Raw genomic sequence first — 57,671 nt, forward strand, 5'->3', positions numbered from 1 at the left:
AGTCCAGATTATAACTTAATTGAATTAGTCTGGCATTCAGCAAAAGAATATATTGCTAATCGGCTTTTTGAATCCATTGAAGAGTTAGAATCTTTGTTGCATCAACTTTTAAATGAAGACAAGCTAGTTATTAACTGGGGGCGCAAACTAAAAAATAAGGGTAATGCTCTTATCACAGTTTAAATGCATGACAGCTTATCTCGGTGAACACAACCACGATTATGAGAAAACGCCAAAGCTTCGAGTATCGGTAAAGCTACCGCCTGCCAAAATGAGTTCCAGCCATCCGGCGGGGATTCTTTCAGAAGTGCGGTTAAATCCTTTTCCATCCACTCCAGAACCAGGAAATGATTACCCGTCTGTTCATCTTTACCTGAGTCGAGGAGTTCCACGATTCCGGGATACTTCAATTCCTTGAGAGCTTGAGTTTCGCGCCTGAAGGATTCAGCGATGATATCCTCCTCTATATTCCTTTGTGTGAATAACTTCACCGCAACCCGTCGTTCCTCATCATCCTCTAAATCTCTTGCTCGATAAACCTCAGCCATCCCTCCTGAGAGAGGATTGGGAGATAGAGCATATCGATTATTGATGAGGCGAGGTGACATGATTGATTTGCCCCTAATTGTTTACACTGATGAGTAACACTTCTACCAGTTTGGCACACAATCAGGAGTAGAGACGTTGCATGCAACGTCTCTACAAATTTGATGCAATGCTGTATCCGTGTTTAAACCCGTTGACTGGACAGTTGGTATACCAGCAAGCACTCTTATCACCACTGGAACTCAAGTCAGGGGGAGATTTCCTCTGGATGGAGCCAGTGCTAGAGAGGTGCGTTATCGTTTAGATGACGGTAACATAACTAGCTATATTGTCTACGATGACAATGGACGGGCGATTAAGCGAGTAGACTTGACAGGTAAAGCTCATGCAGGAATACCAACGCCCCATGTGGTTGAATACAAACAGAACCAAAATCCCGCCGGAGATATTTTTGTGCAAGCTGAAAAAATAGTTCGACCGGCTAGAGCCGACGAGATACCTTAGAAATTATGGAAACCCAACGCCTATCCTTAAATACAGATAAGATGAGCAATTTCCAGCAGTGGAAACAAGCCAATGGCGATGATTTTTCACTCTGGGATTATCTTGGTGGAGTCGCTAATATTGAAGTGGCTTTAGCCTTCACTAAACTCTTTTTACCTGATTTTGTGGAACATGAGGGTGGTATATTTTTATTGGAAACCTTCCATCTAGAAATTTATGAGCAGTGGCAAGCAAAGCTCGCCGATGATCTTGCCGCCATTGAACAGGTAATGAACCATCAGCACATTGATGATTTGCTTCCTGGTTCAGAATGTGTTGGAATCGATAACTTATTTTATTTGGGACAACTGATCAAACAAATGTGGGCAAATCATCTCAAGTCACTGTATCCCCAGCGTAGTTTTAAGGTTTCTTGTGATAGAGATGAATACACCGTGGTTGTCACCTTCCATCAGATGTTATCTCGGAATAACAATCAACACCTCGGCTTCGCTCGGTGTTGACCCTGAGCGAAGTCGAAGGGTCAACGTGTTCGCGGGAGTACACACCCTCAGCGCAAGCAGTTTACGTATTTTTGCGGAGACGCTCAACACCCACCCTTTAAATTTCCGTAAAACAACGATGGTTGAATTGTCTGTCTCTTTCGACAATAGGGTCAAGATTACTGATTAAATATCAAGCCCTGTTAGAGGACACCTTAACACAGGTGTTGGTTTATTCATCATGACAACTCAATCAATTAATGTTCGCGGAATGGAATTGTTGATGGCGTACTCCCAAAATCCTTCGATAGAATTACGCAATCAGCTTGTCCGGTTAAATAGTGGATTGGTGAAGAAAATTGCCTATCGAGTCAGCCAGCAATGTAGCGAACCTTATGACGATTTGGTACAACTTGGCTATCTGGGTTTGATTCGGGCGATTGAACGGTTTAAGCCAGATCAAGGGTATGCTTTTAGTTCCTTTGCTGTGCCATTTATTCGCGGCGAGATGCTACATTTTCTTAGAGATAAAGGAAATATTGTCAAGATTCCTCGCCGTTGGCAAGAACTTCAGCAAGAGGGACAGCGCGTCAGTAAACGGTTAACCGCCACGTTGGGACGTTTACCCAAAGAGTCGGAAATTGCCCAAGCGCTGAATATTTCTATGCAAGAATGGCAGGAGAGTAAATTAGCCTCGAAAAATCGCTTGCCTCTGAGTTTAGATTTGACGGTGGGTCATAATGTCGATCATCCGGTCACGTTGGGTGATATGCTACCGGATAGTTATGACCAAACCTTGCAGCACTGGGAAGAAGACCGACAACAGTTACAAGGTGCGATCGCGCAACTGGAAACCAAAACCCAAGCGGCGATTGAGTTTGTCTTTTTCCGAGATCTCCCCCGTAAAGAAGCCGCTAAACACATTGGTGTTAGTCCGATGACGGTAACGCGACACCTACAACGGGGGATTAATGAATTGGTGTCCTTACTACAGCCGCAAACACCAGAACGTCTCGCCAGTTAGAATTCGGGTGTGTGTTATTAGACCAAACCCATGAAACGCTTCCTCTTAACTTGGCTGTTTACGGCACTAGCATTAATCATTACTGCCTATATCGTACCGGGTATTGCGATCGGGAGTTTCGCCACGGCTGCGATCGCGGCGATTATCTTAGGGATTGTCAATGCTATTGTCAGACCCATTCTGATCATGCTGACTTTACCCCTGACTATTGTGACATTGGGGCTATTTCTGTTAGTGATTAATGCCATATCCTTGTCCTTAGTCGCCTACCTAACGGGTGCCATGTTTACGATTAGTGGACCTCTTGACGCCTTAATTGGTTCAATTGTGTTGTCTGTCGTTGCGAGTATTCTTAACCAATTTGCTGATTAATTGGTCATTGGTCATTGGTCATTGGTCATTGGTCATTGGTTGGGCAGGTTTTGAATTAACGTTATCATCGATAAGAAAACGAAAGCCCCTACAGACAGGCAATCACCAGACGTGCCATGGCACGTCTCTACACGATTATGATTAAAATTCTTCACCTATCAGATATCCATCTGGGTAGTGGTTTCTCCCATGGGCGAACTAATCCAGAAACGGGGTTAAATACACGACTGGAAGATTTTGTCAATACCTTATCTCAATGTATTGATCGCGCTATTGCTGAATCCGTGGATTTAGTCTTATTTGGCGGCGATGCTTTTCCTGATGCTACACCACCCCCTTATGTGCAAGAAGCCTTTGCTACTCAATTTCGCCGCTTAGTCGATGCAGAAATTCCTACGGTATTGCTAGTAGGGAATCATGACCAACATTCCCAAGGCAATGGGGGCGCGAGTTTATGTATTTATCGTACCCTAGGTGTGCCAGGATTTATTGTGGGTGATACGCTGGCGACGCATCCAATTCAAACCCGGAATGGTTTAGTCCAAGTGATTACCTTACCCTGGTTAACCCGTTCTAGTTTACTGACGCGCCCAGAAACTGAAGGGTTAGCCTTAGGCGAGGTGAATGAGTTATTAATTCAACGCCTTCAACCGATTTTAGAAGGAGAAATTCGGCGGCTAGATTCCCAAGCGCCAACTATACTCTTAGCCCATTTAATGGCAGATCGGGCTAGTTTTGGCGCAGAGCGTTTTTTAGCGGTGGGTAAAGGCTTTACTATTCCCCTGTCGCTAATGGCGCGATCGTGTTTTGATTATGTAGCATTAGGTCATGTCCACCGCCATCAAAATCTAAATCCCTCGAATAACCCACCTGTGATTTATCCAGGTAGTATTGAACGGGTTGATTTTAGTGAGGAAAAGGAAGACAAAGGTTATGTGTTAATTGAGTTAGAGAAAGGGAAGGCTGAGTGGCAGTTTTGTCCCTTACCTGTGCGCCCATTTTGCACGATTAACGTGAATCTGGTTGAGGAAGCTGATCCAGAAGCGGCATTACTTAAAGCGATTAAGAAAAAAGCGATAAATGATGCTGTGGTTCGGCTGATTTATAAAGTCCGTTCTGATCAGTTAGATTTAATTGATAATAGTACAATTCACCAAGCCTTGAGTGAAGCCCACAGTTATACGATTCGCCCCGAATTAGCCAGTCAGTTAGCCCGTCCACGTTTACCAGAATTGGGGGTGGGTAGCAGTATGAATCCCATGGATGCGCTGAAGACGTATTTAGAGAGTCAGGATAATTTAAAAGATATTGCCGCAGATATGTTAGAAGCAGCGCAATATTTGTTGGATGGGCAAGGGGATAGTTGGTTAGAGATAGAGGAGGCTGGAGACGATAAGCAAAAAGCGAGTCAGGTGGGAAAAGGTAGTCAAAAAAATCAATTGCGTTTACTTTAGCGTTTCGGGGAAATACTTATGAGAATTAAGCAAATTTCAGTCACTGATTTATTCGGTGTTTTTGAATATGTTATTCCTCTAAATATGGGCTCTTCCGTTTTGAATATGCTAAAATAACAGTAAATTGGCAATTAATTAAAAAACAAATTTATATTTAAAAATGCAAAAAGCTTGTTCGGATTGACTTTCGGGTTTAATTCATGTTAATTGAATTAAGGGAGTTAATGCAAGTTTAGGAAAAAGCGGATTATGCCATCCAAACCCAAAAATAAACTGTTGAGTGAGTTACTTAACTTAAAAGGAGTTAAGGTCAAGGGTTATCAGAATTATCAAGACATAGGTATAATCTTAGTCCTCTCAGCCACCCAAAAACAAGCCATCTGCCACCGTTGCCAGAATAAAAGTAATAAATTACACCAAAATCATTGGTATACTATTAAGGACTTACCGATTTTGGATCAACCCGTCTATCTCACGATAAATCGTCGTCAATTTAAGTGTCAACATTGTCGAATACCTTTTAGCGAAGAACTGGATTATGTCAATAAAAAACGAAGATACACGAAAAGGTTAGCTCAGGATATTGTACAACAAGTACTTGCCGATGACATAAAAACAGTTGCACAAAAAAAAGCTGTAAGTGAAGAAGAAATCCAGACAATGTTAAGAGACGTTGGAGAGGAGTTAATAAAAAGTAAACCGAATGGGCTAAAAAAGTTGGGGATAGATGAAATTGCGTTAATTAAAGGGCAAGGAAATTATTGTGCGGTATTAGTTGATTTGGAAGCCAGTAAGCTGGTGGGAATACTGGAGGGAAGAACTCAAGATGAATTGAGGAAAACCCTACAGCAATGGGGGAAAGAAGTGCTTATTCAGATTGAAGAGGTAAGCATAGACTTATGGAAACCTTACAAAAACTTAGTGGAAGAATTAATGCCTAATGCTCAGGTAGTTGCCGATAGATTCCATGTTATGAAGCAAGTCAATGAAGAACTAGATAGGCAAAGAAAAAAAGAAAGGAATGCGGCTGAGAAACTGAAAGAATCTGCCGAAAAGGAAAAACTATTATCGGGACTAAAAAAAAGTAAATATGTCTTGTTGAAAAATGAAAAGAATTTGAATAATAAAGGACAAGAAAAACTTAAACAAGTTAAAGAGGTTAGTCCAGTTTTGAGTCAAATGCATAAAGGAAAAGAAGAGCTAAGGAAAATATTTGATGGGGAGGAGAATTGGGGGATGGGATTGTTAAAATTAGGAGATTGGCTATTATCATTTTATAAATATTTTCCGAACAGTAAAAAAACAATAATCAGATGGATAGGTGAGATAATTAGTTATTTTGATCAGAGAACTACTCAAGGCGTAGTCGAGGGAATTAACAATAAAATTAAACTAATTAAACGTTCAGGTTACGGCTTCAGAAATTTCGATAATTTTAAATTAAGATGCTTGCTTTGTTGGCGTTATTAAAGTTAGTTTAGCATAACAGGTACGGAAGAGCCATTAAGGCAGTTAAAAATCACTCACAAAAATTGGCACTGAGAGAGCAATATATTCAAGAAAGTATAGAAACATTATAAAAAAGTACTCACGATTCTTGGCAGATTTGTTGTGGTCACGATATTATTTTCATCTTATCCATAGGATTGAGTAAGGTGTGGGGTTCATGGAACACAAGAGAGATTACACCCGATATTCTGGAGAGAGAATTACGACTCGCTTACGAGGATTCTTATTTCCGCAGCACTCAACTTTATCAATTAATTCAGCAGTGGGAAATCGATAATAAACCTTACCAGGTTTTGTCGCCAGGGAATTAACATGAGCAACTTTGGGTGAGTGTGCATGAATAAAGCGAGAAAAGGCGATCGCGTTTATGGCAGAATCTGAGATGGCGAGGGAACAGGGAACAGTCAGGGATATCACCTAATGGCACCGTGTGCCAAACTAGATATATTCCTTTCGCTTGGGAGTAAGCGGTAATGTGGCTGGCGGGATTGTTTGTTTTTGGCGGCTGGATGGTATCCTTGTGCTTGCACGAGTTTGGTCATGCGGTTGTCGCCTATTTCGGTGGCGATACTTCGGTTAAGGATAAAGGCTATTTGACGCTTAATCCCCTCAACTATACTGATCCGGGTTTGAGTCTGCTAATGCCGATGATTTTCTTGGTGATGGGGGGAATTGCCCTTCCCGGTGGGGCGGTTTATATTGACCATAGTAAATTACGCGATCGCAGATGGGATAGTGCAGTCTCTGCGGCTGGTCCGTTTGCTAATGCGGTGGTGACGGTGGTGTTGGCAATTCCATTCTGGTTGGATTGGGTGACGGTATCACCTGACGATTGGCTGGGACAAAGTTTAGCCTTTCTCATTTTCCTACAAATTTTTGCCGTTGTTATCAATTTACTGCCGATTCCCCCTCTGGATGGATATGGAATTCTCCGCCCTTGGTTACCGCAATCGCTTCAGCAACAATTCAATAAATTGGGTCGATATAGCTTTTGGTTTATTTTTGGCGTGTTATGGTTTGTACCCGCTGCAAGTCGAGAACTGTTCCTGTTCATTTATCAAATTGCTTTACTTCTCAAGATTCCTCCGGAAGCGATTCAGTTAGGAAGTGTCCTATTTACTCAACCCGCGACGAAGTTGGCATTAATTGTCGGATTCCTTGGCTTTCTCTGGTTGATGAAACAAAAAGGAAATCAAACCCAAAAGGCTAGCGATTTACACGGGTTTAACCAAGGAAATAAATTTATAGAAAAGCAGCAATATGATGACGCGATCGCGGCTTACGATAAAGCTATTCAACTTAATCCTAATGTCTATCAAGCGTGGTATAATAGAGGACTTTGCTTGGCAGAGTTGCATCAATTCAAAGAGGCAATTACTTCCTACCAGAAAGCCATTAAAATTAAACCAGACTTTTATCAGGCTTGGAATTCTCTAGGTAATGCCTTTTATCACTCACACCAGTATACAGAGGCGATTACTGCCTACGATCACGCCCTGCAACTCGAACCGAACTTGGCTGATACTTGGTATAATAGAGCCTGTTGTCGTGCGTTGCAAGGTTATGTTGACCTGGCGATTGACAGTTTAAAACAGGCAATTGAGATTAATCCCAATTTACGAAAACAAGCGAAAACTGATGCTGATTTGGAATCGATACGGAATAGTTGGCGTTTTCCGGAGATTGTGCCGCACTGATAATCAATAATAAGTGATTTTGTGGTGGGCAAAAATAAGGAACGATATTATCAGGGTTTTAAACGTTATAAATTTTGCCCACCCTACGTCTAAATCGCTTAACAAATGACAAAGGACGAATGACAAATGACAAAGGACAAATAATTAATGAATCCACTTTCCCAACAATTGCCAATAGTGCTTTTAGTCGCCACGACTCTGGCAATACCATCAACGGCTGATATTCATCCAGCACAAGCGGGAACCTGTGCCGCAAACAGTTGCAGACAAGAATCCGTAAAGTTTGTACCAGGTCAACGAATTACCGTTGAGGTAGCTAATTTAACCTCTAGCGTGATCAAACTTCAACAGGTCGATGTTACAGACCCTTTACCTGTGAGTCCTGGACAGGTTCTCTCCTTTGTCCGAGGCGGTAATACTAACCCGAATTTCTCGGCGGTGCTTTGGGATACTCAAGGATTACCCTTAAATGTGAATATCCGCAAACCTGAAGCCAGAGTCTTACGAATTGAAGTATTGCCCAGTGGTCGTTCTCCAGGGGTTCGCGCTGTTTATCTGCAAGATGACGGTCGAGTAGAAGTGATGTAAGGTGTTAGGTGTTGGGTGCATTCATTGATTATGAACAACTATCCTTGTTATTCTGCTCAACTTCTGCCTCGTATTCGCCATACTCCAAATCATTGGTTTGGTAATCACGATAGTCAGGAGATATCTGTTGTTCCGGCTACTAATGCCGCGAAAACTAATCCGTCTCCAGCGTTGCCTGTTACCAAGACGCTAGATCCGTTGTTATCGCAACGGATTTTAATCACAACTGAGTGATCGGAGTGATCGAGTTTAAGAAGTGTAAATTATTCAGATCCCACGCTTCAAAGACGTGGGTTTTTGTGTTAATCATTCATGGTGCATGGTTTGTGGGTTTTGAACAATCAATGATAAATCCTGAACCAAGTGGCTTGAATCAATCCAGGTCAATTGAGCGATTAAGCTGGCGCATGATACTCAAAGAAAAGGCAAATTACGTTATGTAACATCAAATAAGATCAAAGCTGATTAATTTTTTGTTATCTAAATTTGCTATTATATACAATTGAGTTTAGGGTGACATCTGTCTTTTGACAGGTAAACATTAAATTAAACTTTTTTCCAATTCTTCCCCAAAATTTTTACATTTAATAAGTAAGCTGATCAACGTCGGGTGGAGAAATAACCATGAATAATTGTCCTTGTTGTTCATCTCACTTACTAGCTCACGTTCGTGACAAGCGTATTTATTGGTTTTGCTCTCGTTGTCGCCAAGATATGCCTGTTAAAGCTAGTAATAGAAACCCTTTTCACAAAGAGTTTTCTTTTGTAAATCCCTTAAATGACATTTTGTCACAGAAAGTATTAACACCAGCCGATTAATTAAGTTGGTAAAAGGGCGCACGTAGCGTCGGTCTTATGGGTCAACTTAAGCTACAGCCCTCACCCCCAGCCCCTCTCCATCCCCCCTAACCCCCCTTTGAAAGGGGGGAATTGGGAGAGGGGAGCAAGAGAATCCGATTCCCCTTCTCCCATGCAACAAAAGCGAAGCATCCTCTGTCATCCCTCTTCGCAGGGGGGAACGAGGGGGGTGGGAGAAGGGGTTAGGGGATGAGGGGGAAAATGTCAAGCAGTAAATAGACACAGCTTAAAATCTTGCCAGCATTGGTTTTCTAGCTTAAGTTGACACGGGCGCACGTCGGTGCGCCCCTACGATTTGTCAAACAGATTGCGAATATAACCCCATCGTTTACCCATCTGAACAGGCGCTAATCCATCACTAAAAGACCTGACTTGATCAAATTCTGGTGAAATGACCCGATCGCCCTTTTTATTGATATACCCCCAAAACGATCCAATTTTGACGGCGGCTAATCCCTGGGAAAAGGGTTGCGCTGCATCAAATTGTGGCTCAATAACCAATTCTCCAGTAGAGTTAATATAGCCCCAGCGATCGCGCAATTGGACAGGGGCAAGTCCTTGGACAAATGAACCCGCTGCGTCAAAGTTCGCTGGAATCACCAGTTGACCGCTTGAGTCACAATATCCGTATTTACCTGCGAGTTGTACCGCCGCTAATCCTTCGGAGAACAATTCCGCCTGATCAAACTGAGTCGGAATTACCCATTGACCAATTTTATCGATATAGCCCCATTGATCTTCAACCTTCACCGCCGCTAACCCTTCACTGAACCGAGTCGCCTGATCAAACTGGGGAGAAATTACGGATTGACCGGATAAATCGATATACCCATACCGACTACCAATTTTTACTCGTGCTAATCCTGCCGCAAACTGATCTGCCTGATCAAATTCTAAACGAGTGATCAGGTGTCCGGTTTTGTCAATATAGCCCCACTTGTACCCCATTCGCACTCGCGCCCGTTCCTCCTGAAACGAATCCAGCCAATCAAATTCAGGCTGAGTAACGAGATTCCCAAAGCGGTCAATATAACGATATTCAGCCCCAACCCGGCGATGGGTAAATCCTTGTGCCTTCACTTGTGCAGTATTGAAAGGAACCGATTGGGCATAGACGTGCGATCGCAAGGCGTTGGCTAAGGTATCATTATCCTGGCGCAAGCCCTCGTAGAAAAATAACACCTCCCCGGCTAAACCGCGATCGCGATTGTACTCAATTGCCTGGACTAAATCCTGGGAACTAATGCGATACGACCCACTTTTAATCAAGATTCCGGGCATCACCGTAGACAATTGTACCGGGTTGAATTGGTCATTCACCAACCGATCAACAAGCTGTTTATAACTAGCAAAATCCCGGCGATAGAATTGGGGATGTATCATATCCACCAATCCCTGATCCGCCCACGCTTGGTTATCCTGTAAATATTCCTGTAATCCCCAAGGATAAGGACTCGGTGCGATAGAAATTACCAGTTCTGGATTAATCGTCACTACTTGTCGGTACAGACGAGTGAGGAAATCCGTTAGCAAATCTGCCCGCCATTGTAACCATTGGGCGTCTTTTGGGTTTTTAGGCGGTTCCTGGTTGAACTGCTGCACATAGCGTTGTACCGTTTGGGTATCATACCCCCCTTCAGATGGCAGGGCGGGTAAACGGTCATCCCCCTGAATTCCGGCAATATCGTAATTTTGGATAACTTCCAGGATAAGTCCCATAACAAAATTCTGCACCTGGGGGTCAAACGCATTCAGCCATTCAAAGTTATTTTTTGTGAGTAAATTGCCTTGACTATCCCGCGCCGCCCAATCGGGTTTTTGGGCAAGTATGCGTCCACCTTTTTTGTTATAGGAACTGGCAAAACCATATTCAAACCACGGAATTACGGCTAATCCCACGTTCTTCGCCGCTTGAATAAGTTCAGCGAGGGGATCTCGCCCAGTAAAGCGCGGGTCAATTTCTAGTCCCATGGTATCTTGCATCAGGCGACTGGGATAAAGCGTCGCCCCATTATTCCAAACCACCGGAAAAACTACATTAAATCCAGTGTTGGCGAGGAAATCCATCGCCTCAGCTATGTTTTTTTGGGAATTAAAGACTTGGCTATCAGTAGTCGTTAGCCAAACGCCTCGGATTTCGGGTGGGGATAATTGATTTCGGGCGTTTGTAGTCAGCGCTTTAGCACTTTTGGCACTAAAGTGCCTACTACGAACCCAGCTTAAGTCAACGCCATTTTGCGGCAATCGTACTAATGCGATTCCTTCGGAAAACGGTTCAGCTTCATTCAGTTGCGGATCAACAATAAATGTGCCAGTTTTATCAATATATCCCCATTTATCGCCTAGTTTGACCCTCGCCCGTTCTTGGGTAAAGGAATCCGCCTCATCGAATAACGGTTCAATGGCAATGATATCCCAACCGGGAATATACTGTCGGGGAACGCCAGGGAGTTTTAACGCCCGACTAATCAGTGCAGCTACTTCGCCTCGTGTCGCATTGCGATTCGGGTGTAGGCGTCTGACATCTGGATAGTTAACGACTAAAAACTGACGGGTTGCGGTTGCGATCGCGCCTCGTGCATAATTGGGAATAGCCGCCGTATCATCGTAATATTGTTGGAGAATTGGGTTAGGATTCGGGTCACGGTCATACTGTAACCCACTGACTAATGCCACCAGCGCTTGTACACGGGGAATGGGTTGATTGGGGCGAAAGGTTCCATTCGGATAACCGGAGAAAAATCCGGCACGGGTAACAGTTTGAATCGCGGAATTTGCCCAGTGATTGGCGGGTACATCGCGAAAATTGATTGCATCGCGCACTGGGGTAGCCTGGGGAAAGGCTTTATTTAAAATCGCCGCAAATTCAGCCCGGGTAACGGAGTTATTGGGGCGAAAGCTGCCATCCGGATAACCACTGATAATTTGGCGGCTAAAAAGCTGGTGAATTGAGTCTTTTGCCCAATGGGTTTGGGTATCGGCAAAGCTGGAATCGGTGGAGTTCGTCATTTGTCATTTGTCATTTGTCATTTGTCATTTGTCATTTGTCATTTGTCATTTGTCATTTGTCATTCGTCATTTGTCATACTCGCTTTCGCGAGAAGCAAGCTACGTTATTTGTCATTTATCATACTCGCTTTCGCGAGAAGCAAGCTACAATTATTCCCACTGTAGTGTTAAGGTATTATCGGGGTTTAATTTTACGCGATCGCGAAACTTTTTTCCTTCCCGATTCAAGACATCTTTTAGCCATAGTGTATCCGTTGTTGATGCTCGGTTTAATCGCATATTTTTGATCTGGGTTGGTGTCATTTGCAGCTTGATTAGCTGTCCCGTTGCTGGATTAGAAATAGGGTGATAAAATTAGACGTATGATTGTCCATAGTAACTTATTTTTTATTGACTTAATTTAAAGCGCGATCGCGAACGGTACGCTACACCAATGTTAAACTCAATCTAAGATAAAGAAAGTCGCGATCGCAATTCTGGTTCATGTCATTTACCTATTCTCCCGGAAACCTACCCTTTCAACGCCTGCGCGATGTGCGTGGGGCGCTGCTGCAACTGCATAAAGCCCTTCTCCACTCGGAACGCGATAGGTATGAACGGTTTCATGGGCGTATTCGTTCAAAAGGAGAGTTTTTCCAACTGGTTGTCCAAGATGAATGGTTTAGTTGGCTACGCCCTTTCTCTCAATTTATTGTCCAGATTGATGAAGCGTTGAGTGCCAAAGAACCGATAACTTTGCATCAGGCAAATGAACTTTTAGACGAAGCCCGTTCTCTGGTTTCTCCTGATGAAACGGGAACTAATCGAGAGCAACGTTATTATCAAGCGATTCAACGTGATCCAAATATTGCTCTGATGCATGCTGATGTGTCAATATTGCTTTCTAGGAGTAAACGTTAAGTCAACAACCCACGCTTCATCCTTAACGGATAGAAGCGGGGCGTGTGAAAAGCGCCCTTGTTGATTAGCCTCAGCTAGAAATAGCTACGTTATCTCAGAATATATAGGCACTTCAGAATGCTTCACCAGTTCTGTGACACTGCGGTTTTACATTAAACATCTGTGATGGGTAACACAAGTGTGTAGAACGTACAAAACCTGAGATAACTTTGGCGAAGTGAACCACTCGCAAGAGACGAACTTGATCTAGTTCAAACCAATGCAAAAAGTACTCGTAGTCAACAAACATGGTAGACCTTTGATGCCGACAACACCTCGTAAAGCGAGAAAGTTGTTAGAAAGTAGCAGAGCCAAAATTTATGCTCGTAGACCTTTTACAATTCAACTTCTTTATGGATGTCGAGGTTATACTCAACCTGTAACTTTAGGCATTGATTCGGGTTATCAAACAGTTGGGTATAGTGCTGTAACTGAAAAAGAAGAGTTAATCGGAGGTGAATTAAAACTTTTAGAAGGAATGTCTGAGCGAATAACAGAACGTCGAAAATACCGTAGGACAAGACGTAATCGTTTAAGGCATCGTCAACCTAGATTTGATAATCGGGAGCGTCAAGAAGAATGGCTGGCTCCAAGCATTCAACATAAATTTGATAGTCAGATCAAGCTAGTTGAGCGGATAAAAGCAAGACTTCCAGTGACTAGAGTTGTTGTTGAGACAGCCAAGTTTGACATCCAGAAAATCAAAACCCCTCAGATTCAAGGCGAACAGTACCAACAAGGAGAACAGTATGGATGGAAGAATATTTCTTCTTATGTTCGCCATCGTGATGGTTACAAGTGCCAAAACCCAGGCTGCAAAAACAAGTTGACAAAGATTTTGCAAGTTCATCATTTAGGCTTTTGGAAATTACCACCTGATCGAAGCAACAAACCATCTAATCTGATTACACTTTGCTCGAAGTGTCATACACCTGCAAATCATAAAAAAGGCAAGTCTCTGTTTGGATGGGAACCAAAACTTGACGCTGAGCGAAGCGTTCGACTGAACTTCGACAGGCTCAGTTGCCGCGCTCACGCCGAAGTCCGAAGCGTCAAGTCATTTAAAGCTGAAACATTCATGACGATAGTGTACAAGAAGTTAGTTGAAACTTTAAATGCTCAAGAAACTTATGGCTACATTACTGAAGCGGATAGAGAAGCTTTGGAGTTGCCAAAAACGCATCACAACGATGCTTTTGTTATCGCAGGTGGGACAAATCAGATACGATGCCAAGTACTTAACTTAGAGCAAACACGGAGGAATAGACGCTCTCTTGAGCAGTTCTATGATGCCAAATATATTGATGTAAGAACCGGGAAAAAAGTTGCAGGTTCAGCCTTGTTTTCTGGTAGACGGACTCGAAATAAAAACTTAAACAGTGAGAACCTTAGAATTTATCGAGGGCAAAAAACAAGCAAGGGGCGACGTTCAATCAGAAAGTCTCGATATCCATACCAACAAAACGATTTAGTGATATTCGACGGGGAAGTGTATCGCGTTAGAGGTATGCAAAATTTAGGTGCAAGGGTTGCTTTGTATGCAGATAAAAACTTAACGGCTGATGTCAAAAAAGTTCAACCTTATTTATGGAGGAAGGGAGTCTGTGAACAACTTACATCCTGACTCGCATTCATCTACGCTTGATGCTACGCATACAAGACGTAGGATTCTGCGAGATTTTGCTAAATAGGCTGTTTCCCTGGAAAACATTTGACCCCTCCCTAACCCTCCCCTTGTCAAGGGGAGGGAACTTCTCCCAGCTTTTAGATGAACTCCCTGTTCCCTATTCCCTATTCCCTATTCCCTGTTCCCTATTCCCTATTCCCTATTCCCGTTACAACTTGTCCTGATAATAAATTTGGATTAAATTTTCCAATTTCTCATCAGGACAACATTCAATCAATGCTTCAAATACTTCTAGCAATTTGGCACCACTTTCTCCTAAGGTTGGACTCAATCCCCAAACATCCTGTACCCAGTCTTGAGGACGTTCATCGTAAAATACTAAACGTTCTAGCAGTTGCTTGGCTTCTGTTTTGGAAATCGGTTCTTTGTCATTTCTCATGGATAATTAGTCATTCGGGACTTATAGTTGGGGACAGTTCCGCAAAAATGGAAAGGAGTGTAACCCCTCAATTATTGGTCAAGCGTTTCCATTTGATAACGAATAGCTGCAACTCCTTGCTCATCTCCTAATTCTTCAAAAATCGCCAAGGCATCTTGATAAGACGTTTGCGCCATTTCTTCTTTGCCTTGTTGACTGTAGATTATCCCCATATTGTATAAAGCTAAAGCTTGCAACTCAGGGATATTTTCAGCGTTGAAAATATCTAAGGCTTGCTCGTGAAAGTCTAAGGCTGGGGCATATTCTTTTAAGTTTTGATGGGATAATCCTAGGTAATACAGAACCTCTCCTTCTAATATATTTTCCTCCAAGTCCTGATAAATGTTTAGCGCTTCTTTAAGGAAATCGATCGCTTGCTCATTTTGATCTTGAGCGAAATAAACTTTGCCAATATTGCCCAATACAATACCTTCACTGCGGCGATTATCCACTTCTCGGAAAAGTGCCAGTGACTGTTGGTGCAGATCTAGTGCTTGAGAATATTGTTCTAGACTTGAATAGACTGAACCCATATAATCGAGGATGATCGCTTCTTGGTAAGGATCATCGAAGGTTTTGGCTAGGCTTAAGGCTTGTTCGTAAGCGTTTAGTGCATCATCATACTGTTGACGATGCTCATAAATTAGACCAATTTGGGTCAGAGCTATGGTTTCTTCTACGGGGGCTTCGACTTGCTCAAACAGGTTGGATGCTTCCTCTAGTCGATTTAACGCCTCCTGCATTTGACCTTGCTGATACAGATCAATTCCTTCATCTAGCAACTGTTGGGCTGCACCCAGTTGATTTTGAGGGATTTGGGCTTGTACCTGGGTTGATAGAGATAGGGACAGATTAGGGGATAGGGAAATCGGCGATAGTAATGTTAACAGCAGCGTCGCTGTCGCCAAGCTGAGAGAGTGAAGTCGTTGGGGTAGGGATAAATAGGTCATGAGGCTAAAATCGTAGTTTACAGGATCGAGCAGATGACACCATAAAAAAGCAGAAGGCAGAAGCAGAAGCAAAATTTCAAGCTACAGTCTCACCAACCGCCTTGGGTTAAAACCCAAGGAACCAAAAGTTTTATATTCTATTTTAATAGAAACCCCTTTTTTGCCCTGGCGACTAGAAGCCCTGGCGACTAGAAGTCGCAGCTACACAAACAAAGTCCGCCTGCGCGGACTAGCTTAGGGGCTGCTGAATAAGTGTTGTGGTGAGGGGGAGCGGGGGAAGCTGGGGAAGCTGGGGGAGCTGGGGGAGCTGGGGTACATTTTTCCTGAGCAAAGTGATGCCATACTTATGAAGGATGCTACCCGATTTCATTGAATCAAACTCTCTGTCAATAAAGCTCAAAGTATTGATGGTTAAGGATTTTGGCTTTGTGCAGCAAGCCCACTGACAAAGATGCAAGATATCAGTTTGAACCCGTTAAAACGGGTTTTAGCTTTTAGCCCGTAGACGCGGAGCGGCTTCTCTTCGAGTACTTTAGTTCAGGGCTTTAGTTCTAATTCTAGAGATTGAAGCCAAAGGGAGGCAGGATGTGTTCAATATCCGATCCTAAACGGATCGTGACCACAAATGTCTCTTGCCATGTTCCCACTACACTGGTGAAGAAAGAGGAACTATTGGCATCTAACTCTTGTTCGACTAAACTCTCGGTTTGATCACTAATCTGTAATATTAAACCCTCTGGGAAACCCGTTGGCGAATCTGTACCTAAAATTATCAGTAACGCCCATTCGGGGACAGTTGCAGATAAGAGGGGCCACGTTATGGCATATAAGCGCAGGGGGATGTCTGCCACTTGGAGATTGCGATACGCGCCCTTGGCTTGAGGCGGAATCTCGATGTTATTGTACTCCAGTTGTTGCACGATCGCATCCAATTCGGCGGTGGGCGATCGCATGGCGGTAGCTGGGGTTAAACTAGGCAGAAGTTGCCAGGAGAGTTCTTGGGCGAGTTCGTCTAATTCATCCTGTAACCAGCGTCCCACATTAATTACGTTTCGGGTGATGCGGCTGAGTACATCAGATAAGTAGTTTTGGAGGGTGGGTTGGCTTTGGGGATCGGTTTGCAGTTGATACAGCCAAGTGCGTAACTCCGAACGGGTGAGTACGAGGGTGGCTTGTTCCCAGGTTAATACTTGCCAGAGTTGAGACGCCGGAGACTGGAGTTGGGGGAGTTTGATTTCCAGTTGCGATCGCGTCTGGGCAAGTTGCAGGCGGCGATCACTGGGAATTGGGGGGAGGGGTATGGCGCTGGGGGTTAAACAGCGTAATTCTAAGAGGAGGTGACTAGGTTCGGTGTCAAAGCAATCGAGGGGAAATGAATAAGTCCAATCCTCCTCAGGGGTTAATCCCAGAGTATCCCGGTGTTCGATGAGTTGGGGATAGGAGACAAACCCTTTAACCACAGCGGTTTCTTCTTCCTCTTGTACGTCTACCACGACGTAGAAATGGGGGATGAATTCGGGAATATCGATAACGGTTCGGGGTAAGGATACTTGATCATCCGATAGACTACCTTGGGCAATCAGACAGAGGTTAAACCCATTGACTTGAAGATGACAAACCGCTTCAATGAGATTTGCTGTCGCCGAGTCGAACAGGGACGTGCGATCGCGATTTACAGTTAAATCAGAACTACGTTCGGTTAACCATGACTCAAACCCAAATAAGGCTAAAGCATTGAGATAGGTTTGCCATTGGCGTTCCTCATTAGCAATGGGTTGGGCGAGGTGAACGGCTTGTTCAATCGCATCGTCAGACAGGTGGATGGTTTCAATGGCGAAAGCGTCACCATCAAGCCCGGGTTGAGTGGTTGAGTAGAAAGTCATGATATATTACTCCTGTTATCTAGATAATGGCAGAGTCTTTTAGCAAAGAGGCTGCGGGTTTTTAGATGGCGTTCATGGGTAGCCGTACTCGCTTCTTTCTCCGCGTCTTCGATCACCTGAGTGACTTGTTCTGCGATCGCCTCTTGAATCTGGTGATGAACCGTTTGCAAGCGTTGGCGATTGGTATAGCGTTGGGCTTTCTCCAGGATGCGATCGCTTAAATAAACCAGTAATTCTCGTTGAATATCAGCGCGAAAAGCCTTCAGTTTCAGTAAACGGCTAATTTGAAATTGTCCTTTATAGTTAAAGTTGCGGGCAATATCGGACATGGATTGTCCTTGACAGTGAAACAGATGCAACGCGGTGAGAAACTGTTGGGCTTTTTGGGAATCTCGGCGCTGTAACTTCCGAGTGCGATCGCCTGTAATTTGGGCGATGGCTTGATCTAAACCCTGAAGAAACTGTTGGCGATAGGCGGTTAAAAATTCGCTTTGTTCATCGGGTGTGGGTTCAGAATAGGGGACATCTAGGGGTTCATGCGGCGTTGCATCCAAAGATTCGCTTTTTAACTTCCCACCGCGTACATAAATTCGGTACTCACGCAGTCGAGAGGCGATGAGTTGCAGTTGGCGCAGGAGGGGTTCTGGGCGTAGGGGAGAGGAGAGGCGCTGCGCCATTTGCTGTAATTGTTCGGGGGTGGGGGGGTAACATTTTCCTTTAACTCCAGCGAGACGTTGTTTTAGGCGTTGACTGCGGTAGACGGCGTGATAAGCATCGAGAAGGTGTTGGGCGCGTTGGATTTCCGATGGGGTTAAGTTGTGAAACTCGGTGAAAATCCGGTGGAGTTGTTTGGGTTTGGTATCGTTTAAGATTGCCCAATCACTGACTAAGTAAATCCCATGTTCGAGTAGAAACTGATTTAGGGGTTTATGGTGTTTCACCCGACGGGTTGTCCAAGTGGCGAGGCTGCTTTGTTGGGGGTCAAAACTCTGTAAGATTTCATCGAGGAAGGATTGGTAGGTGGGAGAATGGCGGTGGGGTCTACCGATTTCTTCGTCTAAGACAAAGGGTAATAAATCGTTACTGGTAAAGCCATGTTCCGCACCAAACCGACTGGCTAACCCCCGACAAACAGCGTCAATTTGCTGCGACATAAAGCATTTGAGACAAAGTTGAGCCATACTACTCTGATCAGCTTCCTGCATCCAGTACCAGAGTTGACGCTGAATTTGGGTATCCGAGACTTGAGTCTCTGGGGTAAAATCAGGGAATGATTCCAGGAAAAATGCCTTTGCTGTGGTAATTTCCCGGACTTGGCGTTTCCCGGCTGCATCAATCGCGATCGCACTCCAATATCGGGAAGCTGTGTTAGTGGGGATTTTTACGGCGCTCAAATGGTTGCTCATCACTCGTGTATCAGGGGCTACGTGGGCGGGGGTATCGTCTCAAGGGTTGTACCTCCATAGTTTAAGATTGATTGGTGAGAATCAAGGGTTGTTCAGTCGGATCTAACTCTGAGCGGCTGGAACTTATGCAGAACAATTTTCGTAGAGCCATCCTCGGCGCTAAACCGTTAATTGTTGGAATTAAAAGCACGCACAAAGGCTGCGATCGCGCCTTTACCCCAAGGTGTCAACTTACCCTGAGTCGATCCTGGCGTTTCCCCAGGATTTGATTGTTGGCGTAACATCACCGGACGCAAGACCCAGAGTAGAATAGCGATGCTCAGAATATATGAGGTATAATTTAAAATCGATTATATTCTAACTTTAAACAGTTCCAAATAACTCTGGAGAGTTTGAGTAAATATGCCATGAAAGTCAAACTAACACCTGAAGGACAAATTACAATTCCTGCCTACATTCGCCAAAAACTCGGACTTCAAGGAGGAGATGAAATATTACTTCTCCTAGAAGGAACTGATCTAAAATTGCGAATCATTAAGCCTAAGCGACTGAGTGAATTTTACGGCACCTTACCTGCAACTGTTCCTTATCCCGGTAAAGAGGCAATTCGTCAGAGTGTCGCGGAAACACTTGCCCAAAAAACTCAGATTGAAAACTCATGACAGACTTATGGGTTGATGCTAATGTCTTACTCCGTTTATTAACCGGAGAGCCACCAGACTTTGCTCAACGATCACTGAAATTAGCAGAACGGGCTGAACGGGGAGAAGTAACACTCAGACTTTCACCGATAGTTGTTGCAGAAATTGTTTGGGTACTCAACTCCTTTTATCGGTATTCCCGCAGCCAAATTACTGAAGTGCTGTTACCGCTTGTTACAACAGAAGGAATAGTTCTTGATGAAGCTGATCAGGTGATAGCTGCCCTTAATAAAATGGCAACAGCTAATGTCGATTTCCTAGATGCTTTTCTAGCGGAAGTTGCCCGTCGAGAAGGTGGCACAATTGTATCGTTTGACCGAGACTTCAGACGTTTAGACATACCGTGGATAGAACCGGAGTAGAATTGAATAATCACCTCATATAGCTAGCCTAAATAAGTTGTGCAATACGGTGTAAGATACACTGATACACTGTACGACGGAATCAGATAATAGGAGAAGACAATATGAAAAAATACGTTTGCACCCTTTGCAACTACGAATATGATCCCGAAAAAGGTGATCCCGATGGCGGTATCGAACCCGGAACCGCTTTTGAGGATATCCCTGATGACTGGGTATGTCCCGTCTGTGGGGCGGCTAAATCGGATTTTGAACCCTTAGAATAATCATAACCCTGAGTAATGCAAGCACCTTGTCTCTTAAAATTGTCGTTATCGGTGGGGGTGCGGCTGGTTTTTTCGGCGCGATCGCATCTGCATCCGCCCATCCTCACACCCAAGTCATCCTGCTGGAAGCCTCGAAAACGCCTTTAACTAAGGTGCGGATTTCTGGTGGGGGGCGCTGTAATGTCACCCATGCGTGTTTTGACCCCGCCCTTTTGGTACAAGCCTATCCCAGGGGAGGGAAAGCCTTGCGTGGCGCGTTTACTCGGTTTCAACCCAAAGATACGATCGCCTGGTTTGAGGCGCAGGGGGTACACCTGAAAACCGAAGCGGATGGGCGGATGTTTCCGGTTACGGATACGTCGCAAACCATTGTTGATTGTCTTATCCACGCGGCTATAAGCGCAGGGGTTCAGATTCGCACCGCGACTCCAGTTAAATCCATTCGCCTCACTTCTGGGTTTCAACTCCAGTTAAAAACCGGGGAAATAATCGAATGCGATCGCGTACTTTTGGCGACGGGAAGTAATCCCCTTGGCTATCGCTTTGCTAAGGATTTAGGTCATTCTATCCAATCCCCGGTTCCCTCTTTATTTACGTTTACGATATCAGACCCACGCTTACAGGATTTAGCTGGAATAAGTGTAAATGATGTTCATATAAAACTACCAGAAGCCGGGAAAACTGTCAAGGAACAAACCGGACCCTTACTGATTACCCATTGGGGATTAAGTGGTCCAGCGGTCCTTAAACTGTCGGCTTGGGGGACCCGATTTTTCTACGATTGTCACTACCAAACTCCTTTAGTGATTAATTGGCTTCCTCAATATACTCAAGACTATCTACGCCAGCTATTACTATCGGTTAAATCTCAACTTCCGCACCGTCATATCAGCACGAGTTGCCCAATTCCGATTCCGAAACGGTTATGGCAACGTTTAATTAGCTACGTTGGTATTGACCAAAACAAACGCTGGGCAGAACTCTCGAAAAAAGCCCTGAATCAATTGGTACAAGAACTGAATCAGGGACGTTATCTGATTCAAGGAAAGGGTGTTTTTAAGGAGGAATTTGTTACCTGTGGTGGGATAAATTTAAAAGAGGTGAATTTCAAAACTATGGAAAGTCGCTGTTGCCCGGGGCTTTACTTTGCGGGTGAAATCCTGGATGTTGATGGAATTACGGGCGGATTTAATTTTCAGAATGCTTGGACAACGGCTTGGTTAGCGGGTCAAGCAATGGGCAAAATGTAGGGGCGGGTTTAGGAACTAAATTAGATATTTACCGATAACTGAACAACAAAACCCGCCCTCCCCACCGATAACTGAACAACAAAGATTGCAAGGCTTGTGTCCCTCAAGGTTTGCACTCCCTCATCCTTAGGAAAAACGCTATAATCTATAATCTATGTCTTCAAACTTGTGAGGATAGAAATATGTATAAAATCCTAATAGTTTCTGCCCTAACTTTGATAACATTTGCCGGGAATGCCGTCAATGGCATAGCCCAGACATCCCCGCGATCGCCCGCCTTATCTCCAGAAATAGATCCCGGATATTACATTGACCTGAATCGAGCGAAAAATCTAGCCCGACAAGCAGCTGAACGGATTAATGGTGGATTGAGGCAATATCGGGCTGAAGCGGCGATGCATGGTCCGGTACAAGATGCACCTTATACAGAGAACGACGATAATACCATAACATTTACCTTTAAAGGACGCCCTCCTGGTGCGAATGTGTTCACGGTAGAAACCAGCGTCACTGTCAATCAAACCAATGGCAGGGTAACGGTTAACTATAATAGACCGATTAGAAATTAGTTGAATCCTTTGCGAAAAACGTCCATGGCTTCACAATGAACCATGAACGATCAACTATGAACCCTTACAAAGATGAAATTTAGTGAACTGGTAGAAAAACTTCATATAGACAGCGATCGCACGAGTCTATTAGCTAATCCAGAGTGTGATCCAGAGGTTCAGGGGATCGCCCCCATTGACCAAGCCACCCACAGTACAATCAGCTATATTGAGGGGGCGAAGTTTGCGGCTAGGGTGAAAACCACTGAGGCGAGGGCGTTAATTTTACCCTTGGATGACGGGTTACAACAACAAGCCACAGAACGCGGTATTGCTTGGATTGGCGCATCGGAACCCCGACTATTATTTGCCCGGGCGATCGCGCTTTTCTATCAACCCTGGAAACCTGTACCGGAAATTCATGCTAGCGCTGTGATTCACCCAGAGGCGCAGGTAGGGGAGGGGGTTTATATTGGGGCGCATGTGGTGATTCAGGCGGGGGTGAGGATTGGTGATGGGGTTTGTATTCATCCGAATGTGGTGATTTATCCCGATGTGCAAATTGGCGATCGCACAATATTACACGCTAACTGTACCATTCATGAACGTAGCCAAATTGGGGCGGATTGTGTGATCCATAGCGGTGCAGTAATTGGGGCGGAAGGGTTTGGTTTTGTCCCCACGAAAGAGGGGTGGTTCAAGATGGAACAATCGGGATATACGGTTTTAGAAGATGGGGTAGAAATCGGCTGTAATACGACAATTGACCGTCCGGCGGTGGGAGAAACTCGGATTGGTCATCAGACTAAAATCGATAACTTAGTCCAAATTGGTCATGGGTGTCAAGTGGGAGGTGGTTGTGCGATCGCGGCGCAAGTTGGCTTGGCTGGGGGTGTGAATGTGGGGAATCGAGTAATCCTCGCCGGACAAGTCGGGATTGCCAATCAAGCTAAGATTGGAGACGGCGCGATCGCAACGGCGAAAACAGGGATTCATAATAATGTCGAAGCCGGGGCGATTGTCTCGGGTATTCCCGCTGTTCCCCATAAATTATTTTTGAAAGTATCCGCGATTTATAATCGGTTACCGGAAATGTATCAGACGTTAAAGGAATTAAAGAAAAACCAAGGGTGATAAGTAGTCAGACAAAAGAAAATGGCAGTGTATTAAGTTTTGCCAATCGCCCTCAAACTTTCCTGTTTGTTCTCTGTTCCCTTATTACCAAGGATTACCAATTAGGGTAAAGGAACTCCAAAAATAAGGATGGCTGTAGTTTTGGTTAATCGACGCCGGAAAATCGGAGGGTAAGAGAATACTACTCGTCGTCGTGATTAAGCGATCGCCTTCTCGTTGCACTTCACCTCTAAGCATTGCCAGTTGTGCCTTTCGCAAGGCTTCAGCTTTAGTGGAACTTTGCTTAAGGTTTTCGTAAAATGTGGTCATTAGTCCCAGTGTCCCCTCATCGCTAACATACCAGAGACTGCCTAGGGCTGACTTGACCCCAGATTGTACCGCTAACCCCGTAAATCCTAACTCGGCTTCCTCATCTCCTAACGCCGTGCGACAAGCACTTAAAACCAACAGTTCCACCGTCGGTTTATGCCAATCTAACTGCCACATCTGATCCAGTTTGAGTTTATTATTGTCCCACAACTGAATGTAAGAGTTGGCAGGTTTCCCTGGTTGAAATTCGGCATGGGTGGCTAAATGCACAATACCATACGCCACTTTTCGGCGTGCTTGCTTGAGATTATTTAAGGTAAACTCTTCATTCAGAAAGGATTCACCTTGCCACACTTGATCAGCAATCACCTGTAACTCAATGGGAACACCAGGTAAAGATGCCTTATCCCGAAATGTTGAAGCCCCCATTGCCAACACCGAATCATCTCTGACATCTTGATAACGAGTATCGGTGAGACTGAGGCTAGGCATTAAGCCGACACTATAGTTTTCAATGATAAACTGATCCCCATCATACAAGGCAGCAATGGGTATGGAACGCAATCCCGTATCCATAACAAATGCCAAATGCTTGATGTCTTGCGCGGCTAAATCAGCGGCTATAGGTTTAATCAACCATTGATACATCTGGTAAGCGGGTGGCAGATAGTTCTGGTCATCTATTACGTTGGTTACCGTGCGACGAAATTGATCTGCCATTTCCAGGACTTCCGCTCTGGTTACATTAACCGATCGCCGAATCGGTTGTCCATCAGCAGAAATGAGAATTAATTCCAAGCGATCGCTCGGTTGCGGGGTTAGCGATCGTAATAAACTGGTATTATTGGGTGCAACATCTGCACCTTCAGGCACAGAAGTAATTGTTTGCGGGGCAAATACCACATAAATCACTGCCGACTTCACCCCTGTCGCCGCTTCATTATCGCGTAAGATTTCTCGCGCTTGTTCTAAAGTAATCCCCGCCCGTTTCGCCCTGCCAAAATATTCCTCATAATCGCGACTGAATAAGTTATCAATCTCCATCACCCCAGATTCGTCCTTTTCAATCGGGGATTGACTTTGATTAGAATCAGCGGTGGTTAAATCAACGGGGTTAACTGGGATATCACGGGTATCATCAACGCTAATAATCTGAATATTACCTTCAGTGTGGGTAAAGGGAAAGGATTGGAAAGGGGCGATGGTAAACTCACCACTGGTAATGGCAGCAGCTGTGCCGTTAGTTGTGGCATCCCCCACATCAAAGGGAATAATTCCGTCTCCCCCATGACGAATCGTGATATCACTGCCACCATTTCCACCTGCCGTAGAAATGCTAGTTTCCCTACCATTGTGGGAAAAACTACCCGTTGCCTGAAAGACGCGATCGCTCTCTATCTCAACATTACCCCCTCTACCATTACTCCCCCCCTGTGCGTTAATTGAACTTACCCGAATATAGTTCTGGGGATCAAGACTAACGTCACCGCCATCGCCGATATTGCCACTGGAATTGATTTCTCCTGCATCAATACTCACCTCAGCCTCGACCACAATATCACCACCCGTCGCCGCCGAGGAATTGAGATTACCACTATTGACTGCATCCTGATGGCTAGTGAGACGAATATCACCGCCAGCCGTCATAATATTACCCGTCTTTAGAGTATTACGAGTTGTCAGTTCAACCGCCCCCCCAGACGTTTGCACATCTTGCAGATTAATTGTGTCAATTCCTGTCGTATGCTTTAGACTAGCCGCCCTAATCAAAGCATTCGCCGTGAAGTTATTGGCATTAAAAATAGTCAGATTCCCCAGTGGCATTGTTTCACCAACACTATCGGCAAACGCGATATTTCCCATTCCCGCCGCCGCTAGGTTTAGATTAGCCAAACTCCCGTTACCGTTGAGCCTATTATTAAACCGGATATCACCGCCATTTGTCCTCAGGAATGTATCGCCATTTAGGATGGTTGGAGCATTAAATTCAATCGTACCATTTGCTGTTGTAACCTCACCCGCGAAATTCAGCGGATTAGCACCATTGAGTTGAAAATTGTCCGTGAGATTAATCCGGGCTGTTGTCGGGATATTCAGATTACCACTAAGAATTGTTAGATTGCCAATTGGGGTTGTACTCCCTATCGTTTCAGGTAATTTAACTGTACCCGTTTCCGCGATTAGGTTTAGGCTTTCCGTTCCATTTCTCCCATTAATTGGATTGAGCAAACGGACATCACCCGCACTCGTATTCAGACGACTATCACCCGTCAGCGTAACCGCACCATTTAAATCAATCGTGCCAGTTGTTGTGGTAATTGTCCCAGCCAGATTGACTGGATTTGTGCCATTTTGCTCCAATCCTCCCGTCAAGTTAATCGTAGTGGCGAGATTTAAACCTCCATTAATCGTCAGGTTATCCAGTGGGGTACTATTGCCAATTAGATTATCAAAGGTAATACTATTCGTGCCAGCAGACAGTTCAAGGTTATAATTACCGTTAAGCGTGTTGTTAAACAGAATAGTACCTGCACCACCTGTATTAAAGACAGTATCGCCAGTTAGAGTAATTGGTGCATTCAACTCCAGGCTACCGTTCGTCGTTGTAATTTGACCCGCCAACTCCACCGCTTCGGTGATATTTAATTGTAATCCGCCCTCTAGGTTAAGTTCGATGGTTTCCGGGAGAGTCAAGGTACGACTAGAGATCGTGAGATTGCCGATCACGTCAAAGTTAGCGGTTTGTGCGATAATTCCATCGCCACTTAACCCCTTATGTTCAATCGTCAGATGATTGGTGTTGATGATACCCTCTAGAGTAATAGTACCGCTTTGATTATGGGTTAACCCCTCACCTGTATTCAGGGTAATATTAATATCTCCCTCACCTGTATCTAGTGTTATTCCATCTGCCAATACGATTTCCGCGTTGCCCATATCTCGCTGGGCATCAACCACTCCATTTGCCAGAGTTTCGTTTGCGATTAGGTTTAAATCACCATTATCTGTAAAAATATCAGCATTAATCATAATGCTGCGTCCGGCTTGAAACGTGAGATCGCCCCCATTGCCGCTAGGATTATTGATAATCAGGGGATTATCGAGAGTAATAGTAATATCATTATTGGCTTGCAGCACAACGGCTGTACCCGTATTCAGGGTGCGTTGTAAAAAGAAGGGAGAGAATGTTACCGAATTACCAGATAAGTTAGCAAATGTTAGATCAGTGGGAACGCCGACGGTTACTCGACCATTACCTTCGTTGGCAAATTGTACCCAAAACTTCTGATTAACTGGGTCATTAACAACTGTACCCAAACCTGAATTTGGCTGGCGACTGATAATACTATTGTCATCGCTAACTTGATTTGTACCATCCCAGCTTTGTCCGGTACTTCCATCTACCCAGGTAACGGCTCCTCTGTTATTGTTCCAGTTAGGACTGCTGACAACATAATTACTATTGTTTAATTCAACAACGCCACCACTACCCACTTGGTCATTCGCCACGTTTCCCACTAAACTGTTGAGTTCGCTTGCCTGACCAATAATTTCAGTTGTGCCATCGCCCCAAGTAACGGCACCCCGGTTATTATTCCACTCTGGGCTACTAATCACATAATTCCCATTACTCAGGGCTGTAAAACCGCCACTACCTATCCGATCAAAGGAGGCTGGAGTGCCAACCAAACTGTTAGTCTCACTTACCACACCAATAATCTCGGTTGTGCCATCGCCCCAAGTGACAGCGCCCTGATTATTATTCCAGTCAGGGCTGCTGACGACGTAATTGCCATTGGCAAGCGCAATAACACCTTCAATCCTCGGAGAAGGAACAAAGCCCATCGGGGGGACACCATTACCAACTTGATCACCGGATGTACTCCCGACTAAACTATTGATCGCACGAACCTGCTCATTGCCCGTTTGCAGAGTACCATCCCGCCAAGTCACCGCTCCTCTGTTATCGTTCCAGTTCGGACTGCTGATCACATAATTCCCGTTAGTCAGGGCGGTAACACCCCCACTACCGATGCGATCTTGGGCAAGGCTACCAACTATACTGTTATCTAGTCTTACTGAACCCGTGGTCAAACCGTTAGCATCGACCCAGGTGACGGCTCCCACATCCTGAACTGCCCCATTGTTCCACAGGGGGCTACTGACCACATAATTGCCATTAGTCAGCGCCGTAACGCCACCACCACCAACCTGATCATCAGTCTGAGTACCAATCAAACTGTTATTCGCACCTACGACTCCTGTTATCCCCGCCACACCATCACCCCAGGTGATGGCTCCTTCATTTGTATTTAGACTTGTTGGATCATCAGATCTAGTTGTATTGGGATCATCCCAAAAGGGGCTGTTGACGACATAATTTCCGTTTTCCAGCGCAGTTACACCGTCAAAACCATTTTCGACCAATCCGACAAGATTATCTTCGCTACCAATTAAGCTGTTGCTCGCATCCACTTGTCCTTGAGTAGTCCCAGTCGTGCCATCACCCCAAGTTACAGCACCCTGACTGTTGCCCCAAAATGGGGAGTTGACTACATAATTGCCATTATTTTTGAGAGCCGTAACACCACGACTACCAACTCTGTCTCGAAGCTGAGTGCCAACTAAACTGTTAGTCGCATTCACCTCTCCAATAGTCTGTGTTGTGCCATCACCCCACGTCACCGCTCCTACATCCATAACCCCTGTAACGTCATTGTCCCACCTTGGACTAACAACCACGTAATTTCCATTACTTAAGGCTGTAACACCACCACTCCCCACTTGATCATCTGTCTGAGTGCCAATTAAACTGTTGGTTGCATCAACAACCCCACTAATTCCCACAGCGCCATCAACCCATGTTACTGCCCCAGCATTTGTAGCGCCTTCAACGGTATTGTCCCACTGTGGACTAGCGACTACGAAATTCCCATTACTTAAGGCTGTAACACCACCACTCCCCACTTGGTCATTCGTTTGACCCGTCAGTGTGCTAAGTAATGCCCCGGTTGAACCGTTGAACAGATAAACCGCACCCGCATTATCTCCACCCAAGTTATCCTCTGGCTTAGTGACTGCCACATTCCCCGTACTCAATGGCGCGATCGCATCACCAAATCCAGAACCATTGTCAGCGTTCGGATCAACAAGGTCAAACTGAGGAATAGCGCCTACACTATCGTCAATTATGATATTTTTTGGATCGAGTAACAGCGTCCCAGCCAATCCATTTACAGCCCCCACATCAACAAGACCTGTGATCGAGAGTGTATTTTTACCCGATACTTCCACAAAACCGCCGTCACCGCTAATGACACCACCTCGCGCCTGAATCGTACCGGAAAATTGAGTGTGTTGGTCAGACCAAACAATCGCCCGTCCTCCATAGCCTGTAGTTAAGGCGTTGGCGTTTAAACGACTGCTATGATTAATGATGGTATTTTGGGCATTAATGGCATTTGACGTTTGTCCCTGAAAATCACCACCGACTAAAATCTCTCCACCGCCACTGTTACCACTAACATCAATATCAGTCGCCAATAACTGAACCGTCTCAGCAAATAAATGGACGGTACCGCCCACTTCTCCTGTCGCCTCAATGTCACCTGAAGTGGTTAAGACTGTATCAGCATTACCCTTAAATTCAATTACCCCTCCCTGTTGAGAACCATTTGCCCGGATTGTCGCGCTAGCGGTTTGAATGACTGTGCCTGTAGAATTAACCTGAATTTCCCCACCATTTCCCTGGTTCCCGGTTGCACTCAGTTGTCCCGTGTCCAGGAAATGATCAGTTTGAACCTGAATATTACCCCCATTCGCCCCATCAGCCATAATTTGACCGAGGTTATCCACCCTAGAACCAACGACATGAATTGAACCCCCCTGATTCGTATCGGTGGTTGATACTTGCCCTTCGTTGACAAGTTGACCGCTATTCCCCGTCAGTAAAACAGGTAAATCGAGGGGATTAATGGGCAATTGCTCCCCAGTGGCGGAGCGAGGGGGTGTAATCTCTAACGTGAGGGGGCTTCCCGGTTGACTGATTCTGAGCAAATTCTCGCCCGGTACAGCCGCGATCGCAACTTGTCCTCCTGGTGCTGTCAGTTGCCCTGTGTTGGTAATACTTCCACCTGCTAAGGTTAAAGTCTGACCTTCTCCCACCTCTAAATTGCCGTGATTAATAATCGCAGCCGATTCAGCCAAGTCAAACGCTAAGCTAGTCGGAGTCCCGATTAAATTTTGATAATTAGTCTCACCAAACGCATTAAACCAATTCTCCGAGCCAAAGCCAATCCCCGTCGCCGTGGTTGCGGTAAATGCCGCCGGAACATTAAGTTGGGCATTAGCGCCAAAAATGATCCCCGCCGGATTCATTAAGAATAGATTAGAATTTCCGCCAGTGACCTGAATTAGACCATTAATTACAGAGGTATCTCCGCCAACTACCCGTCCCAGAATGTTGCGAATTTGGGGATCGGAGATAAAGTTGGCAATTTGATCGGGGGAGAGTCCAAATTGATCAAAGCTATGGAAAAGATTTGCGCCATCTCCCGAAAGCGTTCCACCGTGGATATCCCAGCGGTTTCCCTCTGGGGTGACAATAGTGTCAGTACCATCGGCGGCTGGGGTAATGGGTTGAGCCTGGGCTGGGGGAACCAAGTCCAGCCAAGCTATCGCTGATTGTAAGGTGCGATCGCGCTTAGGAAACCGTCCTGTTTCGGGAAAATTTAGGTAAGGCATTACCCCGGTGAGAACAACACCGACAAACAAACAGCGAATGCACAATGAGATAGGTTTCATCGCTAGTCCCCCAATCCGGTAGAACTTGCCAAATCCAGCATACTTTATATTCTCGTCTCAAAAATAATGGTTCAGGACTTAGCCTTCGCGATTTCCCTCCAGTCTACAGAGACAGGGTATGGCGAAACTCAGTTATCTTCAGGAGTTTTACTTGCTAACTCTAGTTTGACGAATTTTCTTTAAAAAAATAAAAATATCGACGCCACGTTGATAGGGTTAAACCTTAAACTTTGTAACAAAATCTTCTTGACGGTTTGGTAAACTTTGGCTACATTACTATGTCATTAAGCTCTAAAGAAAACTAATGGAGTCCTGAACCCCAAGAATGATTACATCATTTCCCGCCTTTTTGTTAGGACGACAGGAAGCAGAGGGAAGTTTTAGCGCAACGTTACCTTATGGAAAACTTGAGGAATTTATTATGACAACACCCCTTATCGGTCAAATTGCCATGGTTGCTTTTGATTTTGCCCCCGATGGTTGGTATCTTTGCGATGGTACACTATATGACATAATAAGTGACGAAAACGACATTCTGGCTTCAATCTTGGCAGGAAAGTACAATCAGCCTGGTGATCCAACACAAGGTGCTTTTCGCGTTCCTGATTTGAGAGGTCGCGTTCCTCTGGGGATAAACCCGATGGCAGGAAATAGTGATAATGATCGCAACTCCTATGGCTTGGGTGATAAAAGTGGAACAGAGCAGGTTGAATTAACTCAAGCGAACTTACCAGAAATTCAAATGAAATTAAAAGCGACGAATGCTGACTCCAACGAAACCAGTCCAAGTGGATCTGCCCTTTTGTCGAAACCGAGAAGTAGCATCTATGCTACTGGAGCGACTAATTTCGTGGAAATGGACTGTATTTCTAGTATCGGTAGTAGTGAGAACAACGCCCACAATAACCTGCAACCCTACTTAGCGATTAACTTTATCATCGCTTACCAAGGAATCGATCCACGCCCCTAGTGGTATGACCCCGCTAAAATAGGGCTTTGTTTGTAGTGAGTACTTTAGTACTCTAATGCCTAGCTGAAGAGGGCTGAAGCCCTCACTACGAAGCCAATCTATATCAGTGTTTCAGATTAGTTAACGCTGAGTTATTTTTTTCGTCAATCTCGAACCAAACCCCACTACTCCCAGTGTAAAGATACCTAGAATCGAAGCAGGTTCAGGAACTTCTGTTGGGGGTTCTTCAAACGCTTCTCCTACCTCAATGTTGTCAATAGCAAAGCTATTAACCTGAAAGCCAGGTTCTTCACTGGGATCATCAGAAACAGGTGCATCTATCCCTTTAAACTCAACGCTATTCAAGTTACTCCACTGCTGCTCAAAGGTTACGGTTTGAAAATCCTCTAGAGGTCCACTTCCATCAGTAATACCATCAAAGGAGATTAGTTTGGTGATTGAACCGCCTCCGGCTAAAAAGCCAGTTAATTCAACCCTTTTGGCTTGATCACGAGGTACTCCCCATTCTGCCAAGTCCAAGCTGAGTAACGAAAATGGAGTTCCGTTAACTTGAGACATGATGACAGGATTTATAAACGGCTCCTCTGTGTCGTTGTCTACTAAATTCCGGATCACAAAATAGGTGCTGTCATTATGTGCCTCAAATACATTATTAGCTAATGCATACTGAGTTTGTTCACGGGGGAGAGTGGGCTTAAACAAGAAATTTTGCGACGTTATCGAGGAGAAAACATCTTCATTATCATTAGGTTCAATCGCATTATCTTCAAAATCAATAACCAGTGCTTGGGCGGCTGGACTGCTTAATACGGCAATTAACGTAGCCAAAGCTGTCGTTAGTGATAATTTGCCAATGACCTTTGAATGAGCCATGATGAAATGTATGTCCAAAAAAATTCAAACTGAGTTGTGGAGATGCCTAGCCCTGATGGAAATAAAAAAATTGAATGTGTGGCAAGTCAATAGTCAAGCTGTTTTATTGTCTGAGAGATTATCCAGCTTTAATCTCGAAATGTCCTTATTGTTTATAATTGCATCTTGCTAAGTCAAACTACAAGCGTTATAGCCATGATTTACGGAAAAAACATAATCGAGATGACTTAAATAAAGTAGTGATAAACTTTGCTGCAAGTTTAAAACTAGATCAGGAGTTAGATCGGACATTGTGCCGCAGCCGTTAATCGCCTGCTGGTCGAATCCATTTTTATTTTTCCAAAAACTTTTAACTAAGACTTCTTGGACTTTAGCTCTTAGCTAGACTCTAAAGCCTTGCAACCAACTGTTGTCAGAAAAGCTATCAACGTCACTGTCGGCTTTTCTTTTATTGAAAGAATATTTATATCATAATGGAATGTAAAGAGGTATAAACGTTGCTCAACAGAGACGAACTAGCAGCACCTTGGATAAGGGTATAATTTTACCTTCATCCTTTCATCCCCTCATTCCGGAATTCTGGAACTTAATTTTCGTTTTCAGGATAATTACAGCAGATTTGGTGGTTGATGAGGTACAGTCTCTAAGCAAGATCCCCGACTTATTCGAGAAGTCGGGGATCTGTCTGTGTACCTCACTTGAAAAGCGCTGTATAATTACTTATTTATATTTGACAATTTTACTTGTAAAAGGTAAAATTAATGCCGCTTTTCAAAACAAGACAGCTTTTCTCCCTTTATTTCCAGGGATTGGAGCGATTTAAACACCCACACCCCACACCCCACACCCCACACCCCACACCCTACCCACTATCAAACCTTGGTAACCGTTTCCACCTCTACATCTTTCAACTGCTCCAAAGACTGCCAAACGGTTTGCAACAGTGATTCTAACCCTTTTTGAGTCACGGCTGAAATTTGGAACACGGGTATATGGGTTAAGTGATTGAGTTCAGTCGCCAGCAGTTCTACCGTCTCTGAATCAACCGCATCTATCTTATTCAATGCCAGAATTTGAGGACGTTCTGACAATCCCCGTCCATAAGCCTGTAACTCGGCTTGAATGGTTTGGTAATCGCCAATCGGATCATCAGCCGTAGCGTCAATTAGGTGCAATAATAAGCGCGTGCGTTCGATATGGCGGAGAAAGTCATACCCTAACCCCGTTCCCAGATGCGCTCCTTCAATTAATCCCGGAATATCGGCAAACACTGTACCATCACCTGTGGGTTTACGAACCACACCTAAATTGGGTACTAACGTTGTAAACGGATAATCGGCAATTTTCGGGCGTGCAGCAGAAAGGGCGGCAATTAGGGTAGACTTACCCGCATTGGGTAAACCAATAATTCCCACTTCTGCCAGTAATTTCAACTCTAAACGCAAGCGGCGATACTCTCCAGGGAGTCCGGGTAAAGCATAATCAGGAGCGCGATTGCGATTGCTCAAAAAATGCTTGTTCCCTAATCCTCCCTTACCTCCCTTAGCCGCGCAAAAGATTTGTCCCGGTTGGACTAAATCCCCGATAATTTCCTGGGTATCTGCATCATAGATAACTGTACCGCAGGGAACTTGAATTGTGCGATCGCGCCCATTAGCACCCGTTCGATTATTTGGTCCCCCACGTCCCCCATTGTCGGCTTGGAAGCGGTGGGCATATTTGAAATCCAGTAGGGTTTGCAGGTGTTCAGCCGCCACCAAAATCACATCTCCCCCGCGTCCCCCATTCCCACCCGCAGGTCCTCCCGCAGGCACATATTTCTCCCGCCGGAAGGCGACAATCCCATCGCCGCCCTTCCCAGCTTCTACTTCAATTTCTGCTTGATCAATAAATTGCATGATTTGTCATTTGTCATTTGTCATTCGTCATTGGTCATTTGTCAAAGACGTCTTACGTTTAATCTAGTCGGGGCGGGTTTAGTTACATCTGGGTGAGGGAAGAAATGATAGTAGTGAAACCCGCCCCTACAGACGAATCATGGCACATCTCTACACTAAAAATATTTCGAGACATCTTCGCCCCGTTCATCTGCCAGATAGGATAATGCTCGGAAGCGCAAGCCGACTAACTGATCATAGAGTGGATTGAGCTTACACATGGCTGGAATGTGGGCGACTTTGCGACCAAATAGGTTGACATCTCGTTCAAACGGACATTGAGAGGGGATAATATTACAAACAAATCGGGCAACTCGTGGGTCATGAACTTCCATCCCGTCCAGCCATTTGCGTAGAGGATGCAGAATATCTGAATGGGGATGGGGAGAGGTTCCTGGTTGCTGGGCGTCTTGGTGGACAACATCCGGGGTATCCGTTCCCTCACCATCGTAAAGGGTATGCCGCAGGGCATTCAATGCCTCGATTTGCAGTCCCAGCGCTTCGCAGAATTCTTGCAGAACATCTGCTTCCTTCACCGAGTAGATACCATCTGCCATCGCTACCATGACAGCCGTTCTGATAAAATTCTCGGCAGTATGCTTGTTGTGACCTAACGCCGCAGCCAGTTCTTCGGCAGAAATAGTTTGTTCAACCGACTGGGGATCTTTATCCACCACTAGGAGTTCATGAGTCAGTTGAGAAACGATCTCTTTTTCTTCGGGATCAAAGTGACCATCAGCCCAAGCCACGGTACACAAGCCGCGCAGCCAAGCTGAAATTTGGTCTTCAGTGTAGGGAGATTGAGTGACAGTCGTCATATTTATCTAGCAGGAACTCGACGAACATGATTGGAAGAGTAAACCTTGGCAGAGTCCTAACAGGTTTTAAACTGGGAGACTAAACGACTGAGGTTTAGGGATAACGGCATTACCCTACCAGGGTTGGAACTGTTTCCACTCTTAATCTTAACTACTACGGAAGATAAGTTCTGGTTACTATCGGCACAATCAGGCTGAAACGATTGGTAATTATTGAGTTCAAGGGGTTGCTGCCGTAGCCATATACCTGGGGGAAGTAACTGTAACTAAAAAGCTGGACACTGTGGACTGGTCGAGTGCCGACACCGCCAGAGTGAAACAGGAAGCCATCCGGATAATGTCTAACAAGATCCAATTTTGTCTAGCTTTGTCCAAGTGTTGTAGAACGGCGCACTCATCAAGCAGGATTCGCATAAGCTATCAGCATTTCCTTTGCCAATTCAAGAGCTGCGATCGCTTGCTCACGCCGAACACTGGGAAAATGATCTAAGAATTCATCGAGTGGATCGCCAGCTTCGAGATAATCGAGCAACGTTTCAAACGGCTCAGGTGAGCGATCGCGGTTTACAGTACAAGCGATGGTGCAGGCTCTCTCGTGATTTATCCGAGGGATGAAACCGAATTTCGACAAACTCAATTGCCGCAAGGCGTCCAGCAAGCGCAACTTTAGTTGCGAGTGTATTTTTTTTCTGATTCTACTCAATTAATAGTGTAGTATAATATTAGCAAACGTTGTGTATGATCGAGCAAGTGTTTAATCTAATTTACGAGTTTAAGCTAAAACCAACTACCGCTCAAGTAGCCACTTTTGCTGAGTGGCTAGAACAATGTCGTAGAGTCTATAACTATGCCCTTTGTGAGCGGAAAGATTGGGCAAATTCCCGTAAGTCTCCAATAAACGCTTGTTCGATCAAATACGAGTACATTATACCAGCGGATGCACCAGCACCCAACTATTCCAGTCAGTGCGAAAGTCTCACTCAGGCTAAAAAGAATATCCCTGCACTTAAGCAGGTACACTCACAAGTGCTACAGCAAACCCTTAAGCGTTTGCAAAAGGCATTTGAGGGAATGTGGGAGAATGGGCGAGGGTTTCCACGGTTTAAGAAAGCGGGTCGGATGCGGTCATTTGTTTTTCCATCAATGGGAAAAGATCCCATTCAAGGGAGATATGTCAAATTCCCTAAAATTGGGCGGGTTAAATTCATACAATCCCGTCCAATTCCCGATGATGCAATTATTAAACAAGCACGAATCGTCAGACGGGTATCCGGCTGGTATGCACAGTTAACCTTACAATGGAAAGTAGATGTGCCTGAAATCAGTCCGACTGGTACATCACTGGGAATAGATGTCGGCTTAATGCACTTTGCCGCCGTGTCTAATGGGCGAACGTTTCCCAATCCACGACCATTTAAACATCTAGAAGGCAAGCTTAAATCGCTGCAAAAGAAGGTGTCTAAAAAGCGTCCAGGGTCAAACAATCGCGCCAAAGCACAAGCCAAAGTGTCACGACTACATGAGCGAATAGCTTGCCACCGCAAAAACTACCATTGGGAGTTAGCCCATAACCTTTGTGATTGGGCGGATATGATATTTGCCGAACAACTCAACTTGAAAGCGTTAGGTCGAGGCTTTTTAGCTAAACACTGCCTAGATGCAGGGTGGGGTCAGTTTCTAGATATCCTATCTCAATGTTGTTTTAAGCGGGGTGTGTACTTCCAGAAAGTACCCGCAGCCGGAACAAGTCAGACTTGCCCCAACTGTTTAGAGGATACAGGTAAGAAAAAGCTCTCTCAACGGGTACACAAATGCCAGTATTGTGGGTATGAATGCGATCGGGATGTAGCATCCGCTCGCATTATAGAAATTAAAGGACTGTTAACCTTGAGCGAAGTCGAAAGGCAAGCCGTGGGACACACGGTAGGTAAGCTTTCTGAGGGTAAAGGTTTCATCCGAGAAGATGTAAAACTCTGCCTCCCTGTGACGGAAGAATCACCCGCGTTTTAACCGGGTGAGTGTCAAACTATGATCGACGCTGGATGCTCGTGGATGAAAAGGGTAAGTTTCTCACCCAGCGTCAGTTTCCTCGCATGGCGTTGATTCAAGTGCGGTTGGACGAGAACGAGTTAGTCGTGGAAGCACCCAAACAGCCCAGCTTATCCATTCCCCTAGACTATGAAAGTGACCATCGCCTCCCGGTGCAAATCTGGAATGATATCTGCCAAGCTATGCCATTGGATAAAGAGTTCAGTCAGTGGTTTAGCAAATTTCTCGACATTCCCTGTCAGTTAGTCTATATGCCAGAGGACTCCATCCGCCCGATTAATCCAAATTATGCTAATCCCAGCGAATCGGTTAGTTTTGCCGATGGATTTCCCTTTTTACTCATTTCTGAAGCCTCGTTGCACGACTTAAACCAACGGTTAGAACAAGCTGTTCCCATGAATCGATTTCGTCCTAATTTAGTGGTTTCTGGCTGTGAAGCCTATGCCGAAGACAGTTGGCGTCAAATTCGCATCGGTGCAATTCCCTTTCGCGTGGTTAAACCTTGTTCTCGATGTACGATTACCACAGTAGATCAATCTCAGGGTATACGAGGCAAAGAACCGTTAGCGACATTGGCAAACTATCGGCTGCGGAATGGGCAAATCTTTTTTGGGCAAAACGTGATTCAAGAACAGTTGGGAACACTGCAAGTAGGGGATAAGGTGGAAATTGAGAGTTTTGGTGAAAGGATTTGACGGCATTTGTACGTTAAGCTAATGGAGAGCCACAGAAGCTGCACGTTCTAGATATGGTCAATTCACCGCCCATTATATCCACTGTTGCTACCGATACTTGGGTTGAAGCCAACTGGGAAGATTTTCTCACCTTTGCTGATGATCCCACCTTAGCCAGTGGCAGGTTTTATTATGATCAGGGTTACATGAGGATTGAAATGGCTCCACTCGGTTCGGCACACGGTCAGGACAACTCCATTCTCTCTACGGTGATTGTCTTGTATGCCACCATTAAAAATATTCCCATCAAAGAACTAACGAATACCAGCTTCAGGAAAGCCAGATTGCGAGAATGCCAGCCAGATATTGCCTTCTACATCGGTAAAACTATAACTTTTCCGCCTCATACTAATGCACCCGTTAACTTGAATGAACTTGATCCCCCAACGTTAGTGGTTGAAATTGCCGCTTCATCTTTGGAGGATGACACAGAGCGCAAACAAAAACTCTATCAACGTCTAGGAGTACGAGAATATTGGGTTGCCAATGTCAATGCTGGCAAGATAATCGCTTATTCTCTGTCCGCAACAAAGGCTGAATTGATTCGAGAATCTCAAGTCTTGCCGGGATTAGCGATTGATTTAATTGAAGAAGCTCTAAAACGTTCTAAAACTGAAGATGACGGCGCAGTTAGTCGTTGGTGGTTAAGGACTATTAGTGTTTAATGCGGTAAAAGTGGGAACTGTGATTTCGGTTGAAATTAAGGTTCAAATGCCGAACAGCTTACTTATACTCCAAAAGGGGTATTGATGAACAATTTAATAATTCCCACTAAAGCCCCGATTAGTAGAACGAGAAGAGATAAAGAATTAATTCCAAAACCAATACCGCGTTTTTCCGCCGCTGTATAGTAACCCCAGGCATAAATAATTCGCCCAATCACCCAAACCGCACCAATTCCCGCCCCCCAAATTGGACTAACAAACAAAGAGAATAACCATAAACTGGGTAAAAATAGGAGCAATTGTTCTGACGTATTTTGTTGCACGCGAAACACACGCTCAAAATTGACATCTCCTGAGATTTGAGGTGCAGGTACATTATATTTTGCCCTGGCTCGACCCACATTGATCGTGAGAACAAAGTAAACCAAAAGAGTGGCAATGGTGGCTAAAGCGGGAAAAATCAGTGGTTTCAGTTCAATCATTGTTAACTCCAATGGCTGATTGGGAAAAATATTTTTTTGTTGCTGATTACATTTTACTGATTTCTTCGATAAAATCAACTGCTCCTTTCGGAGATAAAAGTTTGCAGTAATGTTTATAGCTCAACGCCTCGAACAATAAATTTCCCGTTCTCAAATAAGGAGTCTCTAAACTATAGAGTTTATTGTTAATCTTTTGCCAAACAAGTTCGCCACGAGACCAGGCAAATCCGGTTAACTGTTGGCTTTCCCGATAATCTATAGTGATATCGGCAGCTTGATAGGCGTTTTTGATAAGATCATCAACATAATTGTATGCCCAGTTTAACGCCAGTTCGTTCATTTTTGAGTTAGATTGATGTTCCCCTAGAGAGCGAAACCCTAAATTAGCAGCATCAATGCGATGAGCTGTATTGACTTTGCACCAAATCTGTTCGTAATCAGCGTTAACTTCATTCACTGAAGGAAAATACGTGCTGGTGTAGATTTTGCCATTTTCCACCGTTGGCTTACTTTCCAGAAACTTGTCCAAACGGGTATAGATAGTATTGACGACATTATTTGGATTAATCGCATCGCGATGATAGTTTTCTATTATCCGTTGAGCATAGATACACCAATTGGTTCTGGCTTCTTCAAGAGTGGATGCTTCAAGTTTAGACATAGAATTAACGCCAATACTGATTGGATAAGACTGATCTCTCCTAGCCCACCTTTAAGATCCCCCTTCCGTCCCCCTTAAAAAGGGGGAGACCAAATGACAAATGTCAAATGACAAATGACGAATGACAAATGACAAATGACAAATGACACATGACAAATGACAAATGACAAATGACAACTATAACCAATTCCCCACCTCACAAACGGTGCCCAGTATACCGGATTCTGATACTTTTTTTCCTTTAATAAAGAAACTTGAACGCGGCGCAGGGCTTCGGCTTTCGTCAACGTTTTGTCGGTTAATTCTTGATAAAAACGAATCATCAAATTAGCCGTAGCCGCATCATTCACAAACCATAGCGTCGCCAAGGTACTACGCGCCCCCGCCCTTACCGCTACACCTGCTAATCCTAACGCCGCCCGTTTATCCCCTGTTGCAGTTTGGCAAGCACTGAGTACCAATAATTCAATGGGTTGACGATCGCCTCCAGCTCTGGTTTGCAATAAAGTGTTCAGTTGATTGATGTTGAGGCGATTATCCCAGGTGAGAATAAAGGTATCTTCCAGTTTAGAACTAAACTGACCATGGGTGGCGAGGTGAACCACAGGAAAGGGTACGGAATCAATTGCCTGTTCAATAGCGGTTGTGGTAAAGTCTTGATTCAGTAGCAGTTGACCGGAAACTTGAGCTTGAATTTGCTGCAATTCGGTTTCCACAAATGGTAAGGCAGGTAAACCTTGGCGCGATTCGGAAAGCCCGCCTGTGAATGCATAAATGTCGCCTCTTGTCAAGGGTTTGGGGTCTAAAAGTTGCAGTCCCGGCGTATAGGCGATCGCATACTTTTCAATCAGAAACTGGTTACCATCGTGAAGAACCGCCATGGGTAGATTTAGCAGGGGACTATCCAAGACAAAAACGAGGGTTTTCGCGCCACTGGCGGCTAAGTCTGACTCAATCGGGCGAATTAACCAATCATAAAGCTGTTGGGCTAAGGGTAAATATTCCTCAGATGTCGCCCGACGATTCCCCTCCTTTACCAAAATTTGCGCCCGAAAAATGTTTTGTAAGGATTCAGGGATAGTAATTAGGTGTCCGCGATTGGGTTCTACACTTAGGGGAGAAATCGCGGCTCGCAGTTGGCTAAATAGATTGGAGTCTTTCCCTTGAGGTAGTTGTGTCCCGAAATGACGCAGAGGTGCATCGGGTAAGGATACGACCACATCCAAGCGATCGCCTAATACAATTGGGTAAATTACGGCTGCATTTTGATCCACTTCGTCAATCACAATCCGGTTCGCATTTAAGCAATCTTCCCGGAAGAAATTGACTAATTCGGCTTGTTGCAGCGATTCTATCACATCGCGGGCTTGGGCTAAATCGTTTTGATCCGGATTATCGGTGGGTGAAGATAATAATAATCGCACCAATTCCCGATAAATTGGTTCCACGCGATCGCGAAACGAGAATTGTACCTGAGAATTAATACTCACCAAATCTCGACGTAACGATTCCAGGGTATTTACTGCTGCATTATACGCCGCGATCGCACCGTCTCGTTTTCCCTGTGCTTTCAGCAGTCGTCCTAATTGCCACTGCCAATTATAGGCAATATCGGGGGCGTTAATCGACTGGGCGATTACTAACGCTTGTTCGGTTAAGTCTTGCGCTTCTTTCCATTGTTGCGTTTGTTCATAAAGCGCCCCTAATTCACCCAAAGCGAGGGATTGACTGCGGTTGTCGCCAAGCTGTTTGGCTTGTTCCACGGCTATCGCCAAAGACTGGGCAATATCTGAGGTTTTAGCATAGTCCTGAGATTGCAGTTTCCTCAGCGAACCCGCTAAATTAATTCGTGCTTCTATTGCAGTACGAGACGCTGGGAGTTGACTAATTTGATTTTGCAACGATTGAATAAATGCTGGATCAGCAGAGAGGCTTGGTGTTGCAACGATGAGACTTAGTTGATTGAGTTGCGCTTGAATCCGAGTTGAGGAGTCACCTGAAACCGGATCAGCGGCTTGTTGATAATAATTGAGCGCGGTTTCGATTTGTCCTTGCGATCGCGCCGTATTTCCTAATCCCAGAAAGGCAGCACTAATCTGTTCGGGAGATTGAATCGCTTGTGCCACTTGTAAACTTTGGGTTAATCGTTTTTTGGCATCATCCATTGTCCCCACTAAGCGCAGTACATTTCCTAACCGTCTCAAACCAATCGCCTTTAGCGCCGAATCGGGTTGTTGTTGTAATCGAGGTTCAATTTGTTGCAAACTATCCAGGGCGCGGCGATACATCCCTGCCAATTGTAAGGCTTGAGCTTGATTAATTTGACTGTGCAGCAAACCGACTTCATCCTCGGTTTGAGTATAGCTATTGACCGCCGTGGTAAAACTATCTAGGGCGGCTTCTAGATTCCCTTGTGCCAAATACAATTGTCCTTGAACATTAAACGCCGCCCCTTGTAATGTCCAGGCGTCAGGGGTTTGGGCATTGTCGAGAAGTTGTAAGCTAGTGGTAATCGTATCCTGGGCATCCTGCCACTGTCCTAATTGTTGATAGGCTAAGGCTAAATTGGTCAATGTCATGGCTTGCCGTAATGTATCTCCCTGTGATTGGAAAGCATCGGCAGCTTGTTGTAACAGATTAATGGCGTCTATGTACTCTCCGGCGTCGTAGTGGGTTTTCCCCTGTTGCGTCATCGTTTGCGGAGAAATTGAATGTTGTGCGGTTGGGGGAAGAGTCGCTTGAGTAGCCGGGAGGTGAGTCAGGGTTGTGACACAGAAGGTTAAAACAGCCAGGAAAACGTAAATGCGGCTAATTTGGCGTTTAATCAGTTGTCGAAGGATTGGGAACATCACCCACGCCTCATCCTGTTTCAAGGGTTTGACTTTCGGACTATATCTCAATTATTGAACATACGTCACCCCTTTGACCTTCTGCCTTGTAGCCAACAAAGCAGCCTGTCCAACTAGACAAGCTGCTTCGGTCATGAACTATAGCAGATGGGTGAGGACTACATCATCCCCATGCCGCCCATACCACCCATGCCGCCCATGCCGCCCATGCCGCCCATGCCGCCCATGCCGCCCATGTCAGGCGCTGCGGGTTGCGGCTCAGGTTTCTCGACAACCAGGGCTTCGGTGGTTAGAACCATCCCGGCAATGGAACCTGCATTCTGAAGTGCTGAACGCACAACCTTAGCGGGATCGAGAATACCAGCAGCAATTAAGTCTTCCAGCTTGCCAGTTGCGGCATTGTAACCTATATTGCCTTGGCTCTCTCGCACTTTCTCGACAATCACTGCACCTTCAACCCCGGCATTATCTGCCATCTGACGCAGGGGGGCTTCTAAGGTTTTGGCGACAATATCCGCACCGATTTTCTCTTCAGCATCCAGGTTAGCTTTGATGCCATCAACTTTGGAAATTAAGCGAATCAGTGTGGTTGCACCGCCAGGAACAATCCCTTCATCGATCGCGGCTTTGGTGGCATTCAGGGCATCTTCAATCCGCAGCTTGCGATCTTTGAGTTCCGTTTCTGTGGCTGCACCCACTTTAATTACCGCTACACCACCAGCAAGTTTAGCAATCCGCTCTTGCAGTTTCTCTTTATCGTAGTCAGAATCGGTTTCCTCGAGCTGTTTGCGGATTTGGGCAATGCGCTTCTCCACTTCTGGCTTGGTTTCACCACTGGCGACAATAGTGGTTGAGTCTTTGTCGATAGTGATTTTCCGTGCCGTTCCCATCATCTCAGTAGAAGCGCTATCTAAGCTGAGACCAATTTCTTCGGAAATTAGCTGACCCCCAGTCAGAACCGCAATATCTTGCAGCATCTGCTTGCGGCGATCGCCAAATCCTGGCGCTTTGACGGCGGCGACGTTGAGAACTCCCCGCGCTTTGTTTACCACCAAGGTGGCTAAGGCTTCCCCTTCTACATCTTCAGAAATAATCAGTAGGGGTTTGCTAGCACGGGCAACTTTTTCCAGGATGGAAACTAATTCTTGGATGTTATTAATTTTTTTATCAGTAATCAGGATATAGGAATCTTCAAATTCCACAGTCATCCGTTCCTGATCGCTGACAAAGTAGGGGGAGAGGTAACCCCGGTCAATTTGCATCCCTTCCACGACTTCCAGTTCAGTGGAGAGTGATTTTGACTCTTCTACGGTAATTACTCCATCCTTGGTTACCTTGTCCATCGCCTCGGCAATCATTTGCCCGACTTCCTCGTCGTTCCCGGCGGAGACAGTGGCGACTTGTGCGATCGCGTCACCAACGACGGGTTGAGCCATGGACTCAATTTCTTTAACCAGATGATTAATGGTTTTCTCAATTCCTCGACGTACAGCCACTGGATTAGCACCAGCCGCAACGTTTTTGAGTCCTTCCCGAATCATCTCCTGTGCCAGAACGGTAGCGGTTGTGGTACCATCTCCGGCAATTTCTTTGGTCTTGGATGCGACTTCTCGAATCAGTCGCGCCCCTGTATTCTCTAAGGGGTCTTCTAGTTCAATATCTTGGGCGACGGTGATACCATCATTAACAATCTGGGGAGCGCCAAAGGATTTCTCTAGCAGCACATTCCGCCCTTTGGGTCCAAGGGTAATCCGGACTGCATCTGCCAGAGCATTGACTCCCCGTTCTAAGGCTCGCCGTGATTCTTCGTTAAACGAAACGATTTTTGCCATAGGGTTCCCAATACTTGCTCGTTACTCCATTAGCAAATTTAGCACTCTTGTTACGTGAGTGCTAATTCTGGTGCGGTTCGGTTATTACGGTAGAAGGCAGGAAGCAGGAGGTAGGAGGGTAAGAGGTGGTGTGGAGTCAGCGCTGAAACTCAGTCCCCGTTAGGATAGAGAGAGTCGAGTTGCCTTTAATCGTTATGACAGAAACCAAACCCCTTGACGAAATTATTCAACGACTGGATGCCCTTTCTCTAGAGCAGTTGTTAGAGGCTAGGACAAAAATCGATGCCTTGATTGAATCAAAATATTTGCTTAAAAGTGAAGATATCAGTGAAGACATTATAATATTAGCGGCTTGTCGGGATGTTTCGGTAAAAACTTACAAAAGAACCACTCCACAAGCTCCGATTTTTAATCAGAGCCTGTTTAATGAGAGCCTAGGTTCTATTCGCCAATCTTCATCCCCAGAAACAGAAGATGATTCCCTAAAGGATGTCATCGAACTGGTCAATGGCTGGATGGCTGATGAGTCGGGATACGACGAAGAAACCTATCCTCAAATTGAGGCGGGTCTAAATCATAATCGGTTATCCTTGTAAAACTCAGATGACTAGAGCTGTATTGTTAGATACTCATCCATTGAGTCAGGTTGTACATCCGAAGATAAAACCAAATGTCATCAATTGGTTGCAATCTTTACAAAATTAGGAAACAGCTTTACGGGTTCCAGAAATAGCCGACTATGAACTTAGACGCGAATTATTAAGATCTGGAAAACGAAAGAGTATTGATCGTCTCAATCAGATCAGCCAACCTCCCCGCTTTATCTTCCTGACTTCTTTGACAATGCGAAAAGCCTCAGAATTATGGGCGTGGGTACGAAACCAAGGTCAACCTACTGCAAGTAATGATAGCTTAGATGGCGATGTCATCCTTGTCGCCCAAGCAATCTTTCAGTTAGATAATTTTGATGAAGTGGTAATTGTGACAACAAACGTTAAACACCTATCGCGCTTTCAAGGTGAAGGGATAGGTGTTTGGGATTGGGAGCAAGCGCTCCAAGACTTAAGCTAAAGTTTATCAATTCGTCATTCGTCCTTTATCGGTGGGGAGGGCGGGTTTTGTTGTTCATTTGTCGGTGAGGAGGGCGGGTTTTGTTGTTCATTTATTGGTGGGGAGGGCGGGTTTTGTTGTTCCGTTATTGGTGAATAGCTGAATTTAGTCCCTAAACCCGCCCCTACAATTGTCCCTAAACCCGCCCCTACAATTGTCCCTAAACCCGCCCCTACAATTGTCCCTAAACCCGCCCCTATAATTGAGTTATAACCTATTCCTTCAACCATTGTAAAAGGTCAGATTCGCTGATCTGATTAATACCTAATTCTTGGGCTTTTTCTAATTTAGATCCGGCATCTTCACCAACCAGCAAATAGTCCGTTTTAGAACTGACAGAACTGGTTACTTTACCGCCAGCGTTTTGAATTAATTTTTTGGCTTCATCTCGTTTCAGTGTGGGTAAGGTTCCGGTAATCACAAAGGTTTTTCCCTGCAACGGTTGAGAGATGGCTTCCGCAGACGCTTCCTTGGGTTCACCCGCCAGTTTTACATTTGCTTCTCGCAGTCGATTGATTAAAGTCTGATTACTGGGAACTCGAAACCAATCATAAACTGATTGGGCAATTTCTGCGCCAATTCCATAGACGCTTTCAATATCAGTAACATGGGCTGCGGCTAATTGATCTACAGAGGGAAATTGTTGCGCTAAAATTTGAGCATTCACTGTACCCACATAGCGAATCCCTAAACCGTAGAGAACTCGTGACCAGGGTTGCGTTTTGGATTGTTCAATTTGATTAATTAATTTCTGGGCGGATTTTTCACCCATCCGTTCTAAATCGGTTAATTGATCTAAAGTGAGTTGATAAAGGTCAGCAACGGAATGGACTAAACCAGAATCGACTAGCTGATTCACCAGCTTTTCTCCTAACCCGTTGATATCCAATGCACCACGACTTGCCCAATGGTTGAGTGAACCTTTGACAATGGCGGGACAAGAGGCATTAATACAGCGCGTTACGGCTTCCCCTGGGGGACGCACAACGGGTTGATGGCACACCGGACAATCAGTAGGCATTTGTACGGGTTCAGCCTCCGGTGGACGTAATTCTGGAAGTACGCGCACGACTTCGGGGATAATTTCCCCGGCTTTGCGAACAATGACGGTATCGCCGAGATGCAGATCTAATTCCTCGATGCGATCGCGGTTATGTAACGTCGCCCGTGAAACCGTTGTCCCGGCTAGCTGTACGGGTTTGAGTTCCGCCACTGGGGTTAATGCGCCCGTTCGTCCCACCTGAACTGTAACCTTTTGCAGCAGTGTGGGGGATTCTTCCGCCGGATACTTGAGTGCGATCGCCCATCGGGGAAATTTTTGGGTAAAGCCTAACTGATCTTGCAGCGAAAACGAGTTCAGCTTTACTACCACCCCATCCGTCATGTAGGGTAAACTACGCCGTTGACTATCCCAATATTTATAATACTCCTCCACCTCTGCTAGAGACGCGCAACGTTTCCGATGCGGATTCACCCGGAATCCCAAATCCCGCAGGAATTCCAACGCTTCCCATTGAGACTTGAGAGTTGGTACGGTTTCCTGTTCCTCTGATCCGGGAAGATGTAAGGTATAGGCAAAGAAATCCAACTGTCTGCGATCGACGATTTTCGGATCTAATTGTCGCAACGTACCCGCCGCCGCATTCCGAGGATTGGCAAATAACGCTTCCCCGGCGGCTTCTCGTTCCCGATTAATCCCTTCAAAGACATCCAAGGGCAAAAACGCCTCGCCTCGCACTTCTACAATTGGCGGCGGTGTTTCCGTACTTAACCGTAAAGGAATCGAGCGAATCGTGCGAATATTCTGGGTAATATCTTCCCCCGTGACACCATCGCCCCGTGTAACTCCCCGCACCAATATACCGTCTTTGTACGTGAGTGCGATCGCGGAACCATCGATCTTCAGTTCACAGACATATTCTACATCCTTGACATCCGGTGCATAACGTTGCCATCGTTCTTGCCACTTCGCCAACTCCTCTAAATTAAACGCATTCTCTAAACTATAGAGGGGGATATTATGGCGAACCGAAGAAAATTCGGATGCAGGTTTCTCGCCCACGCGCTGCGTCGGACTATCCGGCGTGACTAACTCAGGATACTGGGTTTCTAAGTCTTGTAATTCCCGATAGAGTTGGTCATAGACAGCATCCTCCATAATGGGATTATCGCGGACATAATAAGCATAACTCGCTTGTTGCAAAAGGTTTCGCAGTTCTTGAACCCGCTGTTTAACCTTCGTCATTTGTCCTTCGTCATTTGTCATTTGTCATTCGTCCTTCGTCCGTCGTCATTTGTCATTCTATAAAATCTTTTTCCCCATACTTCCAATCCCTCTGCGTCCCTGGAGCGCCAACCTCTGCGTCCCTCTGCGTTGAAAAAATACATAAGGACGTTTACCTGAACTGAACAACATCCAAAACTAATCCATTCATTTAACTTATTTTCAATAAAATTAAACAGTTATACTTAGTCAACAAGTGACTTGTCTAATCATCAAACAAAATACCGGATATCTCAATGTGGAAATCATCCATCGAATCACTCAACAAGGGTCGGATACAGAAGATTTCGCTTCTGTCCAATAGTAACCCAATTCTCTACTCAGAAATCATCCAGCTATGGCAGCATAACCCGGATTTTCGGACATTCTTCATCTCCCTACTCGCCGATGCTCCATTTTCCGCCTTTTTCTGGGAAACTCCGCCTATCACCGACGCGACAGTAAACCAGGTATTCGAGTTTGTTCTCGTCAATAGTCCATCCCTGGTAAATGTACAAGCTGATCCCAGTGATTTTGCTCGCCATTTTTCCGCCGCAGGTGAGAACGAGTCAATTGTGACATTCCCGAATCTGGGAAAGGATGCGTTGCTAGTTGTGCCTTGTCCACAAACCTCTATGTCTCCATACTGTCATCTGGCGGCTTTTATGCGTGAAGCACCCGAACATCAGCAGCACGCCTTGTGGCAAAATGTGGGGTCAGCGTTAGAACAACGACTGAATCCGCGTCCTACCTGGGTAAGCACCTCCGGGTTAGGGGTGTATTGGTTGCATATTCGGCTCGATTCACGCCCGAAGTATTACACGTACCAGCCCTACAAAGTTATTTAAACTTTACCCTGATATAAAACATGAAGACCAAAAATATCTGTCACCTAACAGATAAGAACCTAAGAGTGATTTTGTAGGGGCGACCCGCTTGTATCAATTAATAATACCAATCCACTTAATAGACTCGGGTCACCCTTTAATAGCCGATATTTGATCCAGGGCGACCCGATAAAATTAATCAATGGGCGGTGTTACTTTGGTGCGGCGGGTCGCCCCTACAAAGCCTCTTTTTTGATGATTGATAACCCTTGCCCACCCGACTACTCTGATTAAGCCCAACGATTGTGTCACACTATTCAAATATAAGTGCTAGACCAACCCTGAAATTGAGTAGATTCTCTGTTACCTGTGATTAAGACATGACTCAAACCAAAATTGATTTACCCCCTGCCTTTCCTGACCATACTCAACTACCCGAATCTGATGGTACGTTTGTGAAGAATTTCCAAGAACATCCTCAAAGCCTAATTTTGACCGATTCCATTGGTCCAGTTTTGCAGCAACTTCATCCTGATGGTGACTACGCTATTGGACAAGATTGCGGGATTTATTGGCGCGAAACCGAACCCCCAGAAAAAGGTGCAGAGGCTCCCGATTGGTTCTATGTTCCCAATGTTCCCCCATTACTGAATGGTGAAATTCGCCGTTCTTATGTTCTCTGGCGGGAATTGATGGCACCAATGATTGCCTTAGAATTTGCCAGTGGCAATGGAGACGAGGAACGAGATGCTACACCCTTATCGGTTTCCGCTGAAGGAGAAACCACTAAACCCGGTAAATTCTGGGTGTATGAACGGATTATTCGCATTCCCTACTATGGCATTTTTGAAGTCAAAACTAGAAAACTTGAAGTTTATAATTGGCTGAATTTTTCTTATCAAAAACTCCAACCGAATGAACGGGGTCACTATCCGATTACGCCCTTAGGAGTAGAACTGGGACTTTGGCACGGAACGTATCAAAATCAAACTCAATATTGGCTGCGTTGGTGGGATAGTGAAGGGAATCTTTTGTTAATTGGTGAAGAACGCGCCCAATTAGAATGTCAACGCGCCGAACAAGAACGTCAACGTGCTGAACAAGAACACCAACGTGCTGAACAAGAACGTCAACGCGCCGAACAAGCCGAGCAAAAATCGGCAAGATTGGCGGAACGATTAAGAGCCATGGGCATTGACCCGGATTCAGAATAGATAGAGTAGAGATGTCGTGGCGTGGCACACCTAAATTGATAGATTAAGGAACTGTAGGGGCGCAAGGCTTGCGCCCTTCCCGATACTGTCGTGGCGTACATCGTTTTGGTGGGGGCGCTTCCGGTTGTAGAATAATAGGGGAAATTTCCCGCCCAACAGGTTGAGTCTTCAGAAAATACAGGAGGAATGAACCGCAGATGCAGGAACACCAGGGTCATCCGAGCATCCACTCTCAAGACTGGTCATGGTCGCTTTGGTTTCCTGTACCCCTGTATCCTTATGGCAAACGACGCACTATCCGTGTGGAAGTGGTGAAGGATAGGATTTGGACGTTTGACCAGATTCAGGGGATTCTCTATGTGGTTGTCCCCATTCGGATGACGGTGATTAAGCTGGATGCTGGAGGGCTGTTGATTTATGCGCCTGTTGCACCAACGCCGGAATGCATCCGATTAGTTCAGGAATTGGTGGCAGACCATGGTGAGGTAAAATATATCATTCTGCCCACGGTTTCGGGGATTGAGCATAAAGTGTTCGTGGGTCCCTTTGCCCGCAAGTTTCCTCACGCCCAGGTGTTTGTTGCGCCGCACCAGTGGAGTTATCCGGTGAATTTGCCCCTGAGTTGGCTGGGGTTTCCCAGGAAACGGACTCATGTTTTACCCGCAGATAGTCGCCAAACGCCTTTTGCTGATGAATTTGATTATGCTGTATTGGGTCCAGTGAATTTGGGGTTGGGACCCTTTGCTGAAGTGGGATTTTGGCACAAGCGATCGCGCACGCTTCTGGTGACGGATACTGTAGTTAGTGTACCCGAAAATCCGCCTGCGATCGCGCAACTTGATCCCTATAAGGTAGTAGAGACGTAGCTCACCAGTTATCGAGTCGGCTCTCAATCTCATTCTGGATCGAATTAGGGACATTTGATAGGAAATTATAGCCTGTTGCTGCTTCCACCGCGTCAACGGATACTTGATAGTCTCGCCAGTCCATTCCAGCAACTTGATCCGAATTGGGTATCATCACCGCAATCAGCCGAGTGTTGTTCGTTATTCCCCGAACGCCCTGACCTGGACGATTTAGCACCGCCATCACTTTCCAAGTTTGCTGTGGCACTGTTATCTTACCTTGTAGTGTTGCCTTTGACCCTACACCCCCGGCAATGATGTAGAGTTCTTTACCTTGATTGACCAACTTTCGTGAATACTCTTCCAGTTCCCGCCATACCTCCCGATTATTTTGTGGAGCTTGAGGAATGATGTTCGTCATTAGGAATGTAGCACTGTTATCGTCTGGAGTACGAGTGCGATCGCCAGAAGGTATCAAGTGTCCCCGATCATAGCCGCTGCCTATGTAGTCAGTCGGTCGCACCTGATACCATCCGGATGGTAGCGCGGTATCAGGACGAAAGTCGTTGCTTCGCTCAACATTGCCTAACCAGCTCTGATTTAACTGCCAGCTTACCCAATTGGGAATCCCTTGGCTGTTGTTATAAGACAGCGCATACTGTGGCTTTTCCATCAGGTAGTTTTTAGGATTATTCGGGTTGGAAGTCGCATTACTCGGATTACCAAGAGTAAGGTGAACGTTAGAGGTTGTCTCCTGCAATAGCAGAGCCATGAACCAACCCATTAAAAATATGGCAATTAAAAAGACTCCCATTCTAATTACTCTGTAACTCCGCCCTCCGATTAATTGGCGATTAAATATAAAGGGCAGATGATTAAATATAAGATTAGACCCAGATGTTGTTGGCGCGTTTAATTGATTTGTAGATTGGTCAACCGACGTTGACACCGTATTGTTCGGAGCTGATGTTTGTCTGTCGTTTCTAAATCGAGAACGGTTAGCCGCAAAAAACTTTCGCCTTGCTTTTTGAAACAAAAACGTCAACAACTCGTCTTTGCCCAAGTCTATTCTGTCTCCCAAATGAAGCTGGTAGGGTGTGAATGGCGTCAGGCGGGAGTGATTGAGAAACGTTCCATTCGCGCTTCCCAAGTCTTCAATAAAGTAAGCACTTCCCTGAATCTTAATTTCAGCATGAGAGAAGGAAGCAATCTCAGAGTTGGGCAGATTGGAAATATCAATATCAGGTGACCAATTAAAATTGGGTTTTCCGATACGAATTATCGTCAAATTCTCTGGTATCTGAATTAGAGTCGAGGTCTGGAGGTGAAACAGTCTGACTGGTATTGAGCTATTGCTTTGCATTGTTTATATCACCATTTATGCAATGTAGAATTCAATTTTTAACAACAAGATTTTGCCAACCTAAAAAAACGCATTTAGGGGCACTATCCTTGCGCCCTCACCCCTGTATCTTAATTTCAATGGTACAGAATTTCAGGCTGGTGGGCAATACCCACCCTACGATATTTCAATTTTTTCTATATTATCATTATCTTTAGTATCATGCCTCATATTCCACCCAACTATTCGGGGTTTCTGAGACAGCAACTTTGAGTTGTACGCCTTCAAAAATGCGTTTTTTGGTTTCGTCATAAATGTATTGGGCAATCATTTCGGCGGTGGTTTCGTAATTCTCCGGTAATAAATGTAAATTCGGTTATCAGTTTCCATTTAGGCATATTTTTTACCGTTGGTCATTGGTCATTTGTCATTGGTCATTGGTCATTCGTTGAAGTCGGGGCGGGTGTAGGGTGCGTTAGCGTAGCGTAACGCACCATTTCAAAGGATAGTTGTGAAACCCGCGCCTACACACCAATAAAAACCAGGTTCCCTCAAATGTAGTGAAGGGTCAACACTCAAAACTATTCTATCCGTCAACGCTTATTTGATATAACAACATGGGTTCATCAATTCCTCTTAACAAGCGGTGTTCACTATCGGTGACTTGTAATTGTAATTGTAAGTGATTTTTGACCGCTTCATACACTATCCAGGAAATACAAATTCCACCGGGTTTTGATTGAGATTGTAAACGGGCGGCAATATTGACGCCATCTCCTTGTACATCGGTTCCATTGAAAAAAACATCAGCTAAGTGAATGCCAATTCGATGCTGTAATACCGCCTCATTCGGTAATCCTCTGGCGGCGAGGGAGAGGGTTTTTTGAATAGTTTGGGAACAATCAACGGCTTTGACGGCAGAGACAAAGTACATGAGTAATCCATCACCCATGGATTTGAGAACCTCTCCTTCAAATTGGTGGCATAATTTGGTCATTAGTTTGAGATCACGATGAATGGCGGCTAGGGTGGGTTGCTGGTTTTCATGCTGCTTTTGGGTAGAGTCTTTGATATCGGTAAAGACAATAGCGGCTAGGACATTATCTCCTAGAGAATGGGGAATAATTCTGCCTCGGTGTTCTTTGGTGTCTTGGCTTTGAGGCTTCTCTGGATACAGGCGATCGCGAAAATACTGGCGGTATAAATCATTACGAATACTCACCTGATTTCCCAGCAGATAGACTAATCCCATACTATTAAGTTTAAACGCGATTGCACCTTTTAGCTGCACCGGGCGATCGGCTTCCAGGATTTGGGTGAGGGCGTCGGCTAAGTCGGGATGTTTCTCTAAATTCCAGCGATGTAAGCGCAAATGATCCGCATAGATTCCGGTTTCGGTGGGGGCGTCTTCTAGGAGTCGGTTTAAGGTAATATCCTGACGGGCAATTTTATACAAGGCTAATCGGATTAAATGGGGATGTCCACCCACCATTGCCATCAGTTGTTTGACATCATTCCAAGTGAAATCTAATCCATAACGCAGGGCTAAATCTTGCACCTGATGCGCGTCAAATTCGGATAATTCAATCGGTAATCCGACATTAAAGGGGGATTGGTCATTACTTAGGGGAATATAAACTTCTGTGCCATGAACAATAATCAGGCGAAAGTTTTTCCAAATTTCATGTTGTTTTGCCTTTTCATGCCAAGCCCGGAGTAAGCCAAAAAAGTCATCGGCAACCTGTTCGTAATGAAAAATTCGGTCAACGGCATCGAGTCCTAATGCTAGGGGACTTCTCAGGGTAGGTAATAGATATTTTTCAAAATAATTGGTACAGTTTTTTTTACTGCCCAAAAACTTACTCCAACGGTTTTCTAACTGAATCGGCAGGTGTAAGTCATCGGTAACAGTAGCACAAAACCATTGCAGGAATTGATTTAAATCCGCAAAGACTTCCCGTTCCGCTAACTCAAAGTTTAAGGCGACAGACTGACATCCTTGTCGTTCGGCGTGATACAGTAATCGTACCATTAGGGATGTTTTGCCCATTTGTCGCGGTGCTTTGATCCGAATTAAACTTCCCGGCTTACTAATTTCTTCATAGGCGCGAGATTCATCCTCTGGACGTTCGACATAGCAGGGTGAGGCTAAATCAAGTTGTCCTCCGGGTAGTTCCCAGATGGGAGAGGGGAAGGTGGTTGTACTTACTGGGGGAGTCAGAGTCTCGGAGTTCTCGGTATCTGCGTCTGGTAATCCTGCGAGGATTAAACGTAACGTTTTAATCGTGACTCGTTTCCCGGTGACTTCAGACAACTGTTTCCATAACTTCGGCGCTAAATCGCGCTGGACAGTATTTTGGCTATAGCCCATAACCTGAATGGTTTTGAGTTTCTTACCCGCTAAGGCTTGACTCAGGATAGTCTTTTGGGCGTCGTTCAGTACGTTTCCTGTCTTCTGGGCAATCCAATACTCGGCTAATTCGATCAGTCTTATGACCTCTGCATCTGCCATCTGGCATTCCAATTCATACCTCTGATGACCACGCTAGCATAAAACTGAATTTTCTGAATTTTTTGAATAATCCGAAGGTTCTCTTCAGTGAAATTTCTGACTTTCCTGAATAAAATCGCTGAATAAGAAGCGAATCAATTTATGCTAATTTTTTTATCATTAAAGCATAAACTGTGGCGTTACTGTCTTACAAGTGTAATATTAAACATACAGTGAAAACAAGAGGATCGAGGACAGAGGGTAGACGGTGATCAATCAAGACTGTGATTCTACAGTTATACTCGATACAAAATAGAGACGAATGCGAGAGTCATGCTGGATTGGTTCGCGGCTTGGGGTGTCTATTCCGTTACTGGCTTTGTGTTTCGGGAAGTATTAGCGCCTCTGGCGAAGGGAACGCTAGAAGATTACACGAAAGATTTTCTTAAGGATTGTATTCGGGGTTTTTCCGGGTGTTTTGAGGACAATACGCTGAATACGGTTGTCGGGAAAGCGTTGAAAGAGTTTCTGGTGTTGGTACAGCAGGAGTTGGAAGATGCTGAGGTGTCGGAGGTGGAGGTGGAGGAGTATTCTCCGGCGTTAACCAAGTTTATCCACAATTCCTCAGTGAAGGGGATTTTGGGGAGTGGGTTTCAGGATGAGTGTTCGAGTTTGGATACGCAGGGGTTGGGGAATCTATGGTATCAGCTTAACCTGCGATCGCTCCCAGAAGATTTTGATTGGGAACAGGTGGGGAAGCGGTATCTCAGAAAAGTCAAGGCGTTAATCCGGGAATCGCCTGAGTTGCGGGAGATTTTGGATTCGCAGAAGTTGGACGCGATCGCACGCTATACTCAGGAATCTGCGGGGATTATACCAGAGTTCGATTTGCGCCGCTATCAGGAGGGGTTGCGGGAAGCCTATGGCAATCTGCGCTTAGATAGTTTGGATACCACGGGCTGTGCTTATAATGCGCTGAAGTTATGGCGAATATTTATAGCACAAAACGTGCGAAAAGTCCATGAAATTTTGCCGCAAGTGTATGAATTGCCCAAGGAACATCAGCGACGATTGCGGGAAACAGATCAGTTAAATCCAGAGTTTCAGTTCGGGGAATTAGACCGCTATCAACGGGTCTATTCAGACGCGCCGATACAGTCGGTTTTGGATGTTATTAATGATAAACGAAATTATCCCTATTTGGTGATTTTAGGTGATCCGGGTTCGGGGAAGTCTACGTTATTACAATATCTGGCATTAATGTATGCCCAGTCGCCGCTACAGAATGCCATTTCCCTAGCGATTCCGGTATTAATTGAATTACGCACCTATATGCGGAATCGAGATTTAGGACAATGCCAGAATTTTTTAGAGTTTTTGCATCAAAGTAGTGGGGCGATTTGTCATCTGAATCAGCATCAACTCCAGGAACAGTTAAAGGCGGGGAATGTGTTGATGTTGTTTGATGGCTTGGATGAGGTATTTAATCCGGGAAAACGAGAGGATGTGATTACTGATATTCATCGCTTCACCAATGAGTATCCCGATGTGCAGGTGATTGTTACGTCTCGCGTGATTGGGTATAAGCCGCAGCGATTACGGAATGCGGAGTTTCACCATTTCCTGTTGCAAGAGTTGGATGAGAAACAGATTCAGGATTTTATCTATCGTTGGCATGAATTAACCTTTACTGATGAGGTGGATAAGGGTTGGAAGCGAGAACGATTACAACGGGCAATTGACAGGTCAAAAGCGATTCGGGAATTAGCCGGGAATCCGCTATTGCTGACGATGATGGCAATTTTAAATCGGAATCAGGAGTTACCCAGAGATAGACCGGAATTGTATCATCAAGCGTCACGAGTTTTACTGCATCAATGGGATGTGGAACGGGCGTTAATTGAGGATTCCCGTCTTGATCCGAAAACGATTGATTATAAAGATAAGCAGGCGATGTTGCGCCGAGTGGCGTATTTTATGCAAGCCACGGATCAGGGATTGGCAGGAAATTTGATTCGGGCGGAGGATTTAGAACGGATTTTAACCGAATCCTTGAAAAATCTAGAGGTGAATCAGGCGCGGTTAGTGGCGCGGGTACTGATTCGTCAATTACGGGAACGTAATTTTATTCTCTGTTATTTGGGGGCGGATTATTATGGGTTTGTGCATCGGACGTTTTTGGAATATTTCTGTGCATGGGAGTTTATTTGGCAGTTTAAGGAGACGCGACGGTTATCACTGGAGGAGTTGAAAACAGAGGTTTTTGGCAAGCATTGGCGGGATGAGTCTTGGCATGAGGTTTTGCGGTTGATTGTGGGGATGATTGAAGAGTCAAGGTTTGCGGGGGAGATTATTGAGTATTTGATGAATCAGGAGGGGGAAGATGAGCAGTTTATGAATGTGTTTTTGGCGGCGCAGTGTTTGGAGGAGGTGAAGAATCGGCAGGGGATATTAGAGACGGATAATAAATTGCTTGAGCGGTTAAAAGAATTAACAGAGTATGGTTATACTCTCACATATTTTTTTACTGGTAGAGATTTCGTGGTTCACAGCCCAGTTATAGAAATTCGTACCCAAGCAATTACCGCAATTTATGTAACTTGGAAACAAGAACATAATACTTTATTCCTACTCAAACAACTGATTCAATCTGATGATCATGGGTTGGTACGAGGTGTGGCGGTAAAGGAATTAGCTCAAGGATGGAAACAAGACCCAAATACTTTACCCCTGCTTAAACAACTGATTCAATCTGATCATGATCCGTATATGCGAAGTGCGGCGGTAGAGGAACTAGCGAAAGGATGGAAAAAAGACCCGGATACTTTACCCCTGCTTAAACAACTGATTCAATCTGATAATCATGAGTCTGTGCGAGGTACAGCAGTAAAGGAATTAGCTCAAGGATGGAAACAAGACTCAGATACTTTACCTCTGCTCAAACAACTGATTCAATCTGATGATCATTGGGTTGTCCGACGTGCGGCGGTCAAGGAACTAGCGAAAGGA

The 57,671-nt window shown here is 45.0% G+C and carries 46 protein-coding genes and 4 pseudogenes (1 of these 50 running past the window's edge); 28 read left to right on the plus strand and 22 right to left on the minus strand.

Going from position 1 to position 57,671, the window contains the following annotated elements:
* Positions 1 to 183: pseudogene (locus RIG66_RS16760) on the plus strand (IS630 family transposase); the annotation flags it as partial.
* Here RIG66_RS16760 and RIG66_RS16765 read toward each other — a convergent pair.
* Entirely contained in the window at positions 180 to 608 is a 429-nt protein-coding gene (locus RIG66_RS16765; RefSeq protein ID WP_446379917.1) for a serine/threonine protein kinase, read from the minus strand. The pseudogene RIG66_RS16760 and the gene RIG66_RS16765 overlap by 4 nt on opposite strands.
* A 118-nt stretch (positions 609 to 726) precedes the next feature.
* On the opposite strand from RIG66_RS16765, the gene RIG66_RS16770 reads away from it, so the two are divergent.
* The 6 genes from RIG66_RS16770 to RIG66_RS16795 all read left to right on the plus strand — a co-directional run bounded on the left by RIG66_RS16770 (position 727) and on the right by RIG66_RS16795 (position 5,852).
* Positions 727 to 1,050 (plus strand): polymorphic toxin type 24 domain-containing protein, encoded by a 324-nt coding sequence (locus RIG66_RS16770; RefSeq protein ID WP_446379918.1) that lies wholly within the window; start codon positions 727 to 729, stop codon positions 1,048 to 1,050.
* Between the two features lie 5 nt (positions 1,051 to 1,055).
* Positions 1,056 to 1,553: a hypothetical protein gene (locus tag RIG66_RS16775; protein WP_446379919.1), complete on the plus strand. Its 498-nt coding sequence runs from the start codon at positions 1,056 to 1,058 to the stop codon at positions 1,551 to 1,553.
* 220 nt (positions 1,554 to 1,773) lie between these two features.
* Positions 1,774 to 2,556 carry an RNA polymerase sigma factor SigF gene (locus RIG66_RS16780; RefSeq protein WP_446379920.1) on the plus strand — a complete coding sequence of 261 codons (783 nt, stop codon included), beginning with the start codon at positions 1,774 to 1,776 and terminating at the stop codon, positions 2,554 to 2,556.
* 30 nt (positions 2,557 to 2,586) lie between these two features.
* Entirely contained in the window at positions 2,587 to 2,928 is a 342-nt protein-coding gene (locus RIG66_RS16785) for a phage holin family protein (RefSeq protein WP_446379921.1), read from the plus strand.
* Positions 2,929 to 3,065: 137 nt separating this feature from the next.
* A complete protein-coding gene (sbcD, locus tag RIG66_RS16790; RefSeq protein WP_446379958.1) occupies positions 3,066 to 4,382 on the plus strand; it encodes an exonuclease subunit SbcD in 1,317 nt (438 codons plus the stop codon).
* A gap of 249 nt (positions 4,383 to 4,631) precedes the next feature.
* A complete protein-coding gene (locus tag RIG66_RS16795) occupies positions 4,632 to 5,852 on the plus strand; it encodes an ISL3 family transposase (protein WP_446379922.1) in 1,221 nt (406 codons plus the stop codon).
* Positions 5,853 to 6,065: 213 nt separating this feature from the next.
* Here the strand turns inward: RIG66_RS16795 and RIG66_RS16800 are convergent, their stop codons facing one another.
* Positions 6,066 to 6,308, minus strand: coding sequence for a hypothetical protein (locus tag RIG66_RS16800; protein WP_446379923.1), 243 nt, complete (start codon positions 6,306 to 6,308; stop codon positions 6,066 to 6,068).
* A gap of 56 nt (positions 6,309 to 6,364) precedes the next feature.
* On the opposite strand from RIG66_RS16800, the gene RIG66_RS16805 reads away from it, so the two are divergent.
* The 3 genes from RIG66_RS16805 (at position 6,365) to RIG66_RS16815 (ending at position 8,410) form a co-directional block, all read left to right on the plus strand.
* Positions 6,365 to 7,588: a tetratricopeptide repeat protein gene (locus tag RIG66_RS16805; RefSeq protein WP_446379924.1), complete on the plus strand. Its 1,224-nt coding sequence runs from the start codon at positions 6,365 to 6,367 to the stop codon at positions 7,586 to 7,588.
* Positions 7,589 to 7,735: 147 nt separating this feature from the next.
* Complete coding sequence (locus tag RIG66_RS16810) at positions 7,736 to 8,176, plus strand: hypothetical protein (protein ID WP_446379925.1); 441 nt, start codon at positions 7,736 to 7,738, stop codon at positions 8,174 to 8,176.
* 30 nt (positions 8,177 to 8,206) lie between these two features.
* Positions 8,207 to 8,410, plus strand: a complete 204-nt coding sequence (locus tag RIG66_RS16815) for a hypothetical protein (protein WP_446379926.1) — start codon at positions 8,207 to 8,209, stop codon at positions 8,408 to 8,410.
* Positions 8,411 to 9,322: 912 nt separating this feature from the next.
* On the opposite strand, the gene RIG66_RS16820 is transcribed toward RIG66_RS16815, so the two are convergent.
* Positions 9,323 to 12,043 (minus strand): WG repeat-containing protein, encoded by a 2,721-nt coding sequence (locus tag RIG66_RS16820; protein ID WP_446379927.1) that lies wholly within the window; start codon positions 12,041 to 12,043, stop codon positions 9,323 to 9,325.
* A gap of 150 nt (positions 12,044 to 12,193) precedes the next feature.
* Complete coding sequence (locus RIG66_RS16825; RefSeq protein ID WP_446346463.1) at positions 12,194 to 12,346, minus strand: hypothetical protein; 153 nt, start codon at positions 12,344 to 12,346, stop codon at positions 12,194 to 12,196.
* A 180-nt stretch (positions 12,347 to 12,526) separates the two neighbouring features.
* Here RIG66_RS16825 and RIG66_RS16830 point away from each other — a divergent pair, with 180 nt between their 5' ends.
* Together RIG66_RS16830 and iscB are read left to right on the plus strand one after the other, a co-directional pair.
* Positions 12,527 to 12,943, plus strand: coding sequence for a hypothetical protein (locus RIG66_RS16830; RefSeq protein ID WP_446346465.1), 417 nt, complete (start codon positions 12,527 to 12,529; stop codon positions 12,941 to 12,943).
* Positions 12,944 to 13,202: 259 nt separating this feature from the next.
* Positions 13,203 to 14,606 (plus strand): RNA-guided endonuclease IscB, encoded by a 1,404-nt coding sequence (gene iscB / locus RIG66_RS16835; RefSeq protein WP_446379928.1) that lies wholly within the window; start codon positions 13,203 to 13,205, stop codon positions 14,604 to 14,606.
* Positions 14,607 to 14,817: 211 nt separating this feature from the next.
* Here iscB and RIG66_RS16840 read toward each other — a convergent pair whose 3' ends face one another.
* The 4 genes from RIG66_RS16840 to RIG66_RS16855 all read right to left on the minus strand — a co-directional run bounded on the left by RIG66_RS16840 (position 14,818) and on the right by RIG66_RS16855 (position 19,326).
* Positions 14,818 to 15,048 carry a hypothetical protein gene (locus RIG66_RS16840; RefSeq protein WP_446379929.1) on the minus strand — a complete coding sequence of 77 codons (231 nt, stop codon included), beginning with the start codon at positions 15,046 to 15,048 and terminating at the stop codon, positions 14,818 to 14,820.
* Between the two features lie 71 nt (positions 15,049 to 15,119).
* Positions 15,120 to 16,037, minus strand: a complete 918-nt coding sequence (locus tag RIG66_RS16845; protein ID WP_446379930.1) for a tetratricopeptide repeat protein — start codon at positions 16,035 to 16,037, stop codon at positions 15,120 to 15,122.
* 557 nt (positions 16,038 to 16,594) lie between these two features.
* Positions 16,595 to 17,920: a DUF1822 family protein gene (locus tag RIG66_RS16850; protein ID WP_446379931.1), complete on the minus strand. Its 1,326-nt coding sequence runs from the start codon at positions 17,918 to 17,920 to the stop codon at positions 16,595 to 16,597.
* Positions 17,917 to 19,326 carry a hypothetical protein gene (locus RIG66_RS16855; RefSeq protein WP_446379932.1) on the minus strand — a complete coding sequence of 470 codons (1,410 nt, stop codon included), beginning with the start codon at positions 19,324 to 19,326 and terminating at the stop codon, positions 17,917 to 17,919. The genes RIG66_RS16850 and RIG66_RS16855 overlap by 4 nt, the downstream gene beginning before the upstream one ends.
* Positions 19,327 to 19,733: 407 nt before the next feature.
* Between RIG66_RS16855 and RIG66_RS16860 the strand changes: the two genes are divergently transcribed.
* From RIG66_RS16860 to lpxD, 6 genes are all read left to right on the plus strand, one after another.
* Complete coding sequence (locus tag RIG66_RS16860; RefSeq protein WP_446379933.1) at positions 19,734 to 19,988, plus strand: AbrB/MazE/SpoVT family DNA-binding domain-containing protein; 255 nt, start codon at positions 19,734 to 19,736, stop codon at positions 19,986 to 19,988.
* A complete protein-coding gene (locus tag RIG66_RS16865) occupies positions 19,985 to 20,389 on the plus strand; it encodes a PIN domain-containing protein (RefSeq protein WP_446379934.1) in 405 nt (134 codons plus the stop codon). The genes RIG66_RS16860 and RIG66_RS16865 overlap by 4 nt, the downstream gene beginning before the upstream one ends.
* Positions 20,390 to 20,493: 104 nt before the next feature.
* Positions 20,494 to 20,655, plus strand: coding sequence for a rubredoxin (rd, locus tag RIG66_RS16870; protein WP_446349480.1), 162 nt, complete (start codon positions 20,494 to 20,496; stop codon positions 20,653 to 20,655).
* Positions 20,656 to 20,681: 26 nt separating this feature from the next.
* A complete protein-coding gene (locus tag RIG66_RS16875; protein WP_446379935.1) occupies positions 20,682 to 21,905 on the plus strand; it encodes an NAD(P)/FAD-dependent oxidoreductase in 1,224 nt (407 codons plus the stop codon).
* Between the two features lie 182 nt (positions 21,906 to 22,087).
* Positions 22,088 to 22,474 carry a hypothetical protein gene (locus tag RIG66_RS16880; protein ID WP_446379936.1) on the plus strand — a complete coding sequence of 129 codons (387 nt, stop codon included), beginning with the start codon at positions 22,088 to 22,090 and terminating at the stop codon, positions 22,472 to 22,474.
* 72 nt (positions 22,475 to 22,546) lie between these two features.
* Positions 22,547 to 23,587 (plus strand): UDP-3-O-(3-hydroxymyristoyl)glucosamine N-acyltransferase, encoded by a 1,041-nt coding sequence (lpxD, locus tag RIG66_RS16885; RefSeq protein WP_446379937.1) that lies wholly within the window; start codon positions 22,547 to 22,549, stop codon positions 23,585 to 23,587.
* 84 nt (positions 23,588 to 23,671) lie between these two features.
* On the opposite strand, the gene RIG66_RS16890 is transcribed toward lpxD, so the two are convergent.
* On the minus strand, positions 23,672 to 30,700 hold the full coding sequence (locus tag RIG66_RS16890; protein ID WP_446379938.1) for a CHAT domain-containing protein: 7,029 nt from the start codon (positions 30,698 to 30,700) through the stop codon (positions 23,672 to 23,674).
* Between the two features lie 325 nt (positions 30,701 to 31,025).
* Here RIG66_RS16890 and RIG66_RS16895 point away from each other — a divergent pair, with 325 nt between their 5' ends.
* Positions 31,026 to 31,670: a phage tail protein gene (locus RIG66_RS16895; RefSeq protein WP_446379939.1), complete on the plus strand. Its 645-nt coding sequence runs from the start codon at positions 31,026 to 31,028 to the stop codon at positions 31,668 to 31,670.
* A 120-nt stretch (positions 31,671 to 31,790) separates the two neighbouring features.
* Here RIG66_RS16895 and RIG66_RS16900 read toward each other — a convergent pair whose 3' ends face one another.
* From RIG66_RS16900 to RIG66_RS16915, 4 genes and pseudogenes are all read right to left on the minus strand, one after another.
* Complete coding sequence (locus tag RIG66_RS16900) at positions 31,791 to 32,543, minus strand: PEP-CTERM sorting domain-containing protein (protein WP_446379940.1); 753 nt, start codon at positions 32,541 to 32,543, stop codon at positions 31,791 to 31,793.
* Positions 32,544 to 33,415: 872 nt separating this feature from the next.
* On the minus strand, positions 33,416 to 34,441 hold the full coding sequence (gene obgE / locus RIG66_RS16905) for a GTPase ObgE (protein WP_446379941.1): 1,026 nt from the start codon (positions 34,439 to 34,441) through the stop codon (positions 33,416 to 33,418).
* Between the two features lie 155 nt (positions 34,442 to 34,596).
* The gene (locus RIG66_RS16910; RefSeq protein WP_446379942.1) at positions 34,597 to 35,298 is read right to left on the minus strand and encodes a Mo-dependent nitrogenase C-terminal domain-containing protein; all 702 of its coding nucleotides are present in this window, start codon (positions 35,296 to 35,298) and stop codon (positions 34,597 to 34,599) included.
* Positions 35,299 to 35,695: 397 nt separating this feature from the next.
* Positions 35,696 to 35,842: pseudogene (locus tag RIG66_RS16915) on the minus strand (DUF433 domain-containing protein); the annotation flags it as partial.
* Between the two features lie 194 nt (positions 35,843 to 36,036).
* On the opposite strand from RIG66_RS16915, the gene RIG66_RS16920 reads away from it, so the two are divergent.
* The 3 genes from RIG66_RS16920 to RIG66_RS16930 are packed head-to-tail and all read left to right on the plus strand — an operon-like array spanning position 36,037 to position 38,746.
* The gene (locus tag RIG66_RS16920; protein ID WP_446379943.1) at positions 36,037 to 37,308 is read left to right on the plus strand and encodes an RNA-guided endonuclease InsQ/TnpB family protein; all 1,272 of its coding nucleotides are present in this window, start codon (positions 36,037 to 36,039) and stop codon (positions 37,306 to 37,308) included.
* 8 nt (positions 37,309 to 37,316) lie between these two features.
* Positions 37,317 to 38,042: an MOSC domain-containing protein gene (locus RIG66_RS16925; RefSeq protein WP_446379944.1), complete on the plus strand. Its 726-nt coding sequence runs from the start codon at positions 37,317 to 37,319 to the stop codon at positions 38,040 to 38,042.
* Between the two features lie 53 nt (positions 38,043 to 38,095).
* Entirely contained in the window at positions 38,096 to 38,746 is a 651-nt protein-coding gene (locus RIG66_RS16930; protein WP_446379945.1) for a Uma2 family endonuclease, read from the plus strand.
* 62 nt (positions 38,747 to 38,808) lie between these two features.
* Here the strand turns inward: RIG66_RS16930 and RIG66_RS16935 are convergent, their stop codons facing one another.
* The 4 genes from RIG66_RS16935 to groL form a co-directional block, all read right to left on the minus strand.
* Entirely contained in the window at positions 38,809 to 39,228 is a 420-nt protein-coding gene (locus tag RIG66_RS16935; RefSeq protein ID WP_446351647.1) for an MAPEG family protein, read from the minus strand.
* Between the two features lie 46 nt (positions 39,229 to 39,274).
* Positions 39,275 to 39,889, minus strand: coding sequence for a hypothetical protein (locus RIG66_RS16940; RefSeq protein WP_446379946.1), 615 nt, complete (start codon positions 39,887 to 39,889; stop codon positions 39,275 to 39,277).
* Between the two features lie 74 nt (positions 39,890 to 39,963).
* Positions 39,964 to 42,738, minus strand: coding sequence for a CHAT domain-containing protein (locus tag RIG66_RS16945; RefSeq protein ID WP_446379947.1), 2,775 nt, complete (start codon positions 42,736 to 42,738; stop codon positions 39,964 to 39,966).
* Between the two features lie 158 nt (positions 42,739 to 42,896).
* Complete coding sequence (gene groL, locus RIG66_RS16950; protein ID WP_446379948.1) at positions 42,897 to 44,570, minus strand: chaperonin GroEL; 1,674 nt, start codon at positions 44,568 to 44,570, stop codon at positions 42,897 to 42,899.
* Positions 44,571 to 44,764: 194 nt separating this feature from the next.
* Between groL and RIG66_RS16955 the strand changes: the two genes are divergently transcribed.
* Together RIG66_RS16955 and RIG66_RS16960 are read left to right on the plus strand one after the other, a co-directional pair.
* A complete protein-coding gene (locus RIG66_RS16955; RefSeq protein WP_446379949.1) occupies positions 44,765 to 45,166 on the plus strand; it encodes a hypothetical protein in 402 nt (133 codons plus the stop codon).
* Between the two features lie 247 nt (positions 45,167 to 45,413).
* Positions 45,414 to 45,641 (plus strand): hypothetical protein, encoded by a 228-nt coding sequence (locus RIG66_RS16960; RefSeq protein ID WP_446379950.1) that lies wholly within the window; start codon positions 45,414 to 45,416, stop codon positions 45,639 to 45,641.
* Between the two features lie 14 nt (positions 45,642 to 45,655).
* On the opposite strand, the gene RIG66_RS16965 is transcribed toward RIG66_RS16960, so the two are convergent.
* Complete coding sequence (locus RIG66_RS16965; RefSeq protein WP_446379951.1) at positions 45,656 to 45,910, minus strand: hypothetical protein; 255 nt, start codon at positions 45,908 to 45,910, stop codon at positions 45,656 to 45,658.
* Positions 45,895 to 47,946: an NAD-dependent DNA ligase LigA gene (ligA, locus tag RIG66_RS16970; RefSeq protein ID WP_446379952.1), complete on the minus strand. Its 2,052-nt coding sequence runs from the start codon at positions 47,944 to 47,946 to the stop codon at positions 45,895 to 45,897. The genes RIG66_RS16965 and ligA overlap by 16 nt, the downstream gene beginning before the upstream one ends.
* 254 nt (positions 47,947 to 48,200) lie before the next feature.
* Here ligA and RIG66_RS16975 point away from each other — a divergent pair, with 254 nt between their 5' ends.
* The 3 genes and pseudogenes from RIG66_RS16975 to RIG66_RS16985 form a co-directional block, all read left to right on the plus strand.
* Positions 48,201 to 48,791 carry a DUF6940 family protein gene (locus RIG66_RS16975; protein ID WP_446379953.1) on the plus strand — a complete coding sequence of 197 codons (591 nt, stop codon included), beginning with the start codon at positions 48,201 to 48,203 and terminating at the stop codon, positions 48,789 to 48,791.
* A 359-nt stretch (positions 48,792 to 49,150) separates the two neighbouring features.
* On the plus strand, positions 49,151 to 49,984 hold the full coding sequence (locus tag RIG66_RS16980; RefSeq protein ID WP_446379954.1) for a Uma2 family endonuclease: 834 nt from the start codon (positions 49,151 to 49,153) through the stop codon (positions 49,982 to 49,984).
* 197 nt (positions 49,985 to 50,181) lie between these two features.
* Positions 50,182 to 50,841, plus strand: a pseudogene (locus RIG66_RS16985) (DUF4336 domain-containing protein); the annotation flags it as partial.
* A gap of 10 nt (positions 50,842 to 50,851) precedes the next feature.
* On the opposite strand, the gene RIG66_RS16990 reads toward RIG66_RS16985, so the two are convergent.
* The 3 genes and pseudogenes from RIG66_RS16990 to RIG66_RS17000 all read right to left on the minus strand — a co-directional run bounded on the left by RIG66_RS16990 (position 50,852) and on the right by RIG66_RS17000 (position 54,683).
* Entirely contained in the window at positions 50,852 to 52,192 is a 1,341-nt protein-coding gene (locus RIG66_RS16990) for a DNA/RNA non-specific endonuclease (protein ID WP_446379955.1), read from the minus strand.
* Between the two features lie 199 nt (positions 52,193 to 52,391).
* Positions 52,392 to 52,535 (minus strand): annotated as a pseudogene (locus RIG66_RS16995) (6-pyruvoyl trahydropterin synthase family protein); the annotation flags it as partial.
* Positions 52,536 to 52,757: 222 nt separating this feature from the next.
* On the minus strand, positions 52,758 to 54,683 hold the full coding sequence (locus RIG66_RS17000) for an AAA-like domain-containing protein (protein WP_446379956.1): 1,926 nt from the start codon (positions 54,681 to 54,683) through the stop codon (positions 52,758 to 52,760).
* Positions 54,684 to 54,995: 312 nt separating this feature from the next.
* On the opposite strand from RIG66_RS17000, the gene RIG66_RS17005 reads away from it, so the two are divergent.
* The coding region annotated (locus RIG66_RS17005; RefSeq protein ID WP_446379957.1) for a HEAT repeat domain-containing protein crosses the window boundary (this coding region is incomplete at its 3' end): on the plus strand, positions 54,996 to 57,671 show 2,676 of its 2,799 nt. Its footprint extends 123 nt past the window's final position.

Source organism: Coleofasciculus sp. E2-BRE-01 (assembly GCF_040221695.1).
Classification (GTDB): Bacteria; Cyanobacteriota; Cyanobacteriia; order Cyanobacteriales; family Coleofasciculaceae; genus Coleofasciculus.

Excerpts from the sequence above, each read along its gene's own strand:
- RIG66_RS16765 (WP_446379917.1), bottom strand. The coding sequence starts at position 608 with ATGTCACCTCGCCTCATCAATAATCGATATGCTCTATCTCCCAATCCT.
- RIG66_RS16775 (WP_446379919.1), top strand. The coding sequence starts at position 1,056 with ATGGAAACCCAACGCCTATCCTTAAATACAGATAAGATGAGCAATTTC.
- RIG66_RS16780 (WP_446379920.1), top strand. The coding sequence starts at position 1,774 with ATGACAACTCAATCAATTAATGTTCGCGGAATGGAATTGTTGATGGCG.
- RIG66_RS16785 (WP_446379921.1), top strand. The coding sequence starts at position 2,587 with ATGAAACGCTTCCTCTTAACTTGGCTGTTTACGGCACTAGCATTAATC.
- sbcD (WP_446379958.1), top strand. The coding sequence starts at position 3,066 with ATGATTAAAATTCTTCACCTATCAGATATCCATCTGGGTAGTGGTTTC.
- RIG66_RS16795 (WP_446379922.1), top strand. The coding sequence starts at position 4,632 with ATGCCATCCAAACCCAAAAATAAACTGTTGAGTGAGTTACTTAACTTA.
- RIG66_RS16805 (WP_446379924.1), top strand. The coding sequence starts at position 6,365 with ATGTGGCTGGCGGGATTGTTTGTTTTTGGCGGCTGGATGGTATCCTTG.
- RIG66_RS16810 (WP_446379925.1), top strand. The coding sequence starts at position 7,736 with ATGAATCCACTTTCCCAACAATTGCCAATAGTGCTTTTAGTCGCCACG.
- RIG66_RS16815 (WP_446379926.1), top strand. The coding sequence starts at position 8,207 with ATGAACAACTATCCTTGTTATTCTGCTCAACTTCTGCCTCGTATTCGC.
- RIG66_RS16820 (WP_446379927.1), bottom strand. The coding sequence starts at position 12,043 with ATGACGAACTCCACCGATTCCAGCTTTGCCGATACCCAAACCCATTGG.
- RIG66_RS16825 (WP_446346463.1), bottom strand. The coding sequence starts at position 12,346 with ATGACACCAACCCAGATCAAAAATATGCGATTAAACCGAGCATCAACA.
- RIG66_RS16830 (WP_446346465.1), top strand. The coding sequence starts at position 12,527 with ATGTCATTTACCTATTCTCCCGGAAACCTACCCTTTCAACGCCTGCGC.
- iscB (WP_446379928.1), top strand. The coding sequence starts at position 13,203 with ATGCAAAAAGTACTCGTAGTCAACAAACATGGTAGACCTTTGATGCCG.
- RIG66_RS16840 (WP_446379929.1), bottom strand. The coding sequence starts at position 15,048 with ATGAGAAATGACAAAGAACCGATTTCCAAAACAGAAGCCAAGCAACTG.
- RIG66_RS16845 (WP_446379930.1), bottom strand. The coding sequence starts at position 16,037 with ATGACCTATTTATCCCTACCCCAACGACTTCACTCTCTCAGCTTGGCG.
- RIG66_RS16850 (WP_446379931.1), bottom strand. The coding sequence starts at position 17,920 with ATGACTTTCTACTCAACCACTCAACCCGGGCTTGATGGTGACGCTTTC.
- RIG66_RS16855 (WP_446379932.1), bottom strand. The coding sequence starts at position 19,326 with ATGAGCAACCATTTGAGCGCCGTAAAAATCCCCACTAACACAGCTTCC.
- RIG66_RS16860 (WP_446379933.1), top strand. The coding sequence starts at position 19,734 with ATGAAAGTCAAACTAACACCTGAAGGACAAATTACAATTCCTGCCTAC.
- RIG66_RS16865 (WP_446379934.1), top strand. The coding sequence starts at position 19,985 with ATGACAGACTTATGGGTTGATGCTAATGTCTTACTCCGTTTATTAACC.
- rd (WP_446349480.1), top strand. The coding sequence starts at position 20,494 with ATGAAAAAATACGTTTGCACCCTTTGCAACTACGAATATGATCCCGAA.
- RIG66_RS16880 (WP_446379936.1), top strand. The coding sequence starts at position 22,088 with ATGTATAAAATCCTAATAGTTTCTGCCCTAACTTTGATAACATTTGCC.
- lpxD (WP_446379937.1), top strand. The coding sequence starts at position 22,547 with ATGAAATTTAGTGAACTGGTAGAAAAACTTCATATAGACAGCGATCGC.
- RIG66_RS16890 (WP_446379938.1), bottom strand. The coding sequence starts at position 30,700 with ATGAAACCTATCTCATTGTGCATTCGCTGTTTGTTTGTCGGTGTTGTT.
- RIG66_RS16895 (WP_446379939.1), top strand. The coding sequence starts at position 31,026 with ATGATTACATCATTTCCCGCCTTTTTGTTAGGACGACAGGAAGCAGAG.
- RIG66_RS16900 (WP_446379940.1), bottom strand. The coding sequence starts at position 32,543 with ATGGCTCATTCAAAGGTCATTGGCAAATTATCACTAACGACAGCTTTG.
- obgE (WP_446379941.1), bottom strand. The coding sequence starts at position 34,441 with ATGCAATTTATTGATCAAGCAGAAATTGAAGTAGAAGCTGGGAAGGGC.
- RIG66_RS16910 (WP_446379942.1), bottom strand. The coding sequence starts at position 35,298 with ATGACGACTGTCACTCAATCTCCCTACACTGAAGACCAAATTTCAGCT.
- RIG66_RS16920 (WP_446379943.1), top strand. The coding sequence starts at position 36,037 with ATGATCGAGCAAGTGTTTAATCTAATTTACGAGTTTAAGCTAAAACCA.
- RIG66_RS16930 (WP_446379945.1), top strand. The coding sequence starts at position 38,096 with ATGGTCAATTCACCGCCCATTATATCCACTGTTGCTACCGATACTTGG.
- RIG66_RS16935 (WP_446351647.1), bottom strand. The coding sequence starts at position 39,228 with ATGATTGAACTGAAACCACTGATTTTTCCCGCTTTAGCCACCATTGCC.
- RIG66_RS16940 (WP_446379946.1), bottom strand. The coding sequence starts at position 39,889 with ATGTCTAAACTTGAAGCATCCACTCTTGAAGAAGCCAGAACCAATTGG.
- RIG66_RS16945 (WP_446379947.1), bottom strand. The coding sequence starts at position 42,738 with ATGTTCCCAATCCTTCGACAACTGATTAAACGCCAAATTAGCCGCATT.
- groL (WP_446379948.1), bottom strand. The coding sequence starts at position 44,570 with ATGGCAAAAATCGTTTCGTTTAACGAAGAATCACGGCGAGCCTTAGAA.
- RIG66_RS16955 (WP_446379949.1), top strand. The coding sequence starts at position 44,765 with ATGACAGAAACCAAACCCCTTGACGAAATTATTCAACGACTGGATGCC.
- RIG66_RS16960 (WP_446379950.1), top strand. The coding sequence starts at position 45,414 with ATGCGAAAAGCCTCAGAATTATGGGCGTGGGTACGAAACCAAGGTCAA.
- RIG66_RS16965 (WP_446379951.1), bottom strand. The coding sequence starts at position 45,910 with ATGGTTGAAGGAATAGGTTATAACTCAATTATAGGGGCGGGTTTAGGG.
- ligA (WP_446379952.1), bottom strand. The coding sequence starts at position 47,946 with ATGACAAATGACGAAGGACAAATGACGAAGGTTAAACAGCGGGTTCAA.
- RIG66_RS16975 (WP_446379953.1), top strand. The coding sequence starts at position 48,201 with ATGTGGAAATCATCCATCGAATCACTCAACAAGGGTCGGATACAGAAG.
- RIG66_RS16980 (WP_446379954.1), top strand. The coding sequence starts at position 49,151 with ATGACTCAAACCAAAATTGATTTACCCCCTGCCTTTCCTGACCATACT.
- RIG66_RS16990 (WP_446379955.1), bottom strand. The coding sequence starts at position 52,192 with ATGCAAAGCAATAGCTCAATACCAGTCAGACTGTTTCACCTCCAGACC.
- RIG66_RS17000 (WP_446379956.1), bottom strand. The coding sequence starts at position 54,683 with ATGGCAGATGCAGAGGTCATAAGACTGATCGAATTAGCCGAGTATTGG.